This window comes from Stenotrophomonas sp. YJH_SMC_81 (genome assembly GCF_059370875.1).
This window is the reverse complement of record NZ_JCAFUB010000006.1, coordinates 1-56,779: the sequence shown is the minus strand read 5'-3', so window position 1 is coordinate 56,779 and position 56,779 is coordinate 1. Positions and strand designations below refer to the sequence as shown.

The 56,779-nt window shown below is 67.2% G+C and carries 46 protein-coding genes, 2 tRNA genes, 1 other RNA gene and 3 pseudogenes (1 of these 52 cut by a window edge); 19 read left to right on the top strand and 33 right to left on the bottom strand.

Annotation, left to right across the window (positions count from 1 at the left end; translation table 11 throughout):
* On the bottom strand, nt 1-595 hold the 5' portion of the coding sequence (locus AC5P8U_RS13830) for an Lnb N-terminal periplasmic domain-containing protein (RefSeq protein ID WP_447897349.1). The gene continues 380 nt to the left of window position 1, outside the view; only the first 595 of its 975 coding nucleotides appear in the window; it begins with the start codon at nt 593-595; its stop codon lies off the left edge, out of view.
* A 170-nt stretch (nt 596-765) separates the two neighbouring features.
* On the opposite strand from AC5P8U_RS13830, the gene AC5P8U_RS13825 reads away from it, so the two are divergent.
* On the top strand, nt 766-1,170 hold the full coding sequence (locus tag AC5P8U_RS13825; RefSeq protein ID WP_072168213.1) for a GFA family protein: 405 nt from the start codon (nt 766-768) through the stop codon (nt 1,168-1,170).
* A 278-nt stretch (nt 1,171-1,448) separates the two neighbouring features.
* On the opposite strand, the gene AC5P8U_RS13820 is transcribed toward AC5P8U_RS13825, so the two are convergent.
* A complete protein-coding gene (locus tag AC5P8U_RS13820) occupies nt 1,449-2,966 on the bottom strand; it encodes an MFS transporter (RefSeq protein WP_088497794.1) in 1,518 nt (505 codons plus the stop codon).
* 107 nt (nt 2,967-3,073) lie between these two features.
* On the opposite strand from AC5P8U_RS13820, the pseudogene AC5P8U_RS13815 reads away from it, so the two are divergent.
* Nucleotides 3,074-3,998 (top strand): annotated as a pseudogene (locus AC5P8U_RS13815) (LysR family transcriptional regulator).
* A gap of 25 nt (nt 3,999-4,023) precedes the next feature.
* Here the strand turns inward: AC5P8U_RS13815 and AC5P8U_RS13810 are convergent.
* On the bottom strand, nt 4,024-4,953 hold the full coding sequence (locus AC5P8U_RS13810; RefSeq protein ID WP_088497796.1) for a LysR substrate-binding domain-containing protein: 930 nt from the start codon (nt 4,951-4,953) through the stop codon (nt 4,024-4,026).
* Between the two features lie 115 nt (nt 4,954-5,068).
* Here AC5P8U_RS13810 and AC5P8U_RS13805 point away from each other — a divergent pair, with 115 nt between their 5' ends.
* Both AC5P8U_RS13805 and AC5P8U_RS13800 read left to right on the top strand, forming a co-directional pair.
* Nucleotides 5,069-5,767, top strand: a complete 699-nt coding sequence (locus tag AC5P8U_RS13805; RefSeq protein ID WP_134970591.1) for a glutathione S-transferase family protein — start codon at nt 5,069-5,071, stop codon at nt 5,765-5,767.
* Between the two features lie 87 nt (nt 5,768-5,854).
* A complete protein-coding gene (locus tag AC5P8U_RS13800) occupies nt 5,855-6,529 on the top strand; it encodes a class I SAM-dependent methyltransferase (protein ID WP_111202075.1) in 675 nt (224 codons plus the stop codon).
* 3 nt (nt 6,530-6,532) lie between these two features.
* On the opposite strand, the pseudogene smqnr reads toward AC5P8U_RS13800, so the two are convergent.
* Nucleotides 6,533-7,182: pseudogene (gene smqnr, locus AC5P8U_RS13795) on the bottom strand (SmQnr family pentapeptide repeat protein).
* Between the two features lie 156 nt (nt 7,183-7,338).
* Here smqnr and AC5P8U_RS13790 point away from each other — a divergent pair.
* Both AC5P8U_RS13790 and AC5P8U_RS13785 read left to right on the top strand, forming a co-directional pair.
* Entirely contained in the window at nt 7,339-8,115 is a 777-nt protein-coding gene (locus AC5P8U_RS13790; RefSeq protein ID WP_447897386.1) for a DeoR/GlpR family DNA-binding transcription regulator, read from the top strand.
* Between the two features lie 11 nt (nt 8,116-8,126).
* A complete protein-coding gene (locus AC5P8U_RS13785) occupies nt 8,127-9,260 on the top strand; it encodes an MFS transporter (protein WP_447897387.1) in 1,134 nt (377 codons plus the stop codon).
* A 9-nt stretch (nt 9,261-9,269) separates the two neighbouring features.
* Here the strand turns inward: AC5P8U_RS13785 and AC5P8U_RS13780 are convergent, their stop codons facing one another.
* From AC5P8U_RS13780 to AC5P8U_RS13770, 3 genes are all read right to left on the bottom strand, one after another.
* Entirely contained in the window at nt 9,270-10,775 is a 1,506-nt protein-coding gene (locus AC5P8U_RS13780; protein ID WP_227836587.1) for a PepSY domain-containing protein, read from the bottom strand.
* 11 nt (nt 10,776-10,786) lie between these two features.
* Nucleotides 10,787-12,925: a TonB-dependent receptor gene (locus AC5P8U_RS13775; protein WP_495214204.1), complete on the bottom strand. Its 2,139-nt coding sequence runs from the start codon at nt 12,923-12,925 to the stop codon at nt 10,787-10,789.
* 129 nt (nt 12,926-13,054) lie between these two features.
* On the bottom strand, nt 13,055-13,450 hold the full coding sequence (locus tag AC5P8U_RS13770; RefSeq protein ID WP_252744379.1) for a DUF2946 family protein: 396 nt from the start codon (nt 13,448-13,450) through the stop codon (nt 13,055-13,057).
* A 241-nt stretch (nt 13,451-13,691) separates the two neighbouring features.
* Between AC5P8U_RS13770 and AC5P8U_RS13765 the strand changes: the two genes are divergently transcribed.
* The gene (locus tag AC5P8U_RS13765; RefSeq protein ID WP_111190659.1) at nt 13,692-14,267 is read left to right on the top strand and encodes a hypothetical protein; all 576 of its coding nucleotides are present in this window, start codon (nt 13,692-13,694) and stop codon (nt 14,265-14,267) included.
* 40 nt (nt 14,268-14,307) lie between these two features.
* Nucleotides 14,308-15,405, top strand: coding sequence for an XVIPCD domain-containing protein (locus AC5P8U_RS13760; RefSeq protein ID WP_447897389.1), 1,098 nt, complete (start codon nt 14,308-14,310; stop codon nt 15,403-15,405).
* A 34-nt stretch (nt 15,406-15,439) separates the two neighbouring features.
* Here AC5P8U_RS13760 and AC5P8U_RS13755 read toward each other — a convergent pair.
* Nucleotides 15,440-15,819, bottom strand: a pseudogene (locus tag AC5P8U_RS13755) (tautomerase family protein).
* 566 nt (nt 15,820-16,385) lie between these two features.
* Between AC5P8U_RS13755 and AC5P8U_RS13750 the strand changes: the two are divergent.
* Entirely contained in the window at nt 16,386-16,793 is a 408-nt protein-coding gene (locus AC5P8U_RS13750) for a hypothetical protein (RefSeq protein ID WP_111007628.1), read from the top strand.
* 52 nt (nt 16,794-16,845) lie between these two features.
* Nucleotides 16,846-17,409, top strand: coding sequence for a hypothetical protein (locus AC5P8U_RS13745; protein ID WP_005415515.1), 564 nt, complete (start codon nt 16,846-16,848; stop codon nt 17,407-17,409).
* Nucleotides 17,410-17,494: 85 nt separating this feature from the next.
* Here AC5P8U_RS13745 and AC5P8U_RS13740 read toward each other — a convergent pair.
* The 14 genes from AC5P8U_RS13740 to AC5P8U_RS13675 form a co-directional block, all read right to left on the bottom strand.
* Nucleotides 17,495-17,569, bottom strand: a tRNA-Val gene (locus AC5P8U_RS13740).
* Between the two features lie 133 nt (nt 17,570-17,702).
* Entirely contained in the window at nt 17,703-18,056 is a 354-nt protein-coding gene (locus AC5P8U_RS13735; RefSeq protein ID WP_005412452.1) for a PilZ domain-containing protein, read from the bottom strand.
* Entirely contained in the window at nt 18,053-19,009 is a 957-nt protein-coding gene (locus tag AC5P8U_RS13730) for a DNA polymerase III subunit delta' (RefSeq protein WP_334271328.1), read from the bottom strand. Before AC5P8U_RS13730 ends, AC5P8U_RS13735 begins: the two co-directional genes overlap by 4 nt.
* Nucleotides 19,006-19,671 carry a dTMP kinase gene (gene tmk, locus AC5P8U_RS13725; RefSeq protein WP_072168229.1) on the bottom strand — a complete coding sequence of 222 codons (666 nt, stop codon included), beginning with the start codon at nt 19,669-19,671 and terminating at the stop codon, nt 19,006-19,008. Before tmk ends, AC5P8U_RS13730 begins: the two co-directional genes overlap by 4 nt.
* Complete coding sequence (mltG, locus tag AC5P8U_RS13720; RefSeq protein ID WP_072168230.1) at nt 19,668-20,729, bottom strand: endolytic transglycosylase MltG; 1,062 nt, start codon at nt 20,727-20,729, stop codon at nt 19,668-19,670. The genes tmk and mltG overlap by 4 nt, the downstream gene beginning before the upstream one ends.
* A 151-nt stretch (nt 20,730-20,880) precedes the next feature.
* The gene (locus tag AC5P8U_RS13715; RefSeq protein ID WP_072168231.1) at nt 20,881-22,245 is read right to left on the bottom strand and encodes an aminodeoxychorismate synthase component I; all 1,365 of its coding nucleotides are present in this window, start codon (nt 22,243-22,245) and stop codon (nt 20,881-20,883) included.
* 101 nt (nt 22,246-22,346) lie between these two features.
* Entirely contained in the window at nt 22,347-23,609 is a 1,263-nt protein-coding gene (gene fabF / locus AC5P8U_RS13710; protein WP_252744369.1) for a beta-ketoacyl-ACP synthase II, read from the bottom strand.
* A 140-nt stretch (nt 23,610-23,749) separates the two neighbouring features.
* Complete coding sequence (gene acpP / locus AC5P8U_RS13705) at nt 23,750-23,989, bottom strand: acyl carrier protein (protein WP_061480516.1); 240 nt, start codon at nt 23,987-23,989, stop codon at nt 23,750-23,752.
* Between the two features lie 152 nt (nt 23,990-24,141).
* The gene (fabG, locus tag AC5P8U_RS13700) at nt 24,142-24,885 is read right to left on the bottom strand and encodes a 3-oxoacyl-ACP reductase FabG (protein ID WP_005408312.1); all 744 of its coding nucleotides are present in this window, start codon (nt 24,883-24,885) and stop codon (nt 24,142-24,144) included.
* Between the two features lie 81 nt (nt 24,886-24,966).
* Nucleotides 24,967-25,911 (bottom strand): ACP S-malonyltransferase, encoded by a 945-nt coding sequence (gene fabD, locus AC5P8U_RS13695; RefSeq protein ID WP_072168232.1) that lies wholly within the window; start codon nt 25,909-25,911, stop codon nt 24,967-24,969.
* Between the two features lie 147 nt (nt 25,912-26,058).
* On the bottom strand, nt 26,059-26,841 hold the full coding sequence (locus tag AC5P8U_RS13690; RefSeq protein ID WP_072168233.1) for a BUD32 family EKC/KEOPS complex subunit: 783 nt from the start codon (nt 26,839-26,841) through the stop codon (nt 26,059-26,061).
* 76 nt (nt 26,842-26,917) lie between these two features.
* Nucleotides 26,918-27,895, bottom strand: a complete 978-nt coding sequence (locus AC5P8U_RS13685) for a beta-ketoacyl-ACP synthase III (RefSeq protein ID WP_005415505.1) — start codon at nt 27,893-27,895, stop codon at nt 26,918-26,920.
* Between the two features lie 91 nt (nt 27,896-27,986).
* The gene (rpmF, locus tag AC5P8U_RS13680; protein ID WP_005408308.1) at nt 27,987-28,181 is read right to left on the bottom strand and encodes a 50S ribosomal protein L32; all 195 of its coding nucleotides are present in this window, start codon (nt 28,179-28,181) and stop codon (nt 27,987-27,989) included.
* A 107-nt stretch (nt 28,182-28,288) separates the two neighbouring features.
* On the bottom strand, nt 28,289-28,798 hold the full coding sequence (locus AC5P8U_RS13675) for a YceD family protein (protein WP_049404889.1): 510 nt from the start codon (nt 28,796-28,798) through the stop codon (nt 28,289-28,291).
* A gap of 113 nt (nt 28,799-28,911) precedes the next feature.
* On the opposite strand from AC5P8U_RS13675, the gene AC5P8U_RS13670 reads away from it, so the two are divergent.
* Nucleotides 28,912-29,481 (top strand): Maf family protein, encoded by a 570-nt coding sequence (locus AC5P8U_RS13670; RefSeq protein WP_447897390.1) that lies wholly within the window; start codon nt 28,912-28,914, stop codon nt 29,479-29,481.
* A gap of 102 nt (nt 29,482-29,583) precedes the next feature.
* On the opposite strand, the gene AC5P8U_RS13665 is transcribed toward AC5P8U_RS13670, so the two are convergent.
* Nucleotides 29,584-31,419, bottom strand: a complete 1,836-nt coding sequence (locus tag AC5P8U_RS13665) for a glycosyltransferase family 39 protein (protein WP_032953980.1) — start codon at nt 31,417-31,419, stop codon at nt 29,584-29,586.
* Nucleotides 31,420-31,461: 42 nt separating this feature from the next.
* Between AC5P8U_RS13665 and AC5P8U_RS13660 the strand changes: the two genes are divergently transcribed.
* Genes AC5P8U_RS13660 through AC5P8U_RS13645 form a run of 4 tightly spaced genes read left to right on the top strand, consistent with a single transcriptional unit; the run spans nt 31,462 to nt 35,828 of the window.
* Nucleotides 31,462-32,415: an AAA family ATPase gene (locus AC5P8U_RS13660; protein ID WP_049417066.1), complete on the top strand. Its 954-nt coding sequence runs from the start codon at nt 31,462-31,464 to the stop codon at nt 32,413-32,415.
* Between the two features lie 23 nt (nt 32,416-32,438).
* Nucleotides 32,439-33,362 (top strand): DUF58 domain-containing protein, encoded by a 924-nt coding sequence (locus AC5P8U_RS13655; RefSeq protein ID WP_061480523.1) that lies wholly within the window; start codon nt 32,439-32,441, stop codon nt 33,360-33,362.
* Complete coding sequence (locus AC5P8U_RS13650) at nt 33,355-35,304, top strand: transglutaminase TgpA family protein (RefSeq protein WP_353761530.1); 1,950 nt, start codon at nt 33,355-33,357, stop codon at nt 35,302-35,304. The genes AC5P8U_RS13655 and AC5P8U_RS13650 overlap by 8 nt, the downstream gene beginning before the upstream one ends.
* Entirely contained in the window at nt 35,301-35,828 is a 528-nt protein-coding gene (locus AC5P8U_RS13645; protein WP_005415498.1) for a Slp family lipoprotein, read from the top strand. The genes AC5P8U_RS13650 and AC5P8U_RS13645 overlap by 4 nt, the downstream gene beginning before the upstream one ends.
* Nucleotides 35,829-35,904: 76 nt before the next feature.
* On the opposite strand, the gene AC5P8U_RS13640 is transcribed toward AC5P8U_RS13645, so the two are convergent.
* The 4 genes from AC5P8U_RS13640 to dnaX form a co-directional block, all read right to left on the bottom strand.
* On the bottom strand, nt 35,905-36,264 hold the full coding sequence (locus AC5P8U_RS13640; protein WP_005415497.1) for a histidine triad nucleotide-binding protein: 360 nt from the start codon (nt 36,262-36,264) through the stop codon (nt 35,905-35,907).
* A gap of 67 nt (nt 36,265-36,331) precedes the next feature.
* Entirely contained in the window at nt 36,332-36,931 is a 600-nt protein-coding gene (gene recR / locus AC5P8U_RS13635) for a recombination mediator RecR (RefSeq protein ID WP_005415496.1), read from the bottom strand.
* A gap of 82 nt (nt 36,932-37,013) precedes the next feature.
* Nucleotides 37,014-37,334 (bottom strand): YbaB/EbfC family nucleoid-associated protein, encoded by a 321-nt coding sequence (locus AC5P8U_RS13630; RefSeq protein ID WP_019659509.1) that lies wholly within the window; start codon nt 37,332-37,334, stop codon nt 37,014-37,016.
* 6 nt (nt 37,335-37,340) lie between these two features.
* Nucleotides 37,341-39,389 carry a DNA polymerase III subunit gamma/tau gene (gene dnaX, locus AC5P8U_RS13625; protein ID WP_252744378.1) on the bottom strand — a complete coding sequence of 683 codons (2,049 nt, stop codon included), beginning with the start codon at nt 39,387-39,389 and terminating at the stop codon, nt 37,341-37,343.
* A gap of 143 nt (nt 39,390-39,532) precedes the next feature.
* Between dnaX and AC5P8U_RS13620 the strand changes: the two genes are divergently transcribed.
* A tRNA-Ser gene (locus tag AC5P8U_RS13620) sits at nt 39,533-39,625 on the top strand.
* Between the two features lie 140 nt (nt 39,626-39,765).
* On the opposite strand, the gene AC5P8U_RS13615 is transcribed toward AC5P8U_RS13620, so the two are convergent.
* A complete protein-coding gene (locus AC5P8U_RS13615) occupies nt 39,766-40,176 on the bottom strand; it encodes a DUF3592 domain-containing protein (RefSeq protein ID WP_269777698.1) in 411 nt (136 codons plus the stop codon).
* A gap of 127 nt (nt 40,177-40,303) precedes the next feature.
* Here AC5P8U_RS13615 and AC5P8U_RS13610 point away from each other — a divergent pair, with 127 nt between their 5' ends.
* Entirely contained in the window at nt 40,304-40,747 is a 444-nt protein-coding gene (locus AC5P8U_RS13610; protein WP_072168253.1) for a GNAT family N-acetyltransferase, read from the top strand.
* Between the two features lie 56 nt (nt 40,748-40,803).
* On the opposite strand, the gene AC5P8U_RS13605 is transcribed toward AC5P8U_RS13610, so the two are convergent.
* Nucleotides 40,804-51,693 (bottom strand): autotransporter-associated beta strand repeat-containing protein, encoded by a 10,890-nt coding sequence (locus AC5P8U_RS13605; protein ID WP_495214203.1) that lies wholly within the window; start codon nt 51,691-51,693, stop codon nt 40,804-40,806.
* Between the two features lie 358 nt (nt 51,694-52,051).
* Nucleotides 52,052-52,369 carry a DMT family transporter gene (locus AC5P8U_RS13600; RefSeq protein WP_005415486.1) on the bottom strand — a complete coding sequence of 106 codons (318 nt, stop codon included), beginning with the start codon at nt 52,367-52,369 and terminating at the stop codon, nt 52,052-52,054.
* A 300-nt stretch (nt 52,370-52,669) separates the two neighbouring features.
* On the opposite strand from AC5P8U_RS13600, the gene ffs reads away from it, so the two are divergent.
* Nucleotides 52,670-52,760: signal recognition particle sRNA small type (gene ffs / locus AC5P8U_RS13595), an RNA gene on the top strand.
* 156 nt (nt 52,761-52,916) lie between these two features.
* On the opposite strand, the gene AC5P8U_RS13590 is transcribed toward ffs, so the two are convergent.
* Together AC5P8U_RS13590 and AC5P8U_RS13585 are read right to left on the bottom strand one after the other, a co-directional pair.
* Nucleotides 52,917-53,684: an MBL fold metallo-hydrolase gene (locus tag AC5P8U_RS13590; protein ID WP_227836582.1), complete on the bottom strand. Its 768-nt coding sequence runs from the start codon at nt 53,682-53,684 to the stop codon at nt 52,917-52,919.
* Complete coding sequence (locus AC5P8U_RS13585; protein WP_111007459.1) at nt 53,684-54,433, bottom strand: 3-deoxy-D-manno-octulosonic acid kinase; 750 nt, start codon at nt 54,431-54,433, stop codon at nt 53,684-53,686. Before AC5P8U_RS13585 ends, AC5P8U_RS13590 begins: the two co-directional genes overlap by 1 nt.
* Before the next feature lie 20 nt (nt 54,434-54,453).
* Between AC5P8U_RS13585 and AC5P8U_RS13580 the strand changes: the two genes are divergently transcribed.
* Entirely contained in the window at nt 54,454-55,500 is a 1,047-nt protein-coding gene (locus tag AC5P8U_RS13580; protein ID WP_111007460.1) for a glycosyltransferase family 9 protein, read from the top strand.
* An 18-nt stretch (nt 55,501-55,518) separates the two neighbouring features.
* On the opposite strand, the gene AC5P8U_RS13575 is transcribed toward AC5P8U_RS13580, so the two are convergent.
* Nucleotides 55,519-55,923 carry a DUF6165 family protein gene (locus tag AC5P8U_RS13575; protein ID WP_061479957.1) on the bottom strand — a complete coding sequence of 135 codons (405 nt, stop codon included), beginning with the start codon at nt 55,921-55,923 and terminating at the stop codon, nt 55,519-55,521.
* Between the last annotated feature and the right edge of the window lie 856 nt (nt 55,924-56,779).

The following is a 56,779-nucleotide window of genomic DNA, read 5'->3' as shown; positions in this document are numbered from 1 at the left end:
CGCGCGCATTGGTGCGGGTGCGGATGATGTCGGTTTCCTCCGCGGCCACCAGGGTCATCTCGAACCTGCGGAAGAAGCCGCCCAGTGCCGAGAACGATTCGCCGCGCTCCTTGCGGATCTCCAGCGAGAACACCACGTGGCGCCCATCCTCGAAGCCAAACGAGATGAGGGTGTGGGCGATCGCCGGGCCCATCCAGTACGACAGCACCAGGTCGGCCGAGCGCAGCTGGTCAAGATCGTACGCGCGGCGCACCCAGTGCGCGTCGTAGTCGGTTTCGCTGCGCCAGGTGAAATCACGCACGTTGTCGAACACCACGTGGCGCCCGTCGAAGGACACCACATGCAGGCGCCGGGCCACGTCGTCGGCCCATACGCGGTCCTGGCGCGGGGTCAGCAGCAGCCACCAGAGGCCAGCCAGCGCCAGCGAAGCGCCGAACGCCAGGCCCAGGCGACGGCTGCTGCGGCCACGCGCGACCCGCCACGAGGCCCACAGCGCAGCCAGCAGCCACAGCACGGCAATACCGTTCGCCAGCCAGCCCGGCCCGGGCATCTGGTAAGCCAGCAGCCCGGTCACCCACAACGCTGCCAGCGCCATGGCACTTCCTGTCATCCAACGTCCTGCGGCTCTCACTGGCATCCTGTCGCGGTCCCGAAGCCGCATAGTTAGCCACAAGCGGGTTCACCGTGGCATCTACGGCCCGTTCAGGCACGCCGGCGCACCGTCTGCGGCGGCCCCGCGGCCAGATGAATCACACAGGAGCAACGATGGGCATCACTTCCGTGGCCGGCGTTCCGGTCCAACCCCGGCACCGCGCAACCTGTCACTGCGGCACGGTCGAGCTGCTGCTGGACCTGCCGGACGGGATCGTCGATCCCCGCCGCTGCGACTGCTCGATGTGCCGCCGCCGTGGCGCCATCGCCGCCAGCGTCCCCCGTCAGGGCCTGCAGGTGGTGCGCGGGCAGCATCACCTGCAGAAGTACCAGTTCAACACCCATGTGGCGGAGCACTACTTCTGCGGCGTGTGCGGCATCTACACCCATCACCGGCGCCGCTCCAACCCGGACGAGTACGGCTACAACGTGGCCTGCCTGGAAGGCATCGACCCGTTCGCGCTGGGGGTCATTCCGGTCAGCGACGGGATCAATCACCCGTCAGACCGCAGCGACTAGTGGCGCGTGCGCCGCGGCGGCGTGGCGATCTTCTGCCAGGGCGCCATGCCGCTGCGCCCCGCCCGCGCGGGTCGTTTCAGCCAAGGCCGGCGTGGCGGCACCTGCGGCGCATCCGCGACTGGGGGAGGAAGCGGTCGACGGCTGGGCCAGAGATGGTCGAGCAGCCACATGGCGGGTCTCCGTAGGGGACGGGGACGATCAACATTAGACCTGGGTGGGCATGCGCGGTGTGAGCGGAAGACGACAACGGGATGACGGCGGAGGGGGCGATGAGCCTGCTACGCCGTATGCTCGGCCAACATGCCTTTGCGTTTCCGCAGCAACAGGTGCAACAACACAGCACACACAGCCGTCAGCAGCGCCAGTACACGCAGCAGTGTTGCCAGCGCCTTGGCGCTGACCTGCTGCAGCTGCTCAGCGCTCATCGCCGGCAGCAGTGCCGCCGCCTGGTCGCGGGACCCGCTCGCCAGATAGGCACCGGCACGCGCCAACGACGCGGGCGATGCCCCATGCAGCTGCTGGTCGACCACCATCGCCAGCAGCGCCGTCACTGCGGCCAGGGCGATACCTTCGCCTGCTACCCGCACGGTTCCGAAGATGCCGGCGGCCATGCCCGCACGCTGTACAGGCACCACGCTCACCGACAGCCCATCCATCAGCCCCCACGGCAAGGCCGTGCCTGCACCGACCCACATCAGCAACGGCACCCACTGCGAGGGCGACGGATGCGTCGCATGGCGCGACAGCAGGTACAGGCCAGAGGCGCACACCAGCAGCCCCAGCGTGCACAGCCGTGCGCTTCCAACGCGTTCCGCCCAACGCGCGGCCAGCATCGGCAGCATCAGCATCGGCGCGGACAGCGCCAGCATCTGCAGTCCCACCAGCGTCGTGCTCTGGCCATGCACGCCCAGCAGTTGCAGAGGCAACACGACCAGCAGCACCACGTAGCCCAGGCAGGTCGCCACCGGCAGCAGCTGGACGCCGAGAAACGCCGGTTGCCAGAACAGTGAGAGGTCCAGCAACGGGGAAGGATGCAGCCGTTCGGTACAGACGAACGCGCCGCCCAACAGCAGCGTCGCCAACAGCGCCAGCTGCACGCGACCGGCGTGCAGGCCGTACTCTCCCAGCCACAGCAGGGCCAGGGTCAATGCCGCCAGCATCAGGCTGAAGCCCAGCATGCCGGCGATGTCCAGCCGTCCGCGCTCGCCCCGGCTTTCGGGCAACGCGCGCGCGGCCAGGGCGAACGCCGCCAACGTCAGCACACCGCCCGCAGCGAACACGCTGCGCCAGCCCAGCGCCTGCAGCAGCAGGCCCGCGAGCAGCGGCCCCAGCGCCAAGCCCGCACCGAATGTCGTGCCCAGCAGGGCGAAGACACGGGCACGCCTCGGTCCCTGCCAGCCCTGCGCCAGCGCAGCGGTGCCCGAGGCCAGCGCTGCGGCGGCGGCCACGCCCTGCAGGCCGCGCGCCAGATCCAGCCACAGCAGCGTAGGCGCCAGGCATACAGCGGCCGTCGCGACGGTGAAGCCGGCCGTGCCCAGCAGGAACATCCGCCGTCGGCCATGGCGATCAGCCAGGCCACCGGCAGCGAGCAGCAGGCTGCCGAAGGTGAGCATGAAGGCGTTGGTCACCCAGGCCAGCGCAGTGGGCGATGCCACTGCGGAGCGGGCCAGCACCGGCACCGCGACGGCACCGGCGGTGAAGGACAACGGCAGCGCCAGCGCGGCCAGGCAAACCGCAAGCAGCGTCCAGCGTTGCGGCGTCTGGGCAGGTACAGGGAACGTCGAATCCGGGGCCATGCGGGCCTCCTTCCATCAGGGGCATTGATGATGAGCGGGCCGTTATTCCTGAAAAACAGGCTCTATGGACGTTGATTGCGGCCATATGTTCCGCAATCATGTCGGTCATGGACTCCATCTCTGCTCTGCTCGCCTTCGTCCGAACCGCAGAGGCGGGCAGCATCGTCGGCGCCGCCCGCGTACTCGGCCTGTCCGCCTCGGCGGTAGGCAAGCGCATCGCCCGCCTTGAACAGAACCTGGGCACCCGTTTGTTCCAGCGCACCACCCGCCGCGTGCACCTCACCGACGAAGGCGAACTGCTGCTGCAGCGCTGCCGCCGCGCACTGGATGAACTTTCCGAAGCGCAGGCGGACCTGGCGCAACGACAGCACGCTCCAAGTGGGCTGCTGCGCATCGGCCTGCCCACCATCGGCTACCGCTTCCTGCTGCCGGTGTTGCCCGGCTTCCAGCAACGCTATCCGCAGGTGCAATTGGAACTGGAGTTCAATGACAGCATCGTCGATGTGGTCAGCGAAGGGCTGGACGCGGTGATACGCAGCGGCGAGCTGGCCGATTCCAGCCTGACCGCACGGCGACTGGGCGACTTTCGTTTCATCCTCTGTGCGGCACCGGGGTATCTGAAGGCGCACGGCATTCCCGGCGATGTAGGCGACCTGCGCCTGCACACCGCGCTGCGCTTCCGTTACCCCACCACCGGAAAACTGCATCCGTGGCAGCTGCCGGGCATCGAAGGCGACGCCGGGGCGCGCCTTTCCACGGCGATGACCTGCAACAACATGGAAGCCGTGCTGGCCGCTGCGATCGGTTGCATGGGCCTGGCCTGGATGCCCGACTTCCTCGCCGCCGACGCGCTGGCCGACGGCCGCCTGCAACAGGTGTTGCCCACACTACCTACGCGCCAGGGCCAGTTCTCGCTGCTATGGCCCGGTGGGCGCCATCCCAGTGCACGCCTGCGGGTGTTCATCGACTATGCCGTCGCGAACCTGTTCCAGAACGCCTCATAAAAAGGGGACGGAGGGGATTAAGTCGTAATCGGCCCTACTGTGCCCGAAACGACTTAATCCCCTCCGTCGCCTTTTTCCCTGGGCGCTGGCGCTGCGTTGAGCTGGTAATGCGCGACCAGCGCATCCACCACCGCGCGCACGCCCGGCAACTGTCCACGACGATGCGGCAGCAGCACGCTGGTGGTCACTTCGCCGGCATGCCACGCCGGCAGGACCTGCTGCAGGCGGCCGGCCGCAATCGCTGCGGCACACAGGCTGTGCGGCAACACCGTGATGCCAAGGCCCGCTTCGGCCGCCGCGACCAGAAGCTGCGACTCATTGCCGACCAGCGCCACCTGCGGTTCCACCTGCACGGTGCGGGCGTCGGTGCCGTGCAGTGTCCAGCGCGTTGCGTGGCGCGCCGTCAGCAGGCCGGCATGCGCGCTTAGCTGCTCGGGCGTATCCACTGCTGGCGCGGCTGCCAGATAGCCAGGCGACGCCACCAGCACGATGCGTTCTCTACTCAGCGAGCGCTGCACCAGACCGGAATCCGGCAGCGGACCGAAGTGGCTGCGCAAGGCAATGTCGATGCCTTCCTGCGCCAGGTCGACGAAACGATCACTCACTTCAACTTCGATGCGCAGCCGCGGATAGCGGCGGGCCAACGGGGGCAGGCACACGGCGAGCTCGCCCTGCACCACCGGAATCGAAGCGCTGATGCGCACGGTGCCACTCGGTTCGGCCTGGCGGTCACGGACGATGGCCTCGGCGGACTCCACCTCGGACAACGCCGCGCGTGCGCGATCAAAGAACGCCTGGCCGACTTCGGTCAGCGCGAAGCGGCGCGAACTGCGTTGCAGCAGCCGTACCTCGAGGTGTTCTTCCAGCAGCGCCACGCGCTTGCTCAACGTCGAGCGCGGCAGGCCCAGATGGCGTCCGCCTGCTGCAAAACCGCCCTGCTCCACTGCGGCCACGAACAGGGCCAGATCGTTGAGGTTGAGCATGCGCAACGTCCACAGGTATGGACTTCAGGATGCCATTCGAACCGCTTCCGGGGCAATGTCCACGCAGGCACGCTTTCCTCACCCGCCGCATCGCGGCTTGAACCGGAAACCAGCCATGACCCCGATCCTCTTCTACGGCGTGCCCTCGGGCTGCTCGTTCGGCTCCATCGTCGCGCTGGAATGGTTGCGCCAGCCGTATCACCTGTGCCGTATCGACATGCCCGGCCAGGTGCAGGGCGAAGACTATCGCCGCCTCAATCCACTGGGCGAAACCCCCACTCTGCGCACCGCGCAGGGCGAACTGCTCAGCGAGAGCCTGGCCATCCTCAACCACCTGGCCGCCAAGGGCGTCGCGCAGGGGCTGGGCTTCGCACAGGGCACCTCCGGCTTCGACCGCCTCAACCACCGGCTGGCCTATCTCAACACCAGCTTCTTCGGTGCCTACGCCCCGCTCTGGCACGCGCTGGAACACGCCGAGGGCGATGACGGCAAGGCGCTGCGTGCCTATGGCACCACCAAGGTGCGCCAAGCCCACCAGGCGCTGGAGCAGATGCTCAGCACAGGCCCGTGGCTGCTGGGCGAGCAGCGCAGCTTCGCCGACGCCTACTTCGCCGGCATCGCCCGCTGGAACGATTACCACCAGGTGGTCGACCGCCGCGAGTTCCCCAGGGTGCAGCAGCTGTTCGAGCGCCTGCAGGACGACGCCGGCGTGCAGTTCGCCCACGCCGTCGAAGCACAGCGGCCGGCTACCAGCAGCGGTGGCTTCCTCGGCGAGGTGCGGCTGGAAGACGTGCTTGAGGCCGCGGCGGCCTGAGTCCTGCCCTGCCTGTGCGGCAGCGGCGCGCAATGCCTCTTGCGCGCCGCGCTACAGTGGTATGTCCCCTGCTGCAGGAATCCGCGCATGTCCACGTTCTCCGATCCGCAGGCGGTGGCCCGCTATGCCGAAGCACCGCTGCGCCAGGTGCCCGGTTTCCTCGCCCTGCAGCAGATGAGCCGCCTGCTGCTGGCCGAACGCGTTCCCGCGCAGGGCCGCGTGCTGGTACTCGGTGCCGGGGGTGGGCTGGAGCTGAAGGCCTTTGCCGAGGCGCAACCGGGCTGGCAGCTGCTGGGCGTGGATCCGGCCGCGCCGATGCTCGCGCTGGCCGAGCAGACACTGGGCCCGTTGAACGCACGCGTTGAGCTGCTGGAAGGCTACATCGACGATGCCCCGGACGTGCGCTTCGATGGTGCCAGCTGCCTGCTGACCCTGCACTTCCTCGATGCCGCGCAGCGCCTGCACACGCTGCGCGAGCTGCACAGGCGCCTGCAGCCCGGCGCACCGCTGGTGGTGGCCCACCACAGCGTGCCGCAGGATCCGGACGGCAAGCTGCGCTGGTTGCAGCGCTACGCCGCGTTCGCCGAAGCCTCGGGTGTTGCCCACGCCGATGCACAGCGCGCGATCGACGCCATTGCCGAGCGACTGCCACTGCTGGCGCCCGAACAGGAAGTGGCGCTGCTGCAGGAGGCCGGCTTCGACGGCGTGGAGCTGTTCTATGCAGGCTTCAGCTTCAGGGGCTGGGTGGCGTACGCCGGGTGAAGCCTACGGCACCACGGTGATGCCGATGCGCTGCATCAACAGCGCCACCTGCTGCAGATCCAGCGTGGCGCCACGCAGGTTGGTGCTGCGCAGGTCCAGCTCACCCAGCTCCGAGTGGTCAGGTCACAGCCGGTGAAGTTGGCGCTGTTCCAGTCGATGCCCTCGAACTGGCCGCCGGACAGGTCCGAGCCGGCGAAGCTGGCGCCGCTGACGTTCGCACCATCCCAGCGGTTTTCCCACAGTTCGCATTTCTCCAGCGTCACCCGCGAGAAATTGGCATAGCGCAGGTTCGACTTCTTGATGAAGGCGCTGCAGAACCCGCTGCGCGGGGTGATCTGGTTCATGAAGCTGGCGCCGCTGAAATCCGCGCCCTGCGCGCGGCACTCGCTGATTTCCAGGCCCAATGCCTTGACGAAATTGAAGTGGCACATGCTGATGTCGCAGCTGCGGAAGCTGGCTTCCTTCAGCGTGGCGCCATTGAAGCGGCAGCCGGTACGGCTGTCGGCATCGTAGAAACTGCAGTTGATGAACTCGGTGCCGGTCAGGTCCACGCCGGAAAAATCGCACTCGTGGAACTGCTGATCGACCACTTTCTGGCCGGTGTACTGGTCCGCGCCGATGCGCAGCTTGCGGTGAACGGTGTGGGACATCAGGGATTCCATGCCAGGAGTCCCGCCATCATGCCGGGCCGCGAGGGCGATCCATAGACGTGGGCGCGGGCGGATTCACCGGCAGTCCAGCCGCCCCGTGCCCCCCAATACCGGATGCACGGTGTTGCACGTTACTGCACGAACGTGCAGACTTATGGCATGAGCTCAGACCCCAGCCCCCTCCCCGCCCAGCGCACCCGGCAGATCCTGGAGGAACTGCGCCAGCAGGGGCGCGTGGTCGCTGCCGAACTGGCGCGCCGCTATGCCGTCTCCGAAGATTCGATCCGCCGCGACCTGCGCGAGCTGGCCGCACAGGGCCTGTGCCAGCGTGTCTACGGCGGCGCCGTGCTGCCGCCGCCCAAGGAACGCCCGCTGCGCGAGCGCCTGACCCGCGACCGCGGCGACAAGGCCGAGCTGGCCGCACGCGTGTGCGCGTTGCTGCAACCCAATCAGGTTGTACTGCTCGATGCCGGTTCAACCAACCTGGCGATCGCCCAGCAGCTGCCGCCCGCTCTCGGGCTGACCGTGATCACCAATGCCCCGCAGATCGCCACCGCCGCCAGCGCGCTTGAAGGCACCCTGGTGCAGCTGATCGGCGGCCGCTTGGCCAGCGGCGGCGGTGCGGTCGGCGCAGAAGCACTGGGCCAGGTGCAGCGCCTGCGCGCCGACGTGTACCTGCCCGGCCCCTGCGCGGTGGACGGCGATACTGGTGTATGGGCAATGGATGCAGAAGAGGCCACGCTGAAGCGCGCGATGGTCGCGTGCAGCAGCCGCGTCATCGTCGCCGCCACTACTGAAAAGCTCGGTGCCCGCGGCCACTGGCAGATAGCCAGCCTCGACGAGATCGACGACCTGGTGCTGACCACCACCGCACCGCCCGCATTGGCGGCACGCTTCCGCGCCGCCGGCATCGCGGTACACACCACTCCGCCCTGACCGTACCGCTCATGTCCGTTGCCAACCGCGCGCGTGCCGAACAGCACGCGACCCGCGCTGCGTTCTTCATTCCCGGCTTCGCCACCGCGCTGTGGGCCACCCTGGTGCCGTTCGCCAAGGCACGCACCGGGATCAATGACGCCACGCTGGGGCTGGTGCTGCTCTGCCTCGGTGCCGGTTCGCTGCTGGCGATGCCGTTGTCCGGTGTGCTGGCCGCGCGCCTCGGTTGCCGCCGGGTGATGGTGGCCAGCAGTCTGCTGATCTGCCTGACCGTGCCCAGCCTGGCCCTGGCCGCTTCGGCCTGGACACTCGGGCTGGTTCTGTTCGTGTTCGGCGCCGCCGTGGGCGCGATGGACTGCACGATGAACGTGCAGGCGGTCATTGTCGAGCGCGAAGCACGGCGCGTGATGATGTCCGGCTTCCATGCCTTCTTCAGCATCGGCGGCTTCCTCGGCGCGGCCACCATGACCGTGCTGCTGTCTGCCCATCTGCCTCCCTTGGTATCCGTGCTGGTCGGCGTTGGTGCCATGCTGCTGGTGATGCTGCTGTCAGCGGCGTACTGGCACAGCGAACGCATGCCGCATGACACGCCCATGCTGGTCCTGCCGCACGGCATCGTGCTGTTCATCGGCGTGCTGGCGTTCGTCGCCTTCCTCGGCGAAGGTGCGATGCTCGACTGGAGCGCGGTATTTCTCAGCGACGTGCGCCGCGTCGATGCCAGCCTCGCCGGCATCGGCTATGTGACCTTCACCCTGACGATGACCGTCGCGCGCCTGTTCGGCGATCCACTGGTGGCACGCGTGGGCCGCCAGCGCGCGATCGTGTTCGGCGCGTTGCTCGCCGCCGCGGGCGTACTGGTGCTGACCCTGGTCACGCCGTGGCAGGCGTCGCTGGCGGGCTATGTGCTGGTCGGCCTCGGTTGCGCCAACATCGCCCCCGCACTGTTCTCGCTGGCCGGCCACCAGACCCGCATGCCCGGCGCACTGGCGATCACTGCCGTGTCCACGCTCGGCTTTGCCGGCATCCTTGCCGGGCCGGCGCTGATCGGCTTCGCCGCAGATCATTTCGGACTGATCGCCGCGTTCATCGGCGTGGCCACGGCCTTGTTGCTGGTGGCCGTGTCCACGCGTTGGCTGCAGGTGTAGCGCGGCGCATCAACGCCGCCTGCGGCGCAGCTTCATCCGCACGCGCCGGTAGCCGATCACCGTCGCCGTGGCGCACAGCGCGGTGCCAGCAGCGCTCAGCAGCAGCAACACCGCCAACCGGACACCTTCCTGGCGCAGCATCGCAGGCAGATCCCAGCTGTGCAGGAAGTAGAACAACCAGCGCCCCACCCGCTCGCGATGACCCATCGTCAGCAACGGATCGCCCGTAGCCAGGTCGAGATAGACGCGCGTCGCCTCGGCATCACCGAAGTCCACCACGGCCACCGGGAAGCGGCGTACCGCTGCACCATTCATGGCCTCGGGCGCACGCGGATAGAAGTACGCATCCGCTGCATGCTGCACCACGAAGACCTGCATCGGTGCATCGGACAACGCACGCACCTTCTGCTGCAGCCAAGCTGCCGGCAGCAACCGCGTAACCTGCAGATGCCCATTGCTGCCGGACACGATGCGAGTTTCACCCCGGCCGTCCAGCAGTACCGCGAACAGTTCACCACTGATCCGTCGCCACTGAATCTCCACCGGCTGGAAGCGCGCGGCTTCGGCCACTGCCAGAAGCGTGTCAGGATCACCCAGCGCACCGTCCACCGCCACCGCGCCGCCACGGTAGTGCTCAACATCGATCGCCTCCCGCGTGCTGCTGAAGACGCCCAATGGATTCATCGACATCAGGCCGCTGAAGATCCAGGTGAACACGAAGGCCGCAGCACACAATCCGATCAGATGGTGCCAGCGCATCCACGACTCCACGTACGGCGTCTTCGCACCGGAACGATAGTGCCCACGGAAACGCCAGCGCCACACTCCCACCACGATGCCGCTGATCACCGCCACCGTGCACATTGCGGACAGCACGATCACCACCCACGTCCACACCGGGTCGACCGACTGCATGCGCAGGAAGTACAGCCAGTGCAGCCAGGCGCCCACATAGTTCCAGCGCTGCTGCACATGCGGGGCGTCCAGCACCACTTCACCGGTACGCGAGGACACATACAGGTCGCCCGGCTGCGCGCCGCCCACCTCGACGCGATAGAGCGGTCGATGCACATCCAATGCGCGCGAATGCGTCCAGCGGTCCTCCTCCACGCGCATCGCTCCCACGAAGGCCGGGCCTACGGCGAACTGTGCAGCGGATGCTTCGGCGCGCTGTGCCGACACCGGCGGCAGCGCCTGACCGGTGTATGCAGACCAGGCCCCCATGTGGCTGCCACTACGCACCACATAGGCGGGCTCGCCACGCAGCGTGGTCAGCGCCACGGCCTCCGGCTCGGCCTGCAGAGCAGCCGGCAGTACAGACAGCCCCTGCAGGTCGCGGGCCTCACCCAGCACTGGCAATGCCGCCAGCCGCTCGCCGGGCGTCAGCTTCGGGTAACCAATGAACAGCATCACCATGCCGCTGACGAACCACAGCAGCATCAGCAGGCATCCGCCGATGCCCAGCCAACGATGCACCAGGTAGGTCCAGCGCTTGGCGGTGGATCGCAGCGACATCGCCAGCGCCCTCAGAAGCGATGGTCGACGGTGAATTCGACGCGCCGGTCCGCCCCCAGCAGCCACTGGGTGCTGGTGTAGTACGCGGTGGCGTAGTACGCCTTGTCGAACACGTTGAACAACCGCGCGGACAGCCGCGTGCGCGGTGCCGCCTGCCAGGTCAGTGCCAGATCGGTGGTGCTGTAGCCGGGCAGCTCCAGTGTATTGGCGTTGTCAGCGTAGCGCTTGCCGACGTAGCGAACGCCACCCGCCGCACTCCATTCCGGTGCGAATTGCCAGCTGAGCCACGCACTGGCCAGGCGCTCGGCTACGTTCGGCGGCACGTTGCCATCACGCGAGACCAGCATCGGCGGCGAACCCGTGGTTTCCAGGAATTCCTCGAACTCGGCCTTCAGCACCGTCGCATTGGCATCGAGCGACCACCGCGGCGCGAACGCCCAGTTTAACGATGCCTCGATGCCGCGTGACGTCTGCGCGCCCACCTGCACCCGGCGATCCGGCACCAGCGGATCACGGCTGAGCAGCCCAGTCTTGCGGATGCGGTACGCCGCCAGCGTCCACTCGCCACCGTCGAAGGCCTGCTTCAGGCCCACCTCGATCTGCCGCCCCTTGGCCAGATCGAACGCTCCATTGGCCGGGCTGATCATCAGCAGCCCGCTGACCGGATCTGCCGCCTGCGAGTACTGCGCATACAGGCTCAGCGTCGGCTGCAGCGCAAATACCGTGCCGGCGCGCCAGCCGGTGCTGCTGTAGGTTTTCGAGAACGCGTTCTGGCCACTGATCAGATCGGTGCGATCGATGCGCGCGCGATCGTGGCGCAGGCCAGCCAGCACCGACCAGCGCTCGCTCAGCGCCAACCGGTCTTCCACGAACAGCGCGTACTGCTCGGCACGGTTGCGATAGCGCGGCAGGTTCGGCGCATCGCTGGCGAACTGCCCCGGGACAGGATCGAACGGATCGACCGGGCCCGAGCTGCCGGCATAGGTGTTATTGGTGTGCTTGAAGTGCGCGCGGTTGGCGTCCAGGCCCACCGCGAAGCTGTTCGCCCAAGCGCCCACATTGCCCTGCGCGCGCAGCGTCGAGGTCAGCCCCGTCTGGTCCTGGTTGTGGGTGATCTGGGTGTTACCCGAGCGGTCGACCAACCCGGTTCGCGGGTTGTAGACATAGGCCTCGGCGTTGCGCCAATCGCGCTGGCTGTCGATCTGGTAGAGGCGCGTGCGCCAGTCAACGTTCGCGTTCGGCGTCCACTGCGCATCGAGCTGCGTCCAGCGGTCGCGGAAGCGGATTTCGCTGTCGTCCACGTTGTAGTTGCGGTGGCGCAGCGCCTCCAGCTGGCGGCCCTCGACCAGCGGCGTGCCGAAGTAGCGCATCGGTTGCTGGTAGCCCTGCGCATGGGTGAGCGTCAGCTGCAGGTCCGGGCGAGCCTGCCACAGCAACGCACCGGAGAACGTCGCATCGTTGTTGCGGCCACGGTCGACCCAGCCACCGCTGTAGTTGCCACTCACATCCAGCCGGTAGGCCAGCCCGGACGCCAGCGCGCCACCACTGCCGAAGCCCAGCCGCGCGGTGTCCTCGCTGCCCACGGTCACGCTGATCTCGTTCTCGATGGCACCGCGCGAGGGCTTCTTCGGCACGATGTTGATCACCCCGCCGATCGCACCATCGCCATGGATCACCGAGGCCGGCCCGCGCAGCACTTCGATGCGCTCGATCGACCAGGTATCGAACGGGAAGGTGATGCCCACGCCGCCGTACTGGCGCAGCCCGTCGTACAGCCGCATCACCGAGGCGCCATCGGTGAAGCCGCGGCTGGACAGCGCACTCAGACCGTTGCCCGGGTGCGGCATGGCACTGATCGCACCCGCCCGGCTGATCGCATCGTTGAGGTTGCTGTCGCCGCGCTGATCCAGCTGTTCGCGCGAAATTACCGTCAGGCTGGCCGGTGTCTGCAGCACGCTCAGGCCCAATGCAGAGCCTGCGCTGGCAATGGAGGACAGCTCGCCGCTGCGGGTGTCAACCACCCGCACGGTATCCAGCGTGGTCGGGGGTGCCGCGTCGGCGGCAAGCAGGGGCGCAGCATGCAGCAGCAGCGCGCACAGGACAGGCAGCGTCGCCCGGCGCAGGCACGCGGGGTTGGGGTTCGTTTTCATTTTTTCACGGCATGCAAGGCCACCCCGCAATGGCAGGGCAGCAATCAGAAAGGGACAGACACGCGCGTGCGGGCACCGGCCGTGGCCGGCAACCTCATGGAAGAACGTTCAATGCAGCGCGCGTGCGGCTCAGGCAGCCATCAGTGCCGGCGGCCCACGCGCGCCCAATGTGCCGCTGATCCGTTGCGGCAACGCCTGCACGGCACCGCGCAACGCGCGGCACACCGGTGACATCGGCGCCAACAGCAGCACGGCCGCCACCAGCAGGGCGATCAGCCGTGCAGCGATCAGGCAGTAATCGCAGTCCACGCCCATCTCATGATCGGCATGCGGATCGGCGGGCGGCTTCTTTGCGGTCTCGCCGTGCGACATCGCCATCGCGTGATGGTCGTGATGGCCTTCCATCGCGTGCTGCGCATGCTCTGCGTGCATTGCGTGGTCCATGGCTGCCACCGGTGCCGCGGCAGCCACGTGACCATGCGCCAGCCAGCGGCTCACCAGCGGGGCGAGCAGCACCAGCAGCATGGCAAGCCAAGCCAGGGCCTGGAACCGGCGGTGGAGGACAGAATGACGCACGCCGCCATTCTACGGGGCCACGGTCAACCTTGGACCGCGTTCAGGGTTTGCCCCCTGCGACACGGTGACGCAGGGGCTCGCCTCGCGCGGCGACATGTGAATGGACCGCACCGCGGTCTCTGCGCTTGCGGGCTCTGCCTCGCCAACGTTAGGGTTCAATTGGCCACGGCAAGGAGCCAGAGGAATCCGCATGACCACCCGCATCACACACTGGCAGCGCATCAGCCTGCTCGGCCTGACCGCGCTGCTTGCCGCCTGCGCCGACAAGGGGCCGCCCCCACCGCCAGAGCCGCTGGAACTCTCACAGCCGATTGCCGTGGACACGCCCGGCCAGCAGGTGCAGTTCGAGTTCGAAACCACGACGCGCAATTTTGCCAGCTACCGTACATATGCGGTGGAGCTGGATCTGCAGCACGTCTCCCCGTCGCCAGATGCTGCTTCTCCGCGCGACCTGCACATTCCTTTACGCGTTGGACTTCAGCAATGGTCCGGCGGCACGTGGCAGTCGCTGGCAAGCCCCGACGCCTACCAGATCGCACAGTCGCAATCTGGCCAGCCACTGCCAGACTGGCACCGCGATGCGGGACTGAACTACGCTCAGACCCAACGAGGCAGCGACGGGGCCTATCGACTCCATGTCGCGTTGCTGCCGTTGCAGGCGCATAGCCGCTATCGGGTCCAGATCAGCACGGTTGAAGACATCGCACCGCTTCGTGGCGCAAGCGCCAGGATACTGATTCACGAATCGCGTCCGCTCGCCAAGTAGCGCAGCGCCTTCGTACACCTTCCAGGAGGATCACACGCACATGGACAAGCCACGCTACATCGTCGATATCGTCATTGCGGCGCCGGGAACACCGCTTCTCGACCCGGTAACGCAGCAGCCGCTGCGTAATCCGGATGGTTCCCCGCAGACATCCGGGCCGGGGCACATGTTCTACGTCCTGCGAGCACCGGGAAAAGATCCGGCGAGCTACGGCTTTGCACCGATCGAGCACGGCAGCATGAACGGACCGGGCGACATCGTGGACAGCGATGCAAAGACCTACAAGAACCCGCATTACACGCGCTCTCTGGAAATCACCGAAGCTCAGTACAACAAGCTCAGAGCGTTCGGCGACGATCCAGTGGCGCACGGCTTCAGCAAGCACTATGCCGACGTGCGCCACAACTGTGTGGACTTCGCCTGGGGCGCATTGAATCATGCCGGCATCCAGCGCAAGCACAGCCTGGACGTGAACAGCATCGGCGGCCCTGTTGGCCAATTGCTGCCAGACGTCCGCATTCCGCTGGGCGTCCAGTCACAGGGCAAGGACGGCTATCGTCCGCTGCGCAACATCCATGGCGTGGACAGCATTGAGCCGCCTTTCCCCAACAGCGAACTCAACCGCACCACCACTCATCCCCTGCCCGAGCGCAGCTTGAAGCAGCGTCTGCTCAGCGAAACCGATGGCATTGATGGCCCCTTGGGCGAGCGTCTGGCTGCGGACGCGCGCGCACCGGGGCACAGCCTTCATGCCTTGGACCAGAAAGTGCGTACCGCACTCGCCCAGGCCAGCGAACAGCAGGGACTGCCCCCCGGACAGGAGCACGAACGACTGGCCGGCCATCTGACCCACGCGGCGGTGCAGGCCGGCTTCAGCGAAAAGGACACGCTGCAGGTGGCATTCAGTTCAAACAGCACCGCCGAGGCACCCGGCTACGTATTCCTGCATCGCAGCGGCGACACCGCCTCGCCGGACCCAGCCGCCAATCGCCAGCGCCTGTCCCTGCTCGATACGCAGCAGGGCGACGCGGATACGCTGTATCAGCAGGCCAATGTGCAGCAGCAATCCCGCGACGCAAGTCGGCTGGCGCAGGACGAGCAACAGGCACAACAGCAGGCGTCGCCGCGCATGGCCTGACCCAGCCGCATCAGGCGCTGACACCGTTCCCGCATCAACTCACGTACTGCGCCTGACCGTTCCCGAACGACCAGTTCTCCTTCTTCACTTCCACCAGATTGATGAACACATCCTCGCGGCGGATGCCCACCGCCGCATACAGTCCATCGGCGATGCCGGCGTACAACGCCTTTTTCTGCTCGAGCGTGCGCCCTTCGTTCCAGGTGATCTGGATGCAGATGAAGTCGTCGGTGCGATCCACGCCCAAGTAGCCGGGGTCGTAGATCAGCGTGCCGGGCGCGTGTTCCTGGAAGATCTGGAAGCGGTCGTTTTCCGGAACGCCCACCGCGCGCATGGCCTGGTAGTTGTTTCGCCGACGCGTTGCAGGTAGTCGGCGGATTTACCTTTGCGGAGATCGATGCGGGCAAGCGGCATGGTGGCACTCCAGAGTGGATGGGTACGACGACAGGCTGAGACTACGCCTGCCCGGGGCCGCGGGACAGCGCAGGGATGGAACCCTCTGGCTCCATGCGTGGCATGTTCCCGCCTCCGCCGCGCGGGGTGACGCGATTGCCATGGCGGCGCCGCTCTGGAGTCGTCTTGTGCACGGTCGGTAGGGGCGGCGATGCGCGCCATCAGTGATGGGCCGCACTACTCGCGCGTGTCGAACGACACACATCGGAGAACGTCTGGCCTGCCTAGGGACAGTTGAGAATTTTCCTTACAGACCGATGTGATTGCCCGGCTTGAAGATCCCCGCGCCGAGGCAAGACGCCTTGGCCGGGATTGGCGTCTCGAATAAACGAATGAACACCCATCGCTGCGGTTTACGTCGCAGCAGAGAGAATGCACCGATTGCCTTCAATGGCGGCCGGTGCGTGGGGATCGACAGATCCGCCAGGCCTTCTTCTCGATGGGAGTTCGTTTGCCTTGGTACGCCAACCCGCACCGTCCGCCACCTTCACTCCGGAAGGTGGCCTTACGCCACTGAGGGTTTCGCCATGACCAACCGCACCGCCGTCCATCCCCGCCTGCACGCGCTTATCGGCGACGTCGCAGCCGACGTGCCCGGGGACCTCGCACGCGAGATCGAGTGCGCCCTGGACGCGCAGAATTTGTCCGCGCAGCTGCCCACTTTCTTCGCCCGTCTCAATGCGATCAACCAGGCCGACGGTGATGACGGACAGCCGTGCATCAGCCTCACCCTCGGCGCCAGCAATCACGCTTCGTTGCGCCGCTCGCTATCTGGCCTCGGCGCATTGCTCGACCTGCTGCAGGCCGCCGACCATGCGCGCAACGAAGGTGGCCCGGACGAACAGTTGGGCGCCTTCCATATCGACGGACTGATCGTGGCCGCCCGACAACTGGTGCGCGAGGCACATCATTGCCTCTCCGGCGGCGACGCCTGACCGGCCCGGATACGCTCCCGCTACAATCGCGCAGTGAGCGCAGGAGACCGCAATGGACGCCGAACACCTGGAATACTTCAAGGCCGCACTGGAAGGCCGCGCAACCGTGGGCTGGAACGTCTGGTTCGCCGCCAACCAGCACGCGCTGGCACAACAGCTGAGCCGCCCTGCACTGCTGCGCTTGAAGTTCAGCACACTGGATGAAGCCGAACGCCTGCTGGCCGAAGCCGGCATCGTGCCCCGCAGCACAGCGGGCAAGCGCTACGAAATGTACTGCGCGCAGTTCTCGCCGGACGTGGTGGACGCGAACGGTCGCCCGCTACCGGCCCTCTGGCGCGCGGCGCACGGCGGTGCCATCGGCCTGCTGGCCGACGGTGAGCAGGAGGCCGGCCAGGCGAAGCTGCTCGCGGAGTTCCGCCGCGTCCGCAAGCGCGGGCTGCAGCAGGCCCATGAATGGTTGGCCGATCTGTGCTTTGAGGGCGAGATGGAACTGACCAGCGGCAATGCCGAGGTGGGCCGTAGCCTATTGGCGGTGGTGGTGCAGGCGGGTAGCGGCCATGACCTGCTGGATGCCACTGCGATGATCGCGCGCGAGCTGCTGGAGCGGCACGGCTGAAAGGGCGTGTGCTTCCAGCTGATCCTGCTGGATCGCTGGTAACAAAAAAGCCCCCATTTCTGGAGGCTTCTTTCGTTCTGCAACATGGTGGGCGGTACAGGGATCGAACCTGTGACCCTTGCCGTGTGAAGGCAATGCTCTACCGCTGAGCTAACCGCCCGGTGTGTTGCTGAGCCGCTCATTATAGGGGCTTTTCAGAGGCCGTCAACAGTTTTTCACATTCGTGTTCACGGGCGTTTCGGGGCATGCAGCCGGGCATGGCCCGGCGCTACAGAAAGGCCCCGCGCGCAGCCTCACATCGTATGGGTCGGCTTGTCCGAGCCGGTAAGCCCGGCCAGCAGGGTCTCGATCTTGTGGCGCACGCCCTCGCCTTCGGCACCATCGGCCAGCTGCACGCCGATGCCGGCGGTGCGGTTGCCCTGCGCGCCTGCCGGGGTCACCCAGATCACCTTGCCGGCCACCGGCAGGCGCTCGCTGGAATCGGGCAGGGTCAGCAGCAGGAACACCTCGTCGCCCAGGAAGTAGCGCTTGGGCGTGGGCACGAAGATGCCGCCATTCTTCACGAACGGCATGTACGCGCTGTACAGCGCGGCTTTGTCCTTCACGGCCAGGGACAGGATGCCCTGGCGGGCGTTGCTGGCACTCATCGATTTCCCCTTCCGGCAGGCCGCTCGTTCACCTTGTTCCAAGCCAGCAGCAACTCGACCACCGCAAGGTCTGCACGCACCGTGGTGCGCAGCAGGTCGCGGGTGCGGTTGGCCGCATCGAACCAGGCTGCAAGCTTGTGCAATCGCTCCGGCGTGGTCAAGGCATCGGTGCTGGCCTGGGCCAGTGCCAGGTCGGCGGCAAAGCGCAGGCGCAGCGCCGCGTTGTCGTCACCGCACCACTTCTGCGCCAGCTCCACCGCGCCGGTCTTGCCGGTGACCAGCTGTTCCAGATCTCGACCGACTTCGCGGCGCAGGCTCAGGCCGTCTTCGCGCAGCCAGTTGTCGGCCTGGCCGGGATGGCCGCGGGCGGCGTCCAGCGCTTCGCGCGCCGATGCCTCGCTATGGCCCTGCTGCTGCAGCCAGGCCAGTGCTTCGTGCGGCGGCGGCAACTTGAATTCCAGGCGCTGGCAGCGGCTGCGGATGGTCTGCGGCAAGCGTGCCGGGTCGCTGCTGATCAGCCACAGGTAGCGGCCGGGCTGCGGCTCTTCCAGCGTCTTCAGCAGTGCGTTGGCCGCCGAGCGGTTGATCGCATCGGCCGGGTCGACGATCACCACCTGCGCCACGCCGTACTGTGGGGTCAGCGCCAGCTTGTCGGTGATCTCGCGCACCTGCTCGATCACGATCTCGGTGCGCAGCTTGTCGCCGCTCTTGTTCGGAATGAAGCTGACCAGCTGCAGGTCCGGGTGTGTACCCGCTGCGATCAGCTGGCGCGTGCGCGTGGCGTGGGCTGCATCGCCCTGCGCCAGCACGTGGTCGGCCAACGCCAGCGCCACCTCATGCTTGCCCAACCCGGCCGGACCGCAGATCAGCAGGCCATGACCGAGGCGACCGGCGTCGAGCGCGGCCACCGTCTGCTCGAACGCGCGCTGCTGCCACGGTGAAAAGGTACTCATGCGCCCTCCCCGCCCTGCAGCCAGCGCTCGACACGCGCAACCACGTCGGCGGCCACGCGTTCCTGCACCTGGCCGGCGTCGATCAACGCAAAGCGCTGCGGGTCCTGCTGTGCGCGGCTGCGGAACACTTCGCGCACGCGCTGGAAGAAATCGTCCTGCTCGCTCTCGATGCGGTCCGGCCACAGGTCACGGCCGTTGGCGCGCGCGCGGCCTATGGCCACGTCCACGTCCAGCAGCAGGGTCAGCCCCGGCAACAGGCCGACCGCGCGACGCTCCAGATCGGCAATCCACTGCGGATCCAGGCCACGGCCACCGCCCTGGTAGGCATAGCTGGAATCGGTGAAACGATCGCTCAGCACATAGGCGCCGCGCTGCAGTGCTGGCTGGATCACCTGGCGCACGTGCTGCGCGCGCGCGGCGAATACCAGCAGCAGCTCGGCTTCGGCGCTGAGCGGTTCGGCGGCGATCTCGGCATCGGGTTTCAGCACCAGGCCGCGGATGCGCTCGGCCAGTGGCGTGCCGCCGGGTTCACGGGTCAGCACCACCTCGTGGCCGTGGCCGCGCAGGCACTCACGGATGGCATTGATGGCGGTGGTCTTGCCCGCGCCCTCGCCGCCTTCCAGGCTGACGAAACGCGGGTGGCGAAGCAGCGCGGGACTCATTGCGCCGGGGTCTCCTGGGTACGTTGCTGGCGCAGCTGCTGCAGGTAGCGCGCCACGGCGGCGTTGTGCTGGTCCAGGCTGGGCGAGAACACGTGCGCGCCGCTGCCATCGCCCACGGCGACGAAGTACAGCGCGTCGCCCGGCGCCGGCTGTGCGGCGGCCATCAGCGCGTCACGGCTGGGCATGGCGATCGGGGTCGGGGTCAGGCCGGCACGGGTGTAGGTGTTGTAGGGGGTGTCGGTGGTCAGGTCGCGACGGCGGATGTTGCCGTCATACGCAGCACCGAGGCCGTAGATCACGGTCGGGTCGGTCTGCAGGCGCATGCCGATCTTCAGGCGGCGCATGAACACCCCGGCAATCTGCGGGCGCTCGCTGGCCAGCGCGGTTTCCTTTTCGATGATCGAGGCCAGCGTCAGCAGTTCGTAGGGCGTGTTGATCGGCAGGTCCGGCGCGCGGCTTTCCCAGGCCTCGTCCAGCGCCTTTTCCATTGCGGCGTGGGCGCGCTTGAGCACGTCCAGGTCGCTGTCGCCGCGCTGGTAGACGTAGGTCTCCGGCAGGAAGCGGCCTTCCGGATGCTGGCCACCGAAGCCGAGGCGCTGCATCAGCGCGGCGTCATCAAGCGTGTCGGTGGTGTGCAGCAGCGGTTCGGCGCGCTTGAGTGCGGCACGCAGCTGGCGGATGTTCCAGCCCTCGACAATCGTGACGCGGTGCTGCAGCACCTTGCCGGCGCGCATGCGCAGCAGCAGCTCGCGCGGGGTCAGCTCGCCACTGAGCGCATACTCGCCCACCTTCAGCTTGCCGGCGGCATCGAGCTGGCGCGCCAGCAGCTGCCACTGGGCGTCCTGGCCCTCGTCCACGCCGGCATCGCGCAGCTTGCGCAGCACGCTGTTCATGCCATCGCCGCTGGCGATGACCACGCTCTCGGCGGACGGGGTGATCGGGGCATCGGCGAAGCGGGTCTGCTGGTAGAAGAACCACGCGCCCGCGCCGGCCACGACGGCGGCCAGCACCACCACCAGCGTTACCACGAACAGACACCCGCGCTTGGCTCCCGCCATGGACTACCTCTGAACTCGATTCCGTCGTGCAGGATACCGTGCCGGTGGATCGGGGTCATGACCGGGGTGGCGCAGGCACCCGGTAGTGCCGGCCGCTGGCCGGCAATCGCGCGGATCGTGGACGAATGAGGTTGCCGGCCAGCGCCCGGCACTACCCCTGCTGGCCGAGCGCGCGCAGCAGGCCGCGGGCCTTCGCGCGGGTCTCGTCCAGTTCCTTGTCCGGGTCCGAATCAACCACGATGCCGGCGCCGGTGCGGAAGCTCACCTCGTGGCCATCCACTTCGGCGGTACGGATCAGGATGTTCAGGTCCAGGTCGCCATCGCGGTTCAGCCAGCCGAACGCGCCGGTGTAGGCACCGCGCGGCACCTGCTCCAGCTCGCTGATGATCTGCATGCAGCGCACCTTGGGGCAGCCGGTGATGGTGCCGCCCGGGAACGTGGCGGCGATCACCTCGCCGGGCGTGACCTCCGGGCGCAGGTGGCCGCTGACGTTGCTGACGATGTGGTGCACATGCGCGTAGCTCTCCACGGTCATCAGCTCATCGACAACCACGGTGCCGGGCAGACAGATACGGCCCAGGTCGTTGCGCTCCAGGTCGATCAGCATCACGTGCTCGGCACGCTCCTTCGGGTGGCCGACCAGCTCCTGGATGCGCGCGGCATCATCGTCGCCCTCGAAGCGCGGACGCGTGCCGGCAATCGGACGCGTCTGCGCGTGGCCGGCATGCACCGACACCAGCCGCTCCGGCGAGGAGCTGACCACGTGGCGGCCGTGCGCGCTGAACAAGCCGGCGAACGGTGCCGGGTTGGCACGGCGCAGCTGCGCGTACAGCGCCTGCGGGCTGACCGGCGCAGCGAACTGCGCGCTCCAGCGCCGCGACAGGTTCACCTGGAACACATCGCCGGCACGCAGGTAGTCGATCACCCGGCGCACGCCGTCGGTGAAGCGCTGCGGCGCATCCTCGCCCACCGACTGCGGCGGCTGCCAGCCCTGCCCGGCCTCCGGCAGCGCCTGCGACGCCAAGGTCACCAGCGCCTCCAGCAGGGCCTGCTCACCGGCTTCGGCGATGATGAAACTGGCGTCGTTGTGATGGTCATGCAGCACGGCGGCCGGGCAGCGCAGCGCCAGCGCGGTCGAGCGGCCGTCCTCGCGCGCGCGCGCCGGCAGCACCGGTTCGATCTGGCTGGCCACTTCGTAGTCCAGCATCAACGCCCAGCCGCCGCGGAACGGCAGGCTGTGGCTGCCGTCGTGCGGCAGGCGTTCGTGCTGCCAGGCGCGATCCAGCGCCTGCAGGAACGTGCCGGGCTGCACGGCACCCTGCAGGTCGCGCACCTGGCCGTCGGCATCCAGCCGCAGGCAATCGCCCTGCGCGGCCAGCAGCAGGCTCCAGCGGCCCTGGGCGGTGCCCGAGGCGGTGGATTCCATCAGCAGCGGGAAGCGTGCCGGGTCGTGCTGCTGCAGGGCCAGCAGATCGATCGGGTGCGGCAGCGGGTGGATCAGCGGTGCGTGGGTCATGATGGCCAGTTCAGGGATTCAGATGCACGGAAGCCGCCTTGCGGCGGCCTCCTCGTGCGTAATGCACGTTCAGTCGAGCATGGCCCGACGCTACAACCCGGTCAGACGCGCTTGAAGATCAGCGTGCCGTTGGTGCCGCCGAAGCCGAAGCCATTGGACATCACCACGTCAACCTTGGCCTGGCGTGCTTCGTTGGGCACGTAGTCCAGGTCGCAGCCTTCGCCCGGCTGCTGCAGGTTGATGGTCGGCGGAATGACGTTGTCCTGCAGCGCCATCACCGAGAAGATCGCTTCCACGCCGCCGGCCGCGCCCAGCAGGTGGCCGGTCATCGACTTGGTGGAGCTGACCATCATCTTGTAGGCGTGGTCGCCGAAAGCGGTCTTCATCGCCATGGTCTCGCCCAGGTCACCCAGCGGCGTGGACGTGCCATGCGCGTTGAGGTAACCCACCTGTTCGGGGGTCACGCCGGCGTCCTTCATCGCCATGACCATGCAGCGCGCGGCACCTTCGCCGTTCTCGCTCGGCGCAGTCATGTGGTACGCGTCGGAGCTGGCGCCGAAGCCGGCCAGTTCGCAGTAGATCTTCGCGCCACGGGCCTTGGCGTGCTCGTACTCTTCCAGGATCAGGATGCCGGCGCCGTCGCCCAGCACGAAGCCGTCACGGTCCTTGTCCCACGGGCGCGAGGCCTGTTCCGGGGCGTCGTTGCGGGTGCTCATCGCCTTCATCGCGCAGAAGCCCCCCACGGCGGTCGGCGACGAGCCACGTTCGGCACCACCCACCACCATCACGTCGGCGTCGCCGTACTGGATCATACGCATCGCGGTGCCGATCGAATGGTTCGAGGTCGCGCACGCCGACACCGCCGAGAACGACGGCCCCTTCAGGCCGGCGATGATGCTCAGCTGGCCCGGCAGCATGTTGATGATGGTCTTGGGCACGTAGAAGGGCGAGATCTTCTTGCCCTCATGGAACTCGATGGTCTGCTCTTCGATACCGAGCAGGCCGCCGATGCCGGCGCCGACAATGGCGCCGATGCGCTCGGCATTGGCGTCGGTGATCTCCAGGCCCGAGTCGTGCAGGGCCATGAACGACGCACCGAGGCCGTAATGGATGAACGGGTCCATCTTCTTGGCATCCTTGCCGCTGACCCGGTACTTGCCGAACAGTTCGTTGTCGGCGGTGATGTCAAAGCCCTTGACCTCACCTGCAATCTTGGTGGTGAACCGGTCCAGGTAGGCATCAGAAATGTTGGTCAGCGGACCGATGCCCGAACGACCCTGGGTGATGCCTTCCCAGCTGCTGGCCAGATCATTGCCCAACGGCGAGACGATACCCAGGCCGGTTACGACGACGCGACGCTTCATTGCTGATTCTCCTGACCCGAAGGTTCAATCGGGTAACACGGTTTGCTTCGGTGTGATGCTCAAACACACGGGGCCGCAACTGCGGCCCCATGGGGTGCGGTGCGCGGCGAGCGGAGACCCGCGCGCACTGCCGTCTGACATCAGGCCTTGACGTGGGCCGTGATGTAGTCGATGGCGGCCTGCACGGTGCTGATCTTCTCGGCTTCTTCGTCCGGGATCTCGCACTCGAATTCTTCTTCCAGGGCCATCACCAGCTCGACGGTGTCCAGCGAGTCAGCGCCCAGGTCATCGACGAACGATGCGCTGTTGGTGACTTCATCTTCCTTGACGCCAAGCTGTTCGACGACGATTTTCTTGACGCGTTCTTCGATGGTGCTCATGGGATCTCGCTCCAGATGGAGTTGTGGTTCAAAAGTGGTCGCCATCAAGGGCGATGGCCGTGGGATAGTGTAGTGGAAACCGGCGCGGCCTTGCATTGCAGCAAAAACCTCCGCAGATCAACCACTTGCGGCGCAATCCCTGCGCCCCTTGCTTACGGCATGTACATGCCGCCGTTCACATGGAGGGTTTCGCCGGTGATGTAACCGGCAGCCGGGCTGGCCAGGAACGCCACCGCATGGGCGATGTCCTCCGGCGAACCCAGGCGTTCGAGGGCGATGTCGTTGATCAGCGCGGTACGCGCTTCTTCCGGCAACGCCTTGGTCATGTCGGTGTCGATGAAGCCGGGTGCGACAACATTGACGGTGACGCCGCGCGAGCCGATTTCCTTGGCCAGCGACTTGCTGAAGCCGATGATGCCGGCCTTGGCGGCCGCGTAGTTGGCCTGCCCGGCATTGCCGGTCACGCCCACCACCGATGCGATGTTGATGATGCGGCCCTTGCGCGCCTTCATCATGCCGCGCATCACCGCCTTGCTGGTACGGAACACGCTGGTCAGGTTGGTGTCGATGATCGACGCCCAGTCCTCGTCCTTCATGCGCATCAGCAGGTTGTCGCGGGTGATGCCGGCATTGTTGACCAGGATCGAGATCGGGCCGAATTCCTTGGCGATGCCATCGAGCACGCTGTCCAGCGCGGCGGCGTCGGTGACGTTCAGCGCGCGGCCGTGACCGCCGTGGGCGGCCAGGCGCTCACCGATCGCGGCGGCGCCGGATTCGGTGGTGGCGGTGCCGATGACGGTGGCGCCCTGGGCGGCCAGCAGATCGGCGATGGCGGCGCCAATGCCACGGCTGGCACCGGTGACCAGTGCGATTTCACCCTGCAGGGGCTTGCTCATGATGTTTTCCTCAGACGGGAGCGGCCGCCGCACCGTGCCGCTTGCAGCGGCCACCGGTACGGTCGGCAGGAACAGGGAAGGTCAGGCCGACCATGCCTCGCGGGCGCCTTCGAAGTCGCCCGGCGTGGCCAGCGGACGGCCGTCGATGGCCTTGTCGATGCGCTTGACCAGGCCGGTCAGCACCTTGCCTGGGCCGCACTCGGCGATCTGGGTGATGCCGCGGGCGGCCAACGCCTGCACGCAACCGGTCCACTGCACCGGCTGATACAGCTGCTGGACCAGCGCAGTGCGGATGGCGTCCACGCCGTCGTGCACCTGGGCATCGACGTTCTGCACCACCGGCAGCTGCGGCGCCTGCCAGGACAGGCCGGCCATCACTTCGGCCAGGCGGTTGGCCGCTTCGCGCATCAACGGGGTGTGCGAGGGCACGCTGACGGCCAGCTTGACCGCCTTGCGCACGCCCTTCTCGGCCAGCAGCGCCAGCGCACGGTCGACCGCGTCGGCGTCGCCACCGATCACGATCTGGCCCGGCGAATTGAAGTTGGCCGGCACCACTACCTGGCTGCCTGCGGCTTCGGCGCAGACATCCAGCACCAGCTGGTCTTCGGCACCGAGCACGGCGGCCATGGCGCCGACACCGGCCGGCGCCGCTTCCTGCATCAGCTGGCCACGCAGGCGCACCAGGTGCGCACCGTCATGCAGGCTCAGCGCGCCGGCGGCAACCAGGGCGGTGTACTCGCCCAGGCTGTGGCCGGACAGCACCGACGGGCGCGGACCGCCCACGGCGTTCCAGGCACGCCACACGCCGATACTCGCGGCCAGCAGGGCCGGCTGGGTGTATTCGGTACGGTTGAGCATTTCCTCCGGGCCGCCCTGGGACAGCGCCCACAGGTCGACGCCGGCACCATCGGATGCCTCGGTGAAGGCTTCACGCACCTGCGGATGCAGTTCGGCCAGCTCGGCCACCATGCCCACAGACTGCGAGCCCTGGCCGGGGAAGACAAAAGCGAGGGTGGATACGGTCACGCGGTCATCCGCTTGTTGCAATCGAAGCGGGCCATGATAAGGGGGAATCCGCTGTGTCGTCTGTACGTGCGCGTATGCAGGCGTATGGAGCAATGACAGGGTCAGATCCCTTTTCCACGGGAAATGGGATCTGACCCCGGCCAACGATCAGCAGAACAGCTGCAGCACGTCCAGATCGCCGTCGGCGAGGAAATCCACGCACAGGCCCACCAGCATCAGCACGCCAGCAGTGCTGGCACCGTGGGTGATGAAGATCGAATGGGCCAGCGCGCGCGCTGAGCGGCCCAGCTTCATGCAGACCCTGGCCAGGCTGCGCAGGCGGCCACTGACCGCATGCACGTGCTCGCGCACCGGCGCCTGGGCCTCGCCCATCGCCTCGGCCATCATCGCCTGCAGATGTTCGGGGCGATCAGCGTAGTACTTGGCCACGCCATAACCGAACATCAGCCAGTCGCGGGCCTGCGCTTCGGACAGGTCCATCACTTCCAGCGGATCTTCCTCGAAATCGATGAAGCCGACCTGCTGCCCATCCCAGGTGAGATTGCGCGGCAGCGGCTGGCCAAAATAGGCGCCGCGCGCATGCGCTTGGGCAATGGCCTGCATCGCCGCCATCACCAGCCGATCACGACCTGCTTCGTCGGCTTCGCGCAGGCAGGTATTGAACGAGCTGCCGTTGTCGCCGATTACCAGCGCGGCATGGCCGGTGCCCAGCACGTTCGGCACGTTCACGCCTTGGGCCTGCAGCTCTGCAAGGCGGCGGGCCTCGGTTTCGCGCGCGGCGTCGCCGCCACGGTGCGGAGGAGGACGAAGGGCGTCGAGATGGAAACGACGGGCAACAAAATTGAGCAGGCCCAGGGCCAGCGCCCGGCTTCCCTTGCCGTACTGCTTCAGCCAGGCACGTTGCCCTTCGATGACGATGGGCTCAACCATGACAGGTCCTCCTTAAACGCGTTACGGCCCCGAAGGGCCGTAACGACAAGACTTCACATTGTCGTAACTTGCACTATCAATAGCGCAGCAGGGCCGAACCCCAGGTGAAGCCGCCACCAAAGGCTTCCAGCAGCAGCAGCTGGCCGCGCTCGACCCTGCCCGAACGCACGGCGGCGTCCAGCGCCAGCGGCACCGAACCGGACGAGGTGTTGCCGTGCTTGTCGACGGTCACCACGACCTGGTCCATCGACATGTCCAGGCGCTTGGCGGTGGCTTCGATGATGCGCAGGTTGGCCTGGTGCGGGATCAGCCAATCCAGGTCGGACTTGTCCAGGCCGTTGGCGGCGAGGGTCTCGTCCACGACCGAGTCCAGCGCCTTGACGGCGTACTTGAACACGTCGTTGCCCTTCATGTTGATGGTGCCGCCACCATTGGCGCCATCCTTGAAGCCGGTCGAAACGCCGACCGGGTTCCACAGCAGTTCCTTCTTGCTTCCATCGGCATGCAGGTGGGTGCTGAGGATGCCGGTCTCTTCGTCGGCCTTGAGCACGACGGCGCCGGCGCCATCACCGAACAGCACGCAGGTGGTGCGATCGTTCCAGTCGACCATGCGGGTCAACGTTTCGGTGCCGATCACCAGCACGTGCTTGCAGTCGCCGGAGCGGATGAATTTGTCGGCCACGCCCAGCGCGAACACGAAGCCGGAACAGGCTGCGTTGACGTCGAAGGCGGGGCACCCGGCCACACCGAGCTTGGCCTGGATCAGGCACGCGGTGGACGGGAAAATAAGGTCAGGCGTGGTCGTGCCGACCACGATCATGTCGAGCTGCGAGGCATCGATGCCTGCGGCTTCAAGCGCGCGCAGGGCGGCGTTGTAGCCAAGGTCGCTGGTGGTCTCGCCTTCGGCCGCGATGTGCCGTTCACGAATTCCGGTGCGCGACTGGATCCACTCATCCGAGGTTTCGACCATTTTTTCCAGGTCGGCGTTGGTCAGGACTTTCTCCGGCAAATAGCTACCGGTGCCCGCGATCCTCGAATAGATCCGCTTGCTCATCATGTTTCCTGTTGCGCGGGCCGCCGATCACCGGCACGCCCGGGAAAGAAGGCAAAGGCCGCTGCCCGGAGGCAGCGGCCTTCCCGGCACATCAATCTTCTTCGACGGCCGAGGTCTTGGTCTGGATGACCTTCTTGCCGCGGTAGAAACCGTCAGCAGTGATGTGGTGACGCAGGTGCACTTCGCCGGTGGTCGGGTCGGTCGACAGCTGCTTGGCGCTCAGGGCGTCATGCGAACGGCGCTGGCCGCGGCGGGACGGGGTAACACGGGATTTCTGGACAGCCATGGGATTGCTCCAAACTCGGTTCGTTTTGCTTCGTCGTTTCGTCGCACAGGACGCCAGCGCCCAGCACACTTTTCGCTTTCGCCGCAGCCGCCGACGACAACCGGCTGCTATTGTTTCTTCAATGCCGCCAACGCCGCAAACGGGTTGGCCTTCTTTGTTTCTTCTTCGCTCGGTGCCCAGTCCTTGTCGACTGCTTCACCGTCGGGCGACAGCGGCACCACAGGCACCGCCAGCACCAGCTCGTCCTCGACCAGGTCCAGCGGACGCAGCTGGCCGTCTTCCGGCACCAGCAACGCCTCGTATTCCTCCGGCAGGGACGATTCCTCGTCCTCGTCGCGGATCAGGCCAAGCCTCTGGGTCACCTTCACCGGCAACAGGAATCGCTGCATGCTGCGCTGACACGTCAGCGGCAACGCGGTGTCGATGGTCAGTTCCACATAGGATACCCGCAAGACGTCGTCGCGACCGAATTCAAGCGAGTAGACACACTCGCCGTCGGTATCTGCGACCAACCCCTGCAGGCGGGTCAATTCAGCCAGGGAGACCTGACCGTCGAAGCGCCTTCGCGCTACAACCATCCGCCAGGCATCCAGCGTTTCGGGCACGTTCGCGGACATAAGCCGCTGAATACTAAGGATCGCACCGCCCGCTGTCAAATGCCCGCCATACAGGACTTGCTGCTGGCGTTGCCGGCGGGCCAGACTGCCGCGCCCTGCCTCGGTATTCTCGCATGTCACTGGTCCTGGCCTCCACCTCCCGCTACCGTCGCGAACTGCTGCAACGGCTGGGCCTGCCCTTCGACTGCGCACGCCCGGAGGTGGATGAAACACCGTTGAACGGCGAGGGCCCGATGGCCCTGGCCACGCGCCTGGCCGCCGCCAAGGCGGCCGATGTCGCCGCGCGCCATCCGGGTGCCTGGGTGATCGGCTCGGACCAGGTGGCCGACCTGAACGGCCAGCCGCTGGGCAAGCCTGGCACGGTCGAGGCGGCCTGTGCGCAGCTGGTGGCGATGTCCGGGCAGACGGTACGCTTTCACACGGCAATCAGTCTCAGACAGGATGGAGAATCCCTCGCCGCCCTGGATCTGACCGAAGTGCACTTCCGCGCGCTGGACTCGCAGGAGATCGCCCGCTACGTCGCCACCGAGCAGCCACTGGACTGCGCCGGCAGCTTCAAGTGCGAGGGCCTGGGCATCAGCCTGTTCGAGGCGATCGACAACCGCGACCCGACCGCGCTGGTCGGCCTGCCACTGATCGCGCTGTGCGGCCTGCTGCGCAGGGCCGGATTCGCGGTGCCGTGAACGGTAGAGCCGAGCCCATGCTCGGCTGCTTTTTTCGAGGATGCCTGCCATCTGAATCGGACGCAGCCGGGCATCGGCTCGGCTCTACAGGACCAGAGGACCTCAACGAACCTCGAACGGTTGCTCCTGCCACGCCTCCACGCTGCCATCGCGCCCGTGCAGGCGCAGGCCGAGCCAGTGCCGGCCCGGCGCCAGCGTGGTGGTGTCCAGCGACGCGTCGAAGCCCACCGCCGGATGCTGCGGATCGGTACTGTCCGGCCAGGCGGGGCGAATGTCGAACACGCGCCCGTAACGCGCGTCTCCGATCGAGCGGCCATCAACCAGCACTTCAACCCGCGCCAGCCCGACCCCATCCTTGAATGCCCAGCCCTTGATGGCGAGCGTTCCGGAGACCTTTTCACCGTTGGACGGCGCATCCAGCCAAGCCATTGAGGGCGTTACGCAGGCCCCCTGTGCACGCTTGGCCGGCAGCCGGAACAGCAGGAACCGCTGGAAGCCATGATCGCTGCTGACCACGCGTGGCGCCGGCAACGGCCCCACCTGCTCGCAGATGGTGTGATAGCGCGCCAGCAGGTCGCGGTAGCGCTGGTCACTGGGTGACAGCACCAGCAGCATCGGCACACTGCGCGGGCCTTCGTGCAGCAGGTCCCACTGCGCCAGCTGTGCGGTGCGCCCATGCTTGTCGTTGAGCGGATGTGGCAACACCTCGATATCGCCATTGCCCAGCTGGAAGCCCAGTTCGGCACCGACCTTGAAGTTGCCCGCCAGGACACGCGTACCCGGTGGCATCTGCCGCAGTTCGTCACGCACCGCCACGGCCAGTGGCTGCCAGCCGGCAAAGTTGCGCGGGTAGTACTTGCTGCCGGCCATCTGCTCGCGAAGTGCCGGCGTGGACGCCATCAGGTAGTAGCCGAACGCCAGCACGGTACCTGCAGCGGCCAGCCACCAGCCGGTACGGCGCAACCAGCGCGGCCAACCGTTGAGGACCACCGGCACGGCCACCAGCAGCGCCAGGTAGCCTGGCAGCGGCCAGTGGAAACTGATCCGCTCGACATCGGTGAAGAAGCCCAGCAGGAAGATGCCCAGCGTCGACACCCCGCCCACCAAGCCGAAATAGCGCCACTGCACCCGCGCCCCACCGCCACTGCGGGTACCCGCGAGGGCGACCTTCCACATCGCGATGCACAGGATCGGCGTCACCAACATCGGCTGGATCACCAGGAACCACAGCCCCTCCCACTCGAACGTCCACGGGTGGCGCTCGACCACCTGGAACTTCAGGCCGGCGTCGTGGTTGTCGGCATTCCACGCCAGCAACGGCAGCCAGGCCAGCACGCCCACCGCCAGCGCCACCCATACGCGCGGGTCGGCCAGCATGCGACGGCCCTGCGGCAACGCCAGCAACGCAATGAAGCCGACACCGATGACACCAATGAAACGGTAGTGGCTGAGCGCACCGATCAGCAGGCCCAGCGCCAGCTTCATCGCCGAGGACGCGTCCACGCTGTGCAGCAGGCGTGCACCTGCGTGCAGGCAGATCACCGCCGCCAGCGCCATCGGTACGTCCGGCACGGCCAGCAGGCCCAGCGTGGCCGACAACGGCATCAGCAGCGTCAGGCTGCCCGCCTGCCAACCGGCCACGTTGCCGAACCAGCGCGTAGCGATGCGCACCACCAGCAACGGCAGCAGCGCACCGATGGCCAGGAACGGCAGGCGCAGTGCGAGTACGTGATGGCCACCGATCTCCACGCCCAGGCGTGCAAGCCAGGCGGTCAGCCCCGGCAGGTCGGAATAGGCAGCGGCCAGATGCTGCCCTTCCTGCCAATAGAACGCCTCATCGACGAACAGCGGCAGGCGCGCAGCCACCACCAGCTTGGCCGCTGTGATCAGCGTCCATAACCAGAGAAATATTGTCCGCGCGCGCTGTTCGCCTTGCATTGCTCTATGGATAATCGAGTGGATTCCAGACCTGAGACGATCATGCCAGCCTCGTCCCCCAATCCCAGCATGCTAACCGATCAACTGCGCCAGGCCCTGCGGGAGGCACAGGATCAGGTGAACGCACTGGTGCTGGGCAAGGTGCCGGAAGTCAGGCTGGCCTTTGTCGCCCTGCTTTCTGGCGGCCACCTGCTCATCGAGGATCTGCCCGGGCTGGGCAAGACCACGTTGGCGCATGCATTGGCCAGCAGCCTCGGTCTCAGCTTCCAGCGCGTGCAGTTCACCTCCGACCTGTTGCCGGCGGACGTACTTGGCGTTTCGGTGTACGAGGCCGGCAGCCGCCAGTTCCAGTTCCATCCCGGCCCGGTGTTCACCCACGTGCTGCTGGCCGATGAGATCAACCGTGCACCGCCGCGGACACAGAGTGCGCTGCTGGAAGCGATGGCCGAGCAACAGGTCACACTGGATGGACAGACACATCCACTGCCCGATCCGTTCTTCGTCATCGCCACGCAGAACCCGGTCGACCTGTCCGGCACCTTCCCGTTGCCGGATTCGCAGCTGGATCGTTTCCTGCTGCGGCTGGCGATGGGCTACCCCAGCGCGCAGGCCGAGCGCGAGCTGCTGCGCGGCAGTGATCGCCGCGACCTGATCGCACGCGCGGTGCCAAAGCTGGACGACACCCAGGTGCGTGCATTGCGTGAAGCGGTTGGCCAGGTGCATGCCAGCGACGCGCTGATCGACTATGTGCAGGCGCTGCTGACCCGCAGCCGACACCATGCCGGCGTGCGCGTAGGCCTGTCACCGCGCGCGGGACTGGCCCTGCTGCGTGCCGCCAGGGCACATGCGCTGCTGCTTGGCCGCGGGCATGTGGTGCCCGAAGACGTGCAGACCCTGTTCGTGGCGGTGGCCGGCCATCGCCTGGTGGCCGAAGCCGAATCCAGCTCCGGGCCGGCGCTGGCGCGGGCGATCCTGCAGACCGTCGCGGTGGACTGAAGGTGGCCACACGCTGGGCACGCATGCAGCTGCTGGCACGCCCCCGCAGGCCCGAAGCCCTGCCGCAGCGACTGGACCGCCATCGCATCTACGTGCTACCGACACGCTTCGGCCTGTTCGTCGCCACCCTGCTGTCGGCGATGCTGCTGGGCGCATTGAACTACAACAACAACCCGGCCCTGCTGCTGGCGCTGCTGCTGGCCGCGGCAGCGATCGCCAGCGCCATCGCCGCGCACCTGCAACTGTCCGGCATACAGATCGATGCAATCTCCGCCGAACCAGTACCGGCCGGGCATCCCCTGCGCCTGCGCGTGGACCTTTCGTTGCGCGACCCGCGCGCGCGCCACGGGCTGCACCTGCAGCTGGGCGCAAGCGAGGCCTGGGTTGCACTGCCTGCACACGGTCGCGGCGAAGTGGAGCTGGATGTTCCCAGCGAGCGCCGCGGCTGGCTGGAACTGCCCCGCATCCGCCTGTCGAGCACGCAGCCGCTGGGACTGGTGCGGGCATGGTCGTGGGTGTGGCCGGAGCAACCGCTGCTGGTCTACCCGCTGGCCGAGGCCCAGGCACCGCCCCTCCCTGAAAGTGGCAGCGATCCCCTGCACACCCGCGCCCACGCCACGGGCGAAGAGCTGCATCAGCTGCGCCCCTATCGTGCCGGCGATGCTCCGCGCAGCATTGCCTGGAAACACTCGGCGCGCCGCGACAGCCTGCTGGTACGCGAGTACGAGAAGCCGATCGGCATCGAAGTGGTGCTGGATTGGCGCACGCTGGCAGCGCTGGGCCATGAAGCGCGCATCGCACGCCTGGCACGCTGGGTCGACATGGCCGAACGCGAAGGCCGTCGCTATACGCTGCTGCTTCCGGCCCATCCGCCGTTGGGGCCCGGCCAGGGTGCCAGCCACCACCACCTGTGCCTGCGCGCACTGGCATTGATGCCCCATGACTGAGCCTGCCGTCCTGCTCGACCGCAACGCCCGCAGCTGGACCCTGGCCAGCGCAGCGCTGGCGCTGCTGCCACTGCTGCTGCAGCTGCCGCCGGTGCTGGCCAGCGTGATCGCGATCGCCGCCGTGCTGACCGCTGCGCTTTCATGGCGGCGGCTGCTGCCGATGCCGGTCCGCCTGTTGCTGGTGCTGGCCATGCTTGCCGCCATCGTCTGGCAGATGGGCATGGTGCGGCCGGGCCGCGATACCGGCTGCGCATTGCTGGCAGCGATGCTGGCGATCAAGTCCAGCGAGCTGCGCAACCTGCGCGATGCGCGCAGCCTGCTGGGCTTCGCGTTGTTCTCGCCGTTCGCGGCCTTCCTGCTCGACCAGGGGCCGCTGACCACCGGGCTGGCAGCGCTGGCCGCAGTTGCCGCACTGCTGGCCCTGCAACGCCTGGCCCTGGACGAGGGCCACAGCCCTCGCCTGCCGCTGCGCGGACAACTGCGTGGCGTCGGCCGCCTGCTGGGGATCGGCCTGCCACTCGCGCTGGCCTGCTTCTGGCTGTTCCCGCGCTTGTCCACGCCGCTGTGGGGCGTACCCGAGCGAGCGGTGGGCACACCGGGCCTGGCTGACAGCATGGCGCCGGACCAGTGGCTGGACCTGATGGCCGACGACACCCCGGCGTTGCGCGTGCAGTTTTTCGGCGCGGTGCCCGAGCCTGCGCAGCGCTATTGGCGCGGCCCGGTGCTGACGTCGTTCGACGGCCACCGCTGGAGCCGCGATCGCGCGACGGCCGGGCGCCCCGCACCGGTAGTCGAAACCGCCGCACAGGGTTGGGACTACCAGATCGACTACGAGCCCACCGACCGTCGCCTGCTGGTGGCACTGGACCTGCCCAGCCGCGCACCGGAGGGCAGCAGCTTCGATGCCGACATGAGCCTGCGCAGCGACCGCACGCTGTCCGCGCTCAGCCGCTGGCGGTTGCATTCGGCGCCGCCGCAACGGTTCGACACCGATCTGTCGCCCTACCTGCGCCGCGCGGCGCTGCAGCTTCCGCCGGGCTTCAATCCGCGCACCGCCCAGCTCGCGCGGCAATGGCGGCAGGAGGCCGGCAGCGATGACGAGGCCATCGTCCGCCGTGCGCTGCAATGGATCACCCGCGACTTCTCCTACACGCTGGATACACCGGTTGCGGGGCGCGATCCGGTCGACGATTTCCTGTTCAACTACAAGGCCGGCTTCTGCCAGCACTTCAGCTCGGCCTTCGTAGTGCTGATGCGCAACGCCGGCATTCCGGCCCGGGTGGTGACCGGCTTCGCAGGCGGCACCCGCAACCGCATCGGCGACTACTGGGTGGTGCGTCGCATGGATGCCCACGCCTGGGCCGAAGTCTGGCTGCCGCAACGCGGCTGGGTGCGGGTCGACCCGACTGCCGCCGTGGCACCCGAACGCATCCTGGACACCCTGGACGACCGCCTGCAGGCCGGCACCGATACCCCACTGCAACAGCGCTGGCTGCAGCTGGGGCAGATGGGTGACTGGCTGCGCCGCGGCTGGAACGACCTGGTGCTGTCCTTCGATGCACGCCGCCAGCAGCAACTGCTCAAGCCGTTCGGGCTGGATGACCTCGGGCCGGCGCAGCTGGTGACCGGATTCGTGGTCGCCGCCCTGCTGGCACTGGCGTGGATGGCCTGGCTGCTGGCCCGCGGCGAGCGCGAGCGCGACCCGCTGCTGCGCGCCTGGCACCGGCTCGGGCGGCGGTATGCGCGCCTTGGCCTGGCCCGCGAACCGCACGAAACCGCACAGGACTGGGCACAGCGGGTTCACCGGCAGCGACCCGACCCGACCCTGCTCGCGCTCAGCCAGCGTTTCGCCGACGCGCGCTACGCTGGAACTTGCACCGACCTCGCTTCATTATTGCGGGACCTGCGCAGGCATCGCCCGACTTCCGGAGCCTCCCCATGAACACCAAGTTCCTCCTCACCGCTGTGGCCACGCTGGCCCTGTCGGCCTGCGCCACGGCCCCCAAGCCGCTGCAGGGACAGTTCAGCCTGGTTTCCCCGCGCGACTCGGTCGCCACCCAGCAGGTCGGCACGCCGGTCCGATGGGGCGGCCGCATCATCGAGACCAAGCCCGGCCAGGGCGAGACCTGCTTCCAGATGATCTCGCGCCCGCTCAACGCCAGTGGCCGCCCGAACACCACCTCGTCCGACGCCAGCGACGGCCGCTTCATTGCCTGCCGCGCCGGTTTCTACGACCCGGCCGTGTTTGAAGCCGGGCGTGACGTGACCTTCATCGGCAAGATCGACGGCTACCAGAACACCCGCATCGGGGACTACGACTACCGCCTGCCGAAGCTGTCGGCCGATGTGATCTACCTGTGGCCGGAACAGCGCCAGGTCGATGTGGTGCCCTACCCCTATGGCCCGTGGGGCCCCGGTCCGTGGGGCCCGTACTGGGGTGGCTACGGCCGTTGGGGCTGGTGGTGATCGCCACCCACCCTGCATGATCGGAAAAGGCCGCCTTCGGGCGGCCTTTTTCATCCACGCATGCATGGACAGGGCTTCAACGCCCCGGCGTACCGAAATGCCCCAGCGGCGCGCCGGCCAGCAGGTGCATGTGGATGTGGAACACGGTCTGCCCGGCATGTTCGCGGCAGTTCATCACGATGCGGTAGCCGTCCTGCGCGAAACCCTCGCGGCGCGCGTATTCGGCAGCGGCCAGGGCCAGCTTGCCGACCAGGTGCGCCTGCGACGGCTGCAGGTCGTCCAGGGTCGGGATGATCTCGTTCTTCGGAATGAACAGTACGTGCACCGGCGCCTGCGGTGCGATGTCCTTGAAGCCCAGCACCTCGTCATCCTCATAGACGATGGTGGCCGGGATCTCGCGACGGATGATCTTGCTGAAGAGGGTTTCGTTGCTCATGGTCGGCCTCGGCGGGAGTGTCTTCCGCATTGTAGGCCGGCCGCGCCGGGCGATGCCCGGGTGGTCCTCAATCGCGGAATTCGCTGCGCGTCCCGAACGCGTGCGACAGCGTGCCGCGGTCAACGTATTCAAGCTCGCCGCCAAGCGGCAGGCCCTGTGCCAGCCGGCTGGGCTGCACCTTGCGCGCGCGCGCCAGCTGCGCAAGGTAATGCGCGGTGGCTTCGCCTTCGACGGTGGCACTGGTGGCGATGATCAGCTCCTGTACCTCACCTTCGGCCAGCCGCTGCTCCAGCTGCTCCAGGCCCAGCTCGCGCGGGCCGACGCCATCGAGCGGCGACAGCCGGCCCTGCAGCACGAAGTAGACACCGCGAAACCCCGTCGCGTTCTCGATCGCGAGACGATCGGCCGGCGATTCAACCACGCACAGCTGGCTGCGCTCGCGGCTGCTGTTGGCACAGGTCGGGCACAGCTCGGTTTCGCTGAAGTCGCGGCACTGCGCGCAGTGGCCGATACGCTCCACCGCCAAGGCCAGCGTTTCGGCCAGGCGCTGGCCGCCTTCGCGCTCGCGCTCGAGCAGGTGGTAGGCCATGCGCTGCGCCGTCTTCTGGCCTACGCCAGGCAGCACCCGCAGTGCGTCGATCAGTTGTTCAAGCAGGGGTGCGGACACGGCGGCATGCTTTGATGGCGCCGAGCGAGCTCGACGGCTACAGATTCTGTGGCATCCGCTTGCACGGATGCCACGCTGGCAATCAGAACGGCAGCTTCATGCCCGGCGGCAGCTGCATGCCGGCGGTGGCCGAACCCATCTTCGACTTCGACTCGGCATCGATCTTGTTCGAGGCATCGTTGAAGGCGGCGGCGATCAGGTCTTCCAGCATCTCCGGGTCGCTGGTCAGCGACGGGTCGATGCGCACCTTGCGGCATTCCTTGGCGCCGGTCAGGGTCACGCTGACCATGCCGCCGCCGGCACTGCCGGTCACTTCGATCCTGGCGATTTCTTCCTGGGCCTTCTGCAGGTTTTCCTGCATCTTCTGGGCCTGCTGCATCAGTTGGGCGATATTGCCGCGCATAGTGTCTTACTCGTCAAAAGAACGGATGGAATCGGAAACAACCCGGGCACCGTGCTGTTGGATCAGCACCTGCACTTCCGGGTCATCCATGAAAACGGCCTCTGCCACCTGCTGCCGCTCGCCACGCTGGCGGTCGGCACGCTGATGCAGGGTCTCGGCCGGAACGTGTTCGGTTTCCACGGTCTCGACCACGATCTTCGGCGCCTGGCCAAGGGCCTTCTCCAGCATCTCGCCCAGGGCAGCCAGCGCGCGCTCCGAGCGCAGGTACTCAAATCCGGGCGAAAGGCCCAGTTTCAAGGTCCCGTGCTGGCAGCTGATGAAGGCGGCGTTGGCAGCCAGCTGCCGCGAGGGGCCGCTGAGACCGCTGTTGGCGACCAGGTCCAGCCAGTCTTCGGCAGTGGCCAGCTCGCTGACACCTTCCTGCGGTGCGGCCTCACGCGCCGGAGCCGGTTCGGCCGGCGCAATGGCAATACCTTCGGCGCGGAACGAACGCTCCGGCGGCGCAGGCTCGCCTGGATCCGCGGCGGGAGCCGGCGGTTCATGCCAGGGCGCGACCATGGCGGCATCCGGGCCGGCCATCTCGGCCGCCAGAGCCCCATCCCGCGCCTCGGCTTCGTCGGTGGCCCACGGCGGCAGGTCATCGCTTGCCTCTGCAGCGATGGCAGGCGCCAGCGCCTCGGCCTTCACCGGCGGCGGTGACACGGGCTCTTCCACCGGAACCGGCTCGGGTTCAGGCGTCGGATCCGGCTCCGGTTGCGGGGCCGGCTCGGGTTCGGGTTCAGGTTCGCGCGGTGCAGCCGCCGGAGCGGCCACCTGCGCCGCCACGGCCGGGCTGGCCGAAGCGACGGCAGCAGCCGGCGTCGCTTCATGGCTTCCGGCATGGGCGCCACCACCGGCAGCGTTGCCACCCGGCGTGCCTCCCACCGCACCGTCGACGGCCTTCGGCACCGGCGGTACCGCTGCGGCCGGACGGAACGCCAGCATGCGCAGCACCGCCATTTCAAAGCCCGCGCGCGGGCTCGGTGCCAGTGGCAGGTCGCGACGGCCATTCAAGGCCATCTGGTACCAGAGCTGCACCACTTCCGGGCGCAGGCGCTCGGCGAATGCCGCCACATCCAGGCCTTCCGCCACGGCGGCGCCCGGCACCAGCTGCTGCACCTGGATGCGATGCAGGCCTTCGGCCAGCGCTTCCAGCACGCCACTCCAGTCCGGCGAGAATTCGGCCAACGCGGCCACCACCTGCAGCAGGCGCGGGCCATCGCCCTCGGCCAGCGCATCGAGCATCGCTGCCACCTGGGTGCGATCCACAGTGCCCAGCATGGTGCGCACCACATCCTCGCGCAGCGCGCCGCCGGCATAGGCGATCGCCTGGTCCAGCAGTGACAGGCCGTCACGCAGGCTGCCGTCAGCGGCCTTGGCCAACTGCACGATGGCGCTGCCGTCGGCCTCGATCTCTTCCGCCGCCAGGATGCGGGTCATCTGGCCCTGGATCTGGTCTTCGTCCAGGCGCTTGAGATTGAACTGCAGGCAGCGGCTGAGCACGGTGACCGGCAGCTTCTGCGGGTCGGTGGTGGCCAGCAGGAACTTCACGTGCTCCGGCGGCTCTTCCAGCGTCTTCAGCAGTGCGTTGAACGCCGCCTTGGACAGCATGTGCACTTCGTCGATCAGGTAGACCTTGTACTTGCCGCGCGAAGGCATGTACTGCGCGTTCTCGATCACCTCGCGCACGTCGTCCACGCCGGTGTTGGACGCGGCGTCGATTTCCAGCAGGTCGATGTAGCGACCGGCGTCGATGTCCAGGCAGGCGGCGCACTGGCCGCACGGGTCGGCACTGGTGCCCTGCTCGCAGTTGAGCGACTTGGCGAAGATGCGCGCGATGGTGGTCTTGCCCACGCCACGGGTACCGGTGAACAGGAACGCGTGGTGGACCCGGCCGCTGTCCAGCGCATTGCTGAGCGCACGGACCACATGCTCCTGGCCCACCAGCTCGGCAAAACGCTTCGGACGCCACTTGCGGGCAAGGACGAGATAGGACATCAGGCCACCGTTTTCCATCGGAAGTTCCATTGTGCCATGCCTGTCCAGCCCCTTCGCCAACAATGCCCCCGGATGCGTCCCTGATCTGGGCGCTTGTGTCCGGCCGCGCCGCCCGCTAGAATCTGCGCCCCTGCTGAGGCGTTTGCCGATGGCAGGGATCCGGAGAGGTGTCCGAGTGGTTGAAGGAGCACGCCTGGAAAGTGTGTAAGCGTCTAAACCGCGCTTCGGGGGTTCGAATCCCCCTCTCTCCGCCAGATAAATGAAGAAGCCGCCCAGTGGGCGGCTTTTTTATTTGGCTGGCGGGAATCGCCGCAGCTACTACCGGACTGAACAGGTCTTGCCGTCGTGGCCGGTCCAACGGCCCGCCCGCCGACGGCGCGCGATCCGCCGCAGGTCATCTGCGCCGGAGCAGTCTCCGCACGCAGGCGCCGACGAACGCCAGCCCCAGCAGCACCCACACGACCGTCATTCCCCACAGCGCACCGAACGTATCCAGGACCGGCTCCAGCCGCGGTTGCGCCGGGTCGTAAAGCACGCGTACCGGCTGCCCAGGCTCATAGCCGAAGATCATGCCGCCCTGCGGGTACGAGACGCGTTGGCCGGTCGCGGTGGTGAACGCGACCTGCGGATGCGATCCGCCGGCGTTCAGGCGCTCAACCTGGCCATCAACGGCCTGCGCGACCTCCAGGAACTCAAGACGATGTGTCACCTCGAAGGCGGCCACGGCAAGGATCAACAGACCCACCACGCCAAACAGCAGACCGCGCATCAGCTGGGCAGTCCGGAAAAAAGAAGGGTCGGGCATCGCTGGGCAGCTCCGTTGCAGGCGGGAAGACGAATGGGGCCGGCGGATCCTGCCGCGCGGTCACTCCCGTTGCCCGACAGCATAACCCAGAGGCCACCCAGCCCCCTCCGCACGCTATGGTGGCTGCATGAGCCTTCGTGTCTACCAACCCGCCGACGCACGCGCCTGCCTGTCGATCTTCGACAGCAACGTACCCACCTACTTCGCGCCCGAAGAGCGCAGCGACTTCGAACGCTTCCTGCGCGAGCAGGCCACGGGCTGTGCATTCCAGGTGATCGAGCGCGATGGAAACGTCGTCGCCTGTGGTGGCCTCTCGCGCCGTGGCGACGGCAGCGCCGGCTTCTGCTGGGGCATGGTGCAGCGCGCGCTGCACCGCCAGGGGCTGGGCCGCACACTGGCACTCGCGCGCCTGCGCCAGGCCGAAGCGGATCCCTCGATCAAGCGCATCGCGCTCAGCACCAGCCAGCACACCCAGGGCTTCTATGCCGGCCTGGGTTTCCAGGTGGCGCGCATCGTGCCCGATGGGCATGGCGCCGGGATCGACGCCGTTGAAATGGAGCGGGAGCTCTAGCGCTCCCGCCCCGGTGCCATCCGCGCAGGGCGTGGTTCTACCGCCCGCCTGCTCCCTCAGAACCCGACGCGCAGGTTGATCTGCCCGCCGACATCGCGGCGGCCATCGCCATGCTGGCCCTGCACGAACATCGACAGCTGGCTGTTGCGGCCGAGGCCGACCGCCACACCCACCTGGCTGACCAGGGCATTGCGTGCCATCACCGCGCTGTAGACATCGAAGGCGTCGCCGCCCACCGCGAAGCGGTTGCGGCTGGCCACATCGGTGTCACCCGAGGCGTGCTGCCAGCCCAGGCCGACCGTGAGCTGCGCCGGGAAGCGCTCGCCGCTGCCCACGTCCCAGCGCCCACGCACGCCCACGGTGCTGACATTGAGCGTGTCCTTGCCGCCTTCCAGCACCAGTGCCGCGCTGCCGCCCTGCTCCACCGCACGATCGCTGTCGACCCAGTGCTTGGTGAACTGCACATAGGGCTGCAGCTGGGTCCTGCCGTGGGTCCATGTCCAGCTGCCTTCCACCTGGGCGATGGTCACATCCGAATCCTGGCGGCTGTACAGGGTCTGGCCCAACAACGGCACTTCACGCGTGGTGCGCGTCCGGTAGTCACCGCGCGACACGCTGCCGCCAACCGCGAAGCCGTTGTTCCACTGTCCCTGTGCATACAGGCCGAACGTGTGGCCACGCAGGCGGGCCCGCGAGCTGCGATCATACAGCCGCGTATCCAGCCGTTCGTTGCCGGCCGCTGCACCCAGCACCATATGCTCGCCCAGCTGCCAGTCGACACCGGCCATCAGCGCATTGCGATTGGCGCGGATCTCGTCGCCATTGCCGTCGCCATCCTGCCTGAACACCTTGCCGCTGCCGGCCAACCAGGCCGAAGCGCGCTCGCCACGCACGGTCGGCAACTCGCTGCCGAGTCGCTGGCGGATGCCTTCTTCCAGGTAGTTGTCGTACAGCAGCACCGCGCGGCTGGCCGCGTGCACTTCACCAGAGAGCTGGTCGAACGCGCTGCGCGCAGTGCCGGCGTCATAGATCAGCACCGTGTTGTACAAGCCCAGCGCCGCGCCACTCTGCGGCAGGCTGTCCAGCGCCGCGGCGGTGTTGTACTGGTTGCGCGTGTTGGCCACGGTGGTGAACGCTGCGGTCTGCGCCACGTCGATCTGCAGGTTGGCCGTGTTGGCGGTGTAGACCGGGGTGATGGTCAGGAAGGCCGACGGCGAGGTTGCCGAGGCGAACTGCCCACTCACGCCACCGCCCGCATTGACCACCGTGTACTGCTGGCCCTGCTGGTAGCTGGTGCTCGGCGAAATGGTATTCACCCGCACGGTGCTGCCGCCCACATTCGCGCTGCCGCCGACCTGCACCGCGTCGCTACCGGTGGCGCCCAGGTCGATGCCCAGCGTGCTGCCCGGTGACAGGTTCAGATTGCCGCCCACCGTGATCGTGCCGGTGCCGTTGCCTGCACCACCGCCATTGCCCGGGCCATTGCCCGGCGACAGCACGCCGCCGCTGGACACCGTCACGCCACCGCCGGTACCCCCGATGGTGCCGGTGCCGGACAGGGTCGTGCCGCTGCCGATGGTCCACTGTCCGCCGATGTTGCCGGTGACATTCAGGCCGCCGCCGGTGACCTGGCCGGTGCCGCTGAAGCCACCACTGTTGCCGCCCAGATTCAGCGTGCCCGGGCCGGCCTGCACGATGCTGCCACCGCCGGTGATGCTGCCGCCAAGCGTGGTGGTGCCACCGGTGTTGATGACCAGGCCGCCGTTGTTGGTGATGTTGCCGATGATCGCGCCGCTGGCCCCACCGTTGCCGACCTGCACGGTGCCGCCGGCATTGATGGTGGTACCCCCGGTGTAGGTGTTGTTGCCGGTCAGCGTGAGGGTGCCGGTGCCGGCCTGGGTCAGGCCGCCACTGCCGCTGATGGTGCCGCCCACCGTGGTGTTGCCGCCGACGTTGAACACGAGGCTGCCGTTGTTGGCAACGTTGCCGGTGATCGCACCGCTGGCGCCACCATCGCCGACCTGCAGCGTGCCGCCGGTGTTGATGGTGGTGCCGCCGGTATAGGTGTTGTTGCCGGCCAGGATCACGGTGCCGGTGCCCGCCTGGGTCAGGCCACCGCTGCCGCTGATGGCGCCGCCGACGGTGGTGTTGCCGCCCACGTTGAACACCAGGCTGCCGTTATTGGTGACGCTGCCGCCGATCGCACCGGTGGCGCCGCCATTACCCACCTGCAGCGTGCCACCCGTGTTGATGGTGGTCGGGCCGGTATAGGTGTTGTTGCCGGTCAAGGTCAGCGTACCGCTGCCGGCCTGGGTCAGGCCGCCACTGCCGCTGATGGTGCCGCCCAGCGTGGTATCGCCCGCCAGGTTGGACACCAGCGTGCCGTTGTTGGTGACATCACCGACGATTGAGCCCGTTGCCCCGCCATTGCCCAGCTGCAGCGTACTGCCGGCGTTGATGGTCGTGCCGCCGGTATAGGTGTTGGTCCCGGTCAGCAGCAGCGTACCGCTGCCCGCCTGGGTCAGGCCGCCGCTGCCACTGATGGTGCCGCCCAGCGCGGTGTTGCCGGCCACGTTGGAAATCAACGCGCCATTGTTGGTGATGTCGCCAGCGATGGCGCCGGTCGCGCCGCCGTTGCCCACCTGCAGCGTGCCGCCGGTATTGATGGTGGTCCCGCCGGTGTAGGTATTGTTGCCCACCAGGGTCAGCACACCGCTACCGGCCTGGGTCAGGCCACCACTGCCGCTGATCGCACCGCCGACCGTGGTGTTGCCCGCAACGTCGAACACCAGGCTGCCGTTGTTGGCAACGTTGCCGGTGATCGCGCCGGTCGCACCGCCATTGCCCACCTGCAACGTGCCACCGGCATTGATGGTGGTGCCGCCGGTATAGGTGTTGTCGCCGGTCAGGGTCAGCGTGCCGCTGCCGGCCTGGGTCAGGCCGCCACTGCCGCTGATGGTGCCACCGAGCGTGGTGTTGCCGGCCACGTTGGATACCAGCGCGCCGTTGTTGGTGATGTCGCCGACGATCGCGCCGGTCGCACCGCCGTTGCCGATCTGCAATGTGCCACCGGCATTGATGGTGGTACCGCCGGTGTAGGTGTTGTTGCCGGTCAGCACCAGCGTGCCGCTGCCGGCCTGGGTCAGGCTGCCACTGCCGCCGACTACACCGCCCACGGTTGCCGTGGTGCCGAGGTTGTAGACCAGGCTGCCGTTGTTGGTGATGTCGCCCAGCACCGAACCGGTGCTGCCGCCGTTGCCGATCTGCAGCGTACTGCCACCGTTGATGCTGGTGCCTCCGGTATAGGTGTTGTCGCCGCTCAGGGTCAGCGTGCCGGTACCGCTCTGCACCAGGCCGCCGGTACCACTGAGCACGCCGGCGAAGGTCGTGCTGCCGTTGTTGCCGCCGGTAGTCAGGGTTGCACCGCCCAGCACCACGCTGGAACCGGTCACGCCAGCGAGGCCTCCGATGCTCTGGCTGCCACCGGCACTGATATCCAGCGTACCGGCACCGGCCAGGTTGACCGTGCTGGCACCGGACAGGCTGCCACCGGCCGCCACCGCCAGCGTGCCACTGTTGATGGTGGTGGCACCGGTATAGGTACTCGCACCGCCGAGGGTGACCGTCGCCGCGCCATCCTTCAGCAGGCCGCCAGCGCCGCTGATCGGGCCGTTCAAGGTCAGTGCGTTGCTGCCGCCCAGAGTCAGCGTGCCGCTGGCCAGCTGCACGGTGTTGGCCAGCGTCAGCGCGCTGGTGCCATCCAGGCTGGCGTTGCCGCCTACGGTCAGCGCACCGGTTCCCAGCGAACCGTCGTTGCCCAGTAGCAGGCCACCGGCATTGAGGGTCACGCCGCCCGTGAAGACGTTGACGCCAGTCAAGCCCTGGATGCCTGCGCCGTTCTTTACCAGCCCCCCTGCACCTCCGATGGTGCCGGCGAAAGTGGTATTGCCCACGCCATTGAGGGTCAGCGTGCTGCCACCCAACGCCACTGAAGAGCCTGCCACGCCTGCCAGCGAACCGATCGCCTGCGCGCCCCCCGCACTGATGTCGAAGGTGGTACCGGCGTTGGCCAGATTCACCGCACCCGTCGCAGCGAGGCTGCCACCGGCGCCGATCGCCAGCGTGCCGGCGTTGATGGTGGTGCCACCGGTGAAGGTGTTGGTGCCGGTCAACGTCTGGGTACCGGAGCCTTCCTTGATCAGCCCACCGGAGCCGGCCACCGAGCCACTGAACGTGCCATTGGTGGCGTCTCCGATCGTCAGCGTGTTGGCGCCCAGATTCACCGTGCCGTTGCCGATCAGGGTACCGAACTGCTGCGTGCCGCTGCCTGCCGACAGATCGAAGGTCGCCCCCGAGGCCAGGTTGACGATGCCACTGGCGTACAGGCTCGCGCCCGCACCCAGTGCCAGCGTACCAGCGTTGATGTTGGTGCCGCCGGTATAGGTGTTGGTGCCATTCAAGGTCAGCGTCGCGGCACCCTCCTTGGTCAGGCTGCCGGTACCACTCAGGTTGCCGTTGAGGGTGAGGTTGTTGCTGCCCAGGACGGTCAACGCGTTGCTGAGGATGAAGTTGTTGCCGAGGATGACCGCAGTGTTCGAATCGAGCGTCGCAGCGCCTCCGACCGTCACCGTACCGGTGCCCAGCGCAGCATTGTTGCCGACCACCAGGCCACCGGCGTTGAGCGCCACGCCACCGCTGAAAGTGTTGGCGCCATTGAGCGTCTGCACGCCCGCACCGTTCTTGATCAGGCCGCCACTGCCGCCGATCACACCGCTGAAGGTGCTGTCCACGGTGCCGCCCAGGGTCAGTGTGCTGCCGCCCAGCGCCACCGTGCTGCCTGCAACGCCGGCCAGCGAACCGATGGCCTGGTTACCCGCGGAGATGTCGAGCGTGCCCGCACCGGCCAGGTTCACCGCACCGGTTGCGGCGAGGCTGCCACCGGCACCGATTGCCAGTGTGCCGCTGTTGATGGTGGTCCCCCCGGTGTAGGTGTTGGCACCGCTCAGGGTTACGGTGGCCGCACCGTCCTTGATCAGTCCGCCCGTGCCGGAAATCACGCCCCCCAGCGTCAGCGCCTGGCTGCCGAGCAGATCGAGGCTGGCACCCGCTGCCAGCCCGATGTTGTTGGCAAGGCTGACGCCGGTCGTTGCATCCAGCGTTGCGTTGCTTCCGACCGTCAACGCGCCGCTGCCGAGCGCAGCGCTGTTGCCGACCACCAGGCCACCGCCATTCAGTGCAACGCCACCACTGAACAGATTGGCGCCACCCAGCGTGAGGATGCCGGCGCCATTCTTGACCAGGCCACCGGTGCCGGAAATCGCGCCATCGAAGAGGCTGTTGCCCACACCACCGAGTATCAGCGTCTGTGCCCCCAGGCTCACCGTCGAGCCGGCCACGCCGTTCAACGATCCGATGGTCTGGTTGGCACCTGCGGTGGAGATGTCGAAGCCGGTGCCCGCAGCGCTCAGCGTCACCGCGCCGGTCGCGGCCAGGCTGCCGCCCGGACCAATCGCCAGCGTGCCAGCGTTGATGAAGGTGCCGCCGGTGTAGGTGTTGGCACCGGTCAGCGTTTCGATGCCCGCGCCCACCTTGGTCAGGCCACCGGTGCCTGCGATCGAGCCACTGAAGGTGCCATCGGTGGCGCCGCCGACCTCGAGCGAGTTGGCACCGAGGTTCACCGTACCATTGCCGACCAGCGTGCCGAACTGCTGCGTGCCGCTGCCGGCAGACAGATCCAGCGTGGCACCCGTGGCGAGGTTCACGGTACCGCTCGCCGCCAGGCTGGCACCGGCCCCCAGCGCCAGCGTGCCGACATTGATGTTGGTGCCACCGGTATAGGTGTTGGCGCCGTTCAAGGTCAGCGTCGCGCTGCCATTCTTGGTGAGGCTGCCGGCCCCGGACAGGACGCCGTTGAGCGTCAGTGCATTGGTCCCGAGCACGGTCAGCCCGGCGTTGAGCGCGATGTTGTTGGCCAGCGTTGCCAGGCCGGTGGTATCCAGCGTGGCGGCACCACCAACGGTCAATGCACCGGTGCCCAACGCCGCATCATTGCCAAGCACCAGTCCGCCCGCGTTGAGCGTTACGCCGCCGCCAAACGTGTTGGCACCGGACAGCGTCTGTACGCCCGCGCCTGCTTTGATCAGACCGCCGCCGCCACTGATCACGCCATCGAACGCGGCGTTGCCGGCCGTACCGAAGGTGAGCGAATTGCCGCCCAGCGCCAGGGTGCTGCCACCCGCACCGTTGAGCGCGCCGATGGTCTGGCTGCTGCCGGCACCGGAAATATCAAAGCCAGCGCCTGCACCCAACGTGACATCACCCGCTGCAGCAAGGCTGCCGCCCGCGCCCAGCGCCAACGTGCCGGCATTGATGGTGGTACCGCCGCTGTAGGTGTTGGCACCGGACAGCGTCAGCGTGGTGGCACCATTCTTGACCAGGCTGCCATTGCCGCCGACCACGCCCGACAGCGTCAGCGCATTGCTGCCCGGCAACGTCAGTACGACGCCCGAGCCCAGCGTGACCGCATTGCCGAGTGTCACTGCCGCGCCCGCGTCCAGCGTGGTGCTGGCATTCACCGCCAGCGCGCCGGTACCGAGCGCACCATTCGCACCGACCACCAGGCCACCGCCGTTCAAGGTCAGGCCGCCATCGAAGGTATTGGTGTTGTTGAGGGTCAGCAGGCCCGCACCGTTCTTGATCAGGCTGCCATTGCCGGCCACCACGCCACCGAGGGTGAGATCGTTGCTGCCGCCCAGGGTCAGCTGCGTACCGGCACCGAAGTTCACTGCGTTGGCCAGGTTCAGCGCCACGGTGCTGTCCAGCGTGGTCGTGCCACCAATGCCCAGTGCACCGGTACCGAGTGCGCTGGCGTTGCCGAGAATCAGGCCACCGTCGTTGAGTGCAAGGCCACCACTGAAAGTATTGGCACCGGACAGCGTCTGTACGCCCGCGCCTGCCTTGATCAGGCCGCCGGTACCATCGATCACGCCGGCAAAGCTGCCACTGCTGGCGCCGCCAAAGGTCAACGACTGCGCGCCCAGCACCAGCTGGCTGCCTGCCACGCCGTTCAGCGCGCCGATGGTCTGCGCCGCACCGGCTGCGGAGATGTCCAGCGTCGCACCGGCACCGGCAAGATCCACCGCACCGGCCGCGGCAAGACTGCCGCCCGCCCCCAGCGCTAGCGTGCCGGCGTTGATGGTGGTGCCACCGGTGTAGAGGTTGGCGCCGGACAGAGTGAGGCGGGTCGCGCCGTCCTTGATCAGCCCACCGGCACCGAATACCGGACCGGTGAGCGTCAGGTCATTGCCGCCCAGCACGGAGAGATTCGCACCGGCGGCCAGGCCGATGAGGTTGCCTACGGTGAGTGCAGACGTTGCATCCAGCGAAGCGTTACCGCCCACGTCCAGCTGGCCGGTACCCAGTGCCTGCGCATTGCCCAGCTGCAGCAGGCCCGCGTTGAGGCCGACACCCCCGCTGAAGGTGTTGGCTCCATTCAACGCCAGCGTGGCCGTACCATTCTTGACCAGGCTGCCAGTGCCACTGATGAGACCGCCCAGTGACACGTCCTGGCTGCCCAGCAGATCCAGCGCCGCGCCTGCCCCGAGGTTGACGTTGTTGGCGAGGTTCAGCGCTGCTGAACTGTCCAGCGTGGCAGTGGCGCCCACCGACAGTGCACCGGTGCCCAGTGCGCCGGCGTTCCCCAGGAACACGCCGCCGCCGTTGACGGTGAGCCCACCACCGAAGCTGTTGGCGCCGTTGAGGGTCAACGTGCTGGCACCGTTCTTCACCAGCCTGCCGGTACCGGACACCACGCCACCCAGCGTGATCGCCTGCGAGCCCGGCAACGACAGCGCCGCACCCGCGCCCAGGTCAACATTGTTGGTCAGGCTCAACGGGGCGCTGCCATCGAGCGTGACGTTGCCGCCGATGCCCAGTACTCCAGTACCGAGCGCGCCGCTGTTGCCCAGCAGCAGGCTGCCGGCGTTTGCGTTCAGTCCACCGCTGAAAGTGTTGGTGCCGTTCAAGGTCAGTGTCGACGCGCCATTCTTGACCAGGCTGCCGGTGCCAGTGATGTTGCCGCCCAGGGTCAGGTCCTGGCTGCCCGGCAGGGTCAGGGCCGCGCCGAGGTTGATCGCATTGCCCAGGTTCAGCGCCGCAGTGGCGTCCAGCGAGCCGTTGCCACTGACCGTCAGCGCACCGCTTCCCAGCGCACCGGCGTTGCCCAGCACCAGGCCACCGGCCGCAAGATTCACCCCACCGCTGAAGGTATTGGCACCGGTCAGCGTCTGCACGCCGGTACCCTGCTTGATCAGCCCACCGGTGCCGCCGATCACGCCGGCGAAGGTCTGGTTGGTGGCATCACCGAAGGTGAGCGTGCTGCTGCCCAGCGCCAGGGTGCTGCCCGCCACACCGGACAATGCACCGATGGTCTGGTTGCCACCCAGCGAGATATCCAGTGCGCTGCCAGCGCCGGCCAGGCTGACCGCGCCGGTCGCCGCCAGGCTGCCACCACTGGCCAATGCCACCGTTCCGGCATTTACCGCCAGTCCACCAGTGAACGTGTTCGCGCCGCCCAACGTCAGCGTGGCAGCGCCGTTCTTGACCAGGCTGCCGCCCCCACCAATGACACCCCCCAGCGTCAGCGCATTCGAGCCCAGCACATTGAGCGAACCACCGGCGCCAAGCGTGATGCCATTGCCCACGGCGAGCCCGGCGCTGGCGTCGAGCGATACCGCGCCGCCGACGTTCAGTGCCCCGGTTCCCAGTGCACCGCCGTTGCCCAGCACCAGGCTGCCCGCGTTGAGTGCCAGACCACCGCCGAACGTATTGGCGCCGTTGAGGGTCAGCGACGATGCACCATCCTTGATCAGGCCGCCAGCGCCGCTGATCACCCCGTTGAAAGTGAGCGCCTGCCCGCCAAGCAGATTCAGGCTGGCACCCGATCCGAGGCTGACAGCATTGGTCAGCGCCAGCGCCGTGGTGCCGTCGAAGGTGGTGTTGCCGCCGACAGAGAGCGTACCGCTGCCCAGCGCGGCGGCATTGCCCAGCAACAAGCCACCGGCGTTGAGCGCAACACCGCCCGTGAGGCTGTTGACGCCCGACAGGGTCTGCACACCGGTGCCGAGCTTGATCAGGCCGCCGGTGCCTGCGGCGAACGTGCCGCTGTAGCTGGTATTGCCCAGCCCGCCCAGGGTCAGGGTGTGACTGCCGAGGTTGACCGAACCGCCAAGCCCGGCCAGCGAGCCGATGGTCTGGTCGGCCGCCGCCGAAAGATCCAGGCTGGTGCCGACGCCCAGCGTGATCGCGCCGGTGGGCGACAGGCTGCCGCCCGCGCCCAGCGCCAACGCGCCCCCGGCCAGGTTGAAGCTGCCGCTCAGCGAATTGGCACCGTTCAAGGTCAGCGTGCCGGCACCGTTCTTGGTCACGTTGCCGGCACCGGATATCGAGCCACTCAATGTCAGCGCATTGCTGCCCAGCAGGTTCAGCGAGCCCCCGCCATTGACCACCAGGTTGTTGCCCAGGGTGAAGCCTGCCGTCGTATCCAGCGAGGCGCTGCCACCGACGGTCAGGTTGCCGCTGCCGAGTGCACCGGCATTGCCCAGCAGCAGGCCGCCGGCATTGAGGTTGACGCCCCCGGAGAACAGGTTTGCGCCGCCGAGAGTAACAATGCCGGTGTTGTTCACCGTCAGCCCACCAGCGCCTGAAAGCACGCCATTCAAGCCGAACGCATTGGTCCCGGCCAGGGATAGATTGCCGCCGAGGTTGAACGCATTGGCCAGATTCAGACCGGCCGTGGAGGATGCGATGGCACCGCCGTTGGCCGTGAACAGCCCGGTGCCGAATGAACCGGCATTGTTGAAATTGACCAGGCCATCATTGAGCGTCGTCGGGCCGGATGCGCCCCATGCGCCCTGCAGGTTCCAGGTACCGCTGTTGACGGTGAGCTTCTGGAAGTTGAGGTACTGGTTCCAGCCCAGTGTGGTCACCGCTCCGCCGGTGCCTGACCCGGGACCGGCGGAACTGTTCTGCAGCACCAGCGCGTTGTTGCCCGCACCGCTGCCGGTACCCGCGTCGACCGTTCCCGCTGCCGCAACCTTCACCCCGGTAACACCCGTAATCACGCCGGCAAGGGCGGTGCCACCGCCGGCCACAACGCTGGAACCCGACACTGCGGTGAAGGTATTGCCGCCGGTTGAATCACCCAGGTGAACGCTGCCACTGACCGCCCCTGCATTGAGGAACGTATTACCGCCAGAAGCGCCCAGGCCGACACGCCCGTCGATGGTGCCGATGTTGGTCACATTGGCTGCCGCACCACCGTAGGTCACCACCGTGGTCGCGTCGGAAACGCTGCCTGCGCCGATCAACGACGTGCTGATCAGGCCGGCGTTGTTGATGGTGGTGGTGCCGTTGACGTTCTGTGCCACCAGCGCCTGTCCACCGAAGCCCAGCAGCGTTGCGATGTTGACGACACCCTTGATCTGTCCACTGGCGTTGTTGTTGACGACGATCGCGCTGTTGTTGGCAGAACCATTGCCGATGACCAGGCCGGGCGAGGCAAGGACGATCGAGCTCGGATCGATCGTGCCATTGTTGTTGACCGTCACGTTGTCGCCGGTCAGCGTTGCTGCGTTGCCTCCACCAACGATCGGCGGCGTACGCAGCAATGCACCCGCAGCGATGTTCAGCGTGAGGCCGTTGGTCGCGTTGGAGTAATTGTTGATGGTGGTGGTGCTGTCGCAGTTTACGGTCGTGGTACCCGTACACGCCGCGAATGCCGATCCACTGGCCAGTGTGGCGGCCAATGCCGCCGCCAGCTGGTGCGTCCGCAATCGCGGTATCCGCCCTGCGCTGACCGCGCTTCCCCCGAGATTCAGGGCGACCTCCGAAGCAACCTGCATTACCCCAAGGGCACGATTGAAAACCAGACGGTAAATGCGGTTCATCGGTAAATCTCCATGAAAAGACCGGATGGCACAGCTGGCAGGTTTTTTTGGAGACAATGCGGGCCACCCCTGCTCCCGATACGGGAACAAGGCCTGAAGGCATTAACTCCTTAAAATCTTCACATCTTCACCTGATCGCACCCAGGGACAGGTACGTCAGCGTGTCCCTCAAGGCGAAAACTCCCCGATTTCGCCCGACGAATGGCGGCACTGTGCGACCGGCGGTGCCAGCGGCATGTGAATCGCGCGCGTTATTTTCATGACGCACGTCAAATAAAAGAGGCCAGCAGAATGGTTTTGCCGAAAATGCATATCGCTGTATGTGGCGGGGAATCCATCCCCGCCATGAGTAAATAATTCAGCTACTGGAGAGTTTCATCAGCACCAGGCCGGAAACAATCAGCACCGCTGCACCGATCCGCATCGGGCTGACCTGCTCACCCAGGAACACGATGCCGACCACGAACGCGCCGACCGCGCCGATGCCGGTCCAGATCGTATAGGCGGTGCCCAGCGGCAGGCTGCGCATGGCCACCGCCAGCAGCCAGAAGCTGGCGATCATGCCGATGATCGTGACCACGGTGGGGGTGAGCCGGGTGAAGCCTTCGGACTGCTTCATGGATACGGCCCAGACGATTTCCAGCAGGCCGGCAAACAATAGATAGATCCAGGCCATGACGGCCCTCCTCTTGGTAGGGCCAGGCCGTCCTGGTCTTTGATTCCCAATGTGGGGGAGGTCGTTCCTCCTAGCCGGCATTCTAGCAACGGGGGCCACGCCCGGCCGCCGTGGCCAGGAACGGGTTACAGCCGGTTCAGTGCGTGAAGCTGGCGTCGATGGCCCGGCCTGCGCTAGAATGAGGGCCTGCCATCGGTAATCCGATGTGCGGTCCGGCTGTGGTCTCCAGCGCATCGCGCGCTGCTTCCCCTGATCCGTGAACTGGCCGCCCACCGGGCGGCCAACGTCTCTATGGTGGCCCCGTCGGCCCCTCGCGACGCTAGGTCGAAAACCCCGCCAGGGCCGGAAGGCAGCAACGGTATCGATCGACGCGGGCGCCGAGGCCAGCCGGCGGGGCCACCGCCTTTTCCGGCGACGCCCTCGCCTCTGGTAGATGCCAACCCTGGTTGGCGCCCTTTGCCGGGCATGGCCCCGCGCTACTACCGCGCGCGCTCCAGCGCCTCCAGTTCGGCGGCCAGCGCCGCATCGGCGGGCTGGCCGGTCCTGCTCACGGCGGATCCTGCACCAGTACGTGCGGCGCGGTCGGGTCGGCCAGCGGCACGCACTGCCCCGGCTGCGCCACGCGGTGCCCGCGCGCGGCCAGCGCCTGGCCATCGGCCACGCTGGCGTAGTGGTAGAGCATCATCCGCGCCTGCAGTTCGATGCTGTACTCACGCTCCAGGTCGTCCACGCCCGTGTGTGACGGGTTGCCGTGCAGGCCGCAGTCGTGGGCGATCAGTTCGTTGTCGTTGGCGTAGCGCGCCAGCATCTCCGGAATCGGCCGGGTATCGCCGCTCCAGGTCAGCGCGCCCTGCAGGCGCAGGCCATAGGCCGTCTCCGGCCAGTGATGGCGCACCGGAAACACCTCCAGGCGCACCCCCTCATGCCAGAACGCCTCGCCCACCACGATCAGGTGGAAGGCATCCCAGAAATTCGCACCGCCCTCGGCCAGCACGTTCGGATAGTCACCAATGCGCTTGTGCAGCAGCGGCACCACCGTGGCAGGCACGTACAGGCGCACCTTGCCGCGCCGGTTCGCATTGAAGAAAGTGTCCACGAACAGGCGCTCGAAGCCGGCCACATGGTCCAGGTGCACATGGGTGACGAACAGCGCCTGCGGCATCTGCCCGTAGTGCGCCTTGAACGCGGTGAGGCCTTCACCGCCGCAATCGATGGTCAGCCACGGGCGACCACCGCGCTCGATCACCGACATCGGCGATCCCAGCTCGACCGCCGACGCGTTGCCGACGCCGAGGAAACGCAACGACCAGTCCATCAGGTGCCCCGGTTCCAGGCCATGTCATAGGCACGGCGCAGCCGTGCGTAGTCCTTCTGCACATCTTCCACGCTGCGCTCGCCGCGCAGCTTGATCAGCGAGCGCAGCAACCGCTTGAGGTTGCGTTCGCGCCAGCCGGTGGCCGGGATGCGGATCACCCCACGGTCGAAATCGATCAGCCAGCCATGGCCACTGCCATCGAACAGGATGTTGTGCGCGTTGAGGTCGGCATGGTCCAGGCCGGCACGGTGGAAACGGGCGATCAGCCGCCCGGTCTCCTCCCAGGGCGCGCCCCGGCCCGCAACCAGTGCGCGGTCGGCCAGCGAGCGCACGCCCTCGATCCGTTCCATCAGGATCGCGGCCCGGTAGCGCAGGCCCTCGCGCATGTAGAACGCGGCGATCGGCCGTGGCACCGGCAACTTCTTCTCGCGCAGCGCGCGCATCAAGCGGAATTCGGCGAAGCTGCGGGTCCGGTCCGAGCCGCGCCAGAGGTACTGGTCGAGGCTGATCCGGGCCGCCATGCCGCCGCGCAGGTAGTGGCGCAGCACGCTGGCACCGAACGGCGCATCGACGAACCAGGCGCTGCCGCGGCCGCCCTCGCCCACCGGGCGGGCCTTGCTGCCCCAGTGCTTGGGCGAGAACAGGCCAATATCGGCTTGCCGCAGCCGCTCGCGGTCGAACAGAATGGCCCCGATGCCGCGACCCTCGCGGCATGGCGTCAGCGCTTCATTGGCGTCGAATGCGACCATTTCATTGAGTCTAACAACACATGGCATCAGCGTCCTCCTCCTTGTGCCTCCTGCGCCTGTCCGCACTCGGCGACGTCACCCACGTGGTGCCCCTGGTGCGCACCCTGCAGGCTGCGCGCCCGGACACGCCGATCCACTGGATCATCGACAAGGTTGGCCACAAGCTGCTTGGCGGCCTGCCCGGCGTCACCTTCCATGCCTACGACAAGAAGAGCGGCATGGCCGGGGTCAAGGAACTGCGCAGGCAACTGCCACCGGGGCGCTTTGAAGCGCTGTTGCAGATGCAGGTCGCGTTCCGCGCCAACCTGCTGTCGGCCTTCATTCCGGCCGAGCGCCGCATCGGATACGACCGCAGCCGCTCCAAGGACCTGCACGGGCTCTTCATCAACGAGCGTATTCCCGATCGCCCCGGCATCCACGTGCTGGATGCCATCGGCAGCTTCTGCGAGCCGCTGGGCCTGCGCCAGACCGAAGTCAGCTGGGATCTGGCCGTGCCGCCGTCTGCCTTCGAGTGGGCCGCCGCGCAGTGGCAGGACGACGGCCGCCCGGTGCTGATGATCTCACCCTGTTCCAGCCACGTGCGCCGCAACTGGTACGCCGACCGCTACGCCGCGGTGGCCAACCATGCCGTCCAGCGCGGTTGGCGGGTGGTGCTGTGCGGTGGCCGCAGCGAACTGGAGCGCCACATGGCCGATGCGATCCAAGCGCAGCTGCAGACGCCGGCACTGGACCTGGTCGGCAAGGACACGCTCAAGCAGCTGCCCGCCCTACTGGCCCGCGCCAACCTGGTGATGACCCCGGACTCGGGCCCGATGCACATCGCCAACGCAATGGGCACCAAGGTGCTGGGACTGCATGCGGCCAGCAACCCGAACCGTAGTGGCCCGTACTCGGACCGCCGCTACTGCGTGGACCGCTACGACGACGCAGCGCGCAAGTACCTGGCCAAGCAGGCCACCGATCTGAAGTGGGGCACCAAGATCGAATTCGACGATGTGATGGAACTGATTACCGTCGAAGACGGTATCGCCGCCTTCGAACGCTACGTCGCCGACCACCTGGGGTGAGCGGCGGACTGCCCGGGATCACGTGCGCTGCGCGTAATCCTGATAGGACTTCTCTTCCACGTACGCCGAACCCAGCGCCAGGTTGATCGCCTTCTTGATGCGTGCGCGTTCGTCGTTGCGCAGGTAGACGCTGCGCGCCAGGTCGATGAAGCCCTGGTCGAACGCCTGCGCCTTCTCCTTCAGCCGGATGTCGTCCTCGATGTCCCAGAGCTGCTCGTTGACCGCCTTCAGCTCGGCACGCAGCCTGGCGATGTCCTTCACCGCGGCCGGGTGTGCCATCCAGGTCTGCTCCAGCGCCGACAGCTCCCTACGCACATTGGCCAGCTTGCCCTCGTCGCTGATGCGCTCGGACTTGATCTGCAGGATCGAGATCTTGTCCAGCAGCTCTCCGAAAGAAACGGGGACGAGGATTTCAGCGGTCATCGGGGAAAGCTCCAGCAGGTGATGCGTACATGGTAACCCGCAGCGTCCGCACGGATATCCCAGGTAGATCCACGCCATGCGTGGATGAGCCTGCCAGCAGGAACAGCATCCACGCACCGCGCGGATCTCCCGTGATGCATCTGGAGGACCAAGCCCCTCTGTTGAGGGGCTGCCCCGACAGGGGCGGGGAGAGGCCAGCAAAGGGAGGGGCCCACACGTTGCGCAGCAACGTGTGGGGCGACGCGCGCAAAGCGCGTCGTGTCCCGCGCCAGATCAGGACATGGTCACTACGCCGCAATTCCCGATGTGCATCCACGCATGGCGTGGATTCACGGAGGCATCTGGTGGAACAAGCCCCTCTGTTGAGGGGCTGCCCCGACAGGGGCGGGGAGAGGCCCGCAAAGGGAGGGGCCCACGCGTTGCACAGCAACGTGTGGGGCGACGCGCGCAAAGCGCGTCGTGTTCCGCGCCGGATCAGGACATGGTCACTGCGCCGCAAATCCCGATGTGCATCCATCCATGGCGTGGATTCACGGAGGCATCTGGTGAAACAAGCCCCTCTGTTGAGGGGCTGCCCCGACAGGGGCGGGGAGAGGCCGGCAAAGGGAGGGGCCCACGCGTTGCACAGCAACGTGTGGGGCGACGCGCGCAGAGCGCGTCGCGTCCCGCGCCAGATAAAGAAAAAGGGCTGCCTTTCGGCAGCCCTTTTTCTTTATCTGGCGGAGAGGGGGGGATTGTCGGGTGCATCCATGCACCCGCCCCTTCCGCGCTACGCGCTCCAGGGCCAGCCTACGGCTGTCCGGTTCTGCTCCTGCAGAACCGTCGAACCCCGTCGGGGGTTCTCATCCCCCCGCAT

Excerpts from the sequence above, each read along its gene's own strand:
- AC5P8U_RS13590 (WP_227836582.1), bottom strand. The coding sequence starts at position 53,684 with ATGGACTGGTCGTTGCGTTTCCTCGGCGTCGGCAACGCGTCGGCGGTC.
- AC5P8U_RS13605 (WP_495214203.1), bottom strand. The coding sequence starts at position 51,693 with ATGAACCGCATTTACCGTCTGGTTTTCAATCGTGCCCTTGGGGTAATG.
- AC5P8U_RS13820 (WP_088497794.1), bottom strand. The coding sequence starts at position 2,966 with ATGGCCCCGGATTCGACGTTCCCTGTACCTGCCCAGACGCCGCAACGC.
- tmk (WP_072168229.1), bottom strand. The coding sequence starts at position 19,671 with ATGAGTCCCGCGCTGCTTCGCCACCCGCGTTTCGTCAGCCTGGAAGGC.
- dnaX (WP_252744378.1), bottom strand. The coding sequence starts at position 39,389 with ATGGAAAACGGTGGCCTGATGTCCTATCTCGTCCTTGCCCGCAAGTGG.
- acpP (WP_061480516.1), bottom strand. The coding sequence starts at position 23,989 with ATGAGCACCATCGAAGAACGCGTCAAGAAAATCGTCGTCGAACAGCTT.
- mltG (WP_072168230.1), bottom strand. The coding sequence starts at position 20,729 with ATGGCGGGAGCCAAGCGCGGGTGTCTGTTCGTGGTAACGCTGGTGGTG.
- AC5P8U_RS13765 (WP_111190659.1), top strand. The coding sequence starts at position 13,692 with ATGACCACCCGCATCACACACTGGCAGCGCATCAGCCTGCTCGGCCTG.
- AC5P8U_RS13630 (WP_019659509.1), bottom strand. The coding sequence starts at position 37,334 with ATGCGCGGCAATATCGCCCAACTGATGCAGCAGGCCCAGAAGATGCAG.
- AC5P8U_RS13685 (WP_005415505.1), bottom strand. The coding sequence starts at position 27,895 with ATGAGCAAGCGGATCTATTCGAGGATCGCGGGCACCGGTAGCTATTTG.
- fabF (WP_252744369.1), bottom strand. The coding sequence starts at position 23,609 with ATGAAGCGTCGCGTCGTCGTAACCGGCCTGGGTATCGTCTCGCCGTTG.
- AC5P8U_RS13585 (WP_111007459.1), bottom strand. The coding sequence starts at position 54,433 with ATGGTCGCATTCGACGCCAATGAAGCGCTGACGCCATGCCGCGAGGGT.
- AC5P8U_RS13805 (WP_134970591.1), top strand. The coding sequence starts at position 5,069 with ATGACCCCGATCCTCTTCTACGGCGTGCCCTCGGGCTGCTCGTTCGGC.
- AC5P8U_RS13660 (WP_049417066.1), top strand. The coding sequence starts at position 31,462 with ATGCCAGCCTCGTCCCCCAATCCCAGCATGCTAACCGATCAACTGCGC.
- AC5P8U_RS13785 (WP_447897387.1), top strand. The coding sequence starts at position 8,127 with ATGTCCGTTGCCAACCGCGCGCGTGCCGAACAGCACGCGACCCGCGCT.
- AC5P8U_RS13575 (WP_061479957.1), bottom strand. The coding sequence starts at position 55,923 with ATGACCGCTGAAATCCTCGTCCCCGTTTCTTTCGGAGAGCTGCTGGAC.
- AC5P8U_RS13770 (WP_252744379.1), bottom strand. The coding sequence starts at position 13,450 with ATGCTGCTGGTGCTGCTCGCCCCGCTGGTGAGCCGCTGGCTGGCGCAT.
- AC5P8U_RS13780 (WP_227836587.1), bottom strand. The coding sequence starts at position 10,775 with ATGTCGCTGCGATCCACCGCCAAGCGCTGGACCTACCTGGTGCATCGT.
- AC5P8U_RS13715 (WP_072168231.1), bottom strand. The coding sequence starts at position 22,245 with ATGACCCACGCACCGCTGATCCACCCGCTGCCGCACCCGATCGATCTG.
- fabG (WP_005408312.1), bottom strand. The coding sequence starts at position 24,885 with ATGAGCAAGCCCCTGCAGGGTGAAATCGCACTGGTCACCGGTGCCAGC.
- AC5P8U_RS13600 (WP_005415486.1), bottom strand. The coding sequence starts at position 52,369 with ATGGCCTGGATCTATCTATTGTTTGCCGGCCTGCTGGAAATCGTCTGG.
- AC5P8U_RS13645 (WP_005415498.1), top strand. The coding sequence starts at position 35,301 with ATGAACACCAAGTTCCTCCTCACCGCTGTGGCCACGCTGGCCCTGTCG.
- AC5P8U_RS13800 (WP_111202075.1), top strand. The coding sequence starts at position 5,855 with ATGTCCACGTTCTCCGATCCGCAGGCGGTGGCCCGCTATGCCGAAGCA.
- AC5P8U_RS13610 (WP_072168253.1), top strand. The coding sequence starts at position 40,304 with ATGAGCCTTCGTGTCTACCAACCCGCCGACGCACGCGCCTGCCTGTCG.
- rpmF (WP_005408308.1), bottom strand. The coding sequence starts at position 28,181 with ATGGCTGTCCAGAAATCCCGTGTTACCCCGTCCCGCCGCGGCCAGCGC.
- AC5P8U_RS13825 (WP_072168213.1), top strand. The coding sequence starts at position 766 with ATGGGCATCACTTCCGTGGCCGGCGTTCCGGTCCAACCCCGGCACCGC.
- AC5P8U_RS13665 (WP_032953980.1), bottom strand. The coding sequence starts at position 31,419 with ATGCAAGGCGAACAGCGCGCGCGGACAATATTTCTCTGGTTATGGACG.
- AC5P8U_RS13730 (WP_334271328.1), bottom strand. The coding sequence starts at position 19,009 with ATGAGTACCTTTTCACCGTGGCAGCAGCGCGCGTTCGAGCAGACGGTG.
- AC5P8U_RS13670 (WP_447897390.1), top strand. The coding sequence starts at position 28,912 with ATGTCACTGGTCCTGGCCTCCACCTCCCGCTACCGTCGCGAACTGCTG.
- AC5P8U_RS13655 (WP_061480523.1), top strand. The coding sequence starts at position 32,439 with ATGCAGCTGCTGGCACGCCCCCGCAGGCCCGAAGCCCTGCCGCAGCGA.
- AC5P8U_RS13790 (WP_447897386.1), top strand. The coding sequence starts at position 7,339 with ATGAGCTCAGACCCCAGCCCCCTCCCCGCCCAGCGCACCCGGCAGATC.
- AC5P8U_RS13580 (WP_111007460.1), top strand. The coding sequence starts at position 54,454 with ATGGCATCAGCGTCCTCCTCCTTGTGCCTCCTGCGCCTGTCCGCACTC.
- AC5P8U_RS13775 (WP_495214204.1), bottom strand. The coding sequence starts at position 12,925 with ATGAAAACGAACCCCAACCCCGCGTGCCTGCGCCGGGCGACGCTGCCT.
- AC5P8U_RS13735 (WP_005412452.1), bottom strand. The coding sequence starts at position 18,056 with ATGAGTGCCAGCAACGCCCGCCAGGGCATCCTGTCCCTGGCCGTGAAG.
- AC5P8U_RS13745 (WP_005415515.1), top strand. The coding sequence starts at position 16,846 with ATGGACGCCGAACACCTGGAATACTTCAAGGCCGCACTGGAAGGCCGC.
- AC5P8U_RS13640 (WP_005415497.1), bottom strand. The coding sequence starts at position 36,264 with ATGAGCAACGAAACCCTCTTCAGCAAGATCATCCGTCGCGAGATCCCG.
- AC5P8U_RS13650 (WP_353761530.1), top strand. The coding sequence starts at position 33,355 with ATGACTGAGCCTGCCGTCCTGCTCGACCGCAACGCCCGCAGCTGGACC.
- AC5P8U_RS13690 (WP_072168233.1), bottom strand. The coding sequence starts at position 26,841 with ATGGTTGAGCCCATCGTCATCGAAGGGCAACGTGCCTGGCTGAAGCAG.
- AC5P8U_RS13760 (WP_447897389.1), top strand. The coding sequence starts at position 14,308 with ATGGACAAGCCACGCTACATCGTCGATATCGTCATTGCGGCGCCGGGA.
- AC5P8U_RS13615 (WP_269777698.1), bottom strand. The coding sequence starts at position 40,176 with ATGCCCGACCCTTCTTTTTTCCGGACTGCCCAGCTGATGCGCGGTCTG.
- AC5P8U_RS13750 (WP_111007628.1), top strand. The coding sequence starts at position 16,386 with ATGACCAACCGCACCGCCGTCCATCCCCGCCTGCACGCGCTTATCGGC.
- AC5P8U_RS13675 (WP_049404889.1), bottom strand. The coding sequence starts at position 28,798 with ATGTCCGCGAACGTGCCCGAAACGCTGGATGCCTGGCGGATGGTTGTA.
- AC5P8U_RS13810 (WP_088497796.1), bottom strand. The coding sequence starts at position 4,953 with ATGCTCAACCTCAACGATCTGGCCCTGTTCGTGGCCGCAGTGGAGCAG.